The organism is Limnohabitans sp. INBF002 (assembly GCF_027924905.1).
Taxonomy (GTDB): Bacteria; Pseudomonadota; Gammaproteobacteria; order Burkholderiales; family Burkholderiaceae_C; genus Limnohabitans.
Genome location: NZ_AP027055.1, coordinates 1,545,392 through 1,600,283, shown reverse-complemented (window position 1 = coordinate 1,600,283; position 54,892 = coordinate 1,545,392). Strand labels below are relative to the sequence as shown.

Here is a 54,892-nt window from a genome sequence, read left to right as displayed (position 1 = left end):
AAGGAGAGGAATTGCTCATAGGGGTTCCGTGTCTGTGTGTCGGTCTATTTAGCGTTCTGTTTGCGGTGCTATTTGCGGCTTTGGTTGCCGCTTAATGCGCACCGGCCTTGGCGCGTGACGCTGAGGCGGGCTTGCCGCGCCAGAGCGCTTGCAAAGCTCCCGCGATGCCCGTGGGCGAGAACACGATGACGGCGATCAAGGCCACACCAAAAATAGACATCCAATGGGTGGCGTAGTCGCCCACCACGTCTTTGAAGATGAAATACACCACCGCGCCCAAGGCGGGGCCCCACAGGGCTTTGAAGCCGCCGACGACAACCATCATCAAGGCCATGCCCGACAAGCTCCAGTGCAAGCTCTCGGGAGAGACAAAGCCGGTGTTCAAGGTCGACAACAAGCCCGCCACGGCGGTGACCACCGCAGACAAGGCGTAGATGGCAGCGCGTGGAATGACGGTGGAGATGCCGATGAAGCGCGCACGTTCTTCGTTGTCGCGCACGGCTTCGGTGATGGCACCAAAACGTGTGTTGAGCAACAAGGTCAGCAGCAGCATGACGATGACCAAGGTCGTCCAGCAAATCAAAAACATCGCAGCGGGTTTGAGGATGGCCGATTGGCTGAAGCCGAAAATAGTGGCAGGCCAGTCGACTTGCATGCCGTCTGCGCCACCGGTGATGCCGCGGGCGCGAGAGACGGACAAGAAGAACATTTGGCCAATCGCCAGGGTCAACATGCCAAACGCAATGCCGGGCACACGCACGATGATCAGGCCCACCACAAAGGCGGCGATGCCTATGCCCACCAAGGTGGCCAAGATGGCCCATTCGACGGGCATGAGTTGTTGTTGCAAGGTGATGCCGATGGCGTAACCGGCCACACCAAAATACAAGGCGTGACCAAAACTCACCAAGCCGTTTTGCTTGAGCAGCACGCCAATGCCCAAGGCAAAGACGGCGTACACCACGGCTTGGGTCAGCAGTGACAGGACGGTGTTTGAACTGATCACCGCCACCAAGCCCACGCCTGCGAGCAGGGCGGCGACAGAATAAGCAATAGCGCGAAGGGGGCTCATATCCAAAGTCCTCGGGAATTAAGTGCGGCTGCCAGCAAAACCTGCGGGCTTCCAAATCAAGATGGCGACCATGAACACAAAGGGCAGCAGCACCGATGCGTCAGGCAAATACACCGCGCCAATGGCCTGCACCATGCCCAGCAACAAGGCGGCAATGAAAGCCCCTGCGAGTGAGCCCAAGCCGCCAATCACGACCACCACAAAAGAGTCAATCAACACGTCTGAACTCATGGAAGGCGACAACGACAAGAAGGGTGCAGCCACCACACCGGCCAAACCGGCCAACGCGGTGCCCAAGCCCACCACACCAGCGCTCAAGGCGTCGGTGTTGACGCCTTGCATGGCGGTGGTCACGGGGTCGGTGCTGGCGGCACGCACAAACAAACCCACTTTGGAGTAGCGCAGCCACAGGCTCAGGCCCAGAGCCACAGCCGCGCCCATCACGATCACGCCAATGCGGTAAGCGGGCACGGAGGTGCCAAACAAATCGACAGAGAAGTTCAAGGCCTCGGGTGCAGCGACAGAGAGGTTGCTCTTGCCCCAGACCGACTGCACCATGTCTTCGATGACGAGCAGCAAGCCGAAGGTGACCAGCACAACGGTAAGAGGTTCGCGGTCTTGGAGCAGGCGAAAACCATAGCGGTCCAGCAGCACCCCAAAGACGGCCATCAAGGCGGGGGCCACCACCAAAGCGACCCAGAAGTTGCTTTGCAGGGCGACGGTGTAGCCGAGGTAGGCGCCCAGCATGTAGAGCGAGCCGTGGGCAAAGTTGACCACGCGGCGCAGGCCGTAGATCAAGGCCAGGCCCGAGCACATCACGATGAGCAATGCGCCGTAGACGAGGCCGTTAAAAAGGTTGATGGTCAACATGGTGTGAAAGTCTCCTGTGTTTTTGTGTGATGCGTTGTTCAGGCGTGTTCGATGTCGCCCAGCGCCATGTCGGGCGCGCCCAACACGCTCCAGCCGCCGTCCACAGCCAAGGTGGCACCCGTGACGTAGCTGGCGGCGGGGGAGGCCAAAAAGAAAATGGTTTCGGCAATTTCGGCTGGCTCGGCCATGCGTCCCAGTGGTGTGCGCTGGACGATGGCCGCTGCATTGATGGCCCCTTTTTCGGCCAAGTCAGCCACCAAGGCGGTGGCGACATAGCCAGGTGCCACGGCATTCACGCGAATGCCCTTGCGCGCCCACTCGGTGGCGAGTGCGCGGGTCATGCCCAAAATGCCTGCTTTGGCGGCGCTGTAGGCGTTGCGTCCAGGAATGCCGCTGGTGCTGGCGATGGAGCCAATGTTGACGATGGCGCCACGGTTGCCTTTGGCATCGCGGCCTTGGGTTTGCATGTGTGCCAGCGCCGCTTGTGTCATCAAAAATGCACCGCGCAAATGCACTGACAACACGCGGTCAAACGCATCGGCTGTTTGCTGCAAGGTGGGCACGGCTTGGTCGCCGATGCCTGCGTTGTTGACCAATGCATCGAGGCAGCCCTGTTGTGCCACCACTTGCGCCATGGCGGCGGACGCCTGCGCTTCGTCGGTGACGTCGCACAAGACACCCATGTGGTGCGGCCCTAAGGCTTGGGCGCGTTCGCGCGCTTTGTCGCCATTCATGTCGAGTAACGCCACACGCCAGCCACGCGCCGCAAAGAGCTGGGCGGTGGCCCAGCCAATGCCGTCGGCAGCGCCAGTGATGGCGACAACCGGGTTGGACAATGAGGTGGCGTTGTGGTGCATGTGAGTTTGGTTTAAATACGTCAATGTATTTACGTTTATTATCTTGAAGCAGTTTCGAAATGGAAGGTGTTTTTTTTACTAAATCACTATCGTTTTCCCTGAATAATCAAGTCATTTCGTGTGATTTGAATTCCAATTCAATTTCTCTTATTTAGTCAATGTGTTGATTTAAATTTGAAGGTTTCTCACTCAGAGTGATGGCCAAGCGGGCATCCCGATGGCTTTGATCAGTCGTGTCTCTTGTGCGGTGATCAGATGTCCTGATGCCGCCAAGTACGCAGGGAAGTCGGGGTGGCTGTCGCGTGCTTTGCAGCGGCGTTCATAGTCCGCCAGATCGTCGTAGGCCCACAGGTGAATGAACTGGTTTTGTGGTCCCACCAAGCTGGTGTAGAACCCTACGGGGTGCCCCAATGTTTCCAGCAAAAGTGGCATGGCCAAGCGGTTGAACACTTCTACAAATTCAGGCATCTTGCGCAAGGCAATGGTGTAGATGCGGTGGTCGATGAGGGGTTTGTTCAAGTGGCTCATGCCTTCACTCCTGCTTTGTCTGCGATGTGGTTGCCGGTGACAAAACCAAAGGTCATGTTGGGGCCGTGTGTGATGCCTGCAGCGGGGTAGTTGCCACCCATGATGCTGGCTCGGTCGTTGCCCACGGCGTACAAGCCGCCAATGGCAGAGCCGTCGTCTTTGAGCACTTCGCCTACCACGCTGGTTTGAATGCCGTCAAAGGTGCCCAAGTCGCCCATGATGACTTTCACCGCGTAGAACGGGCCGGTTTGCACCGGTGCCACACAAGGGTTGGGTTTGTTCTCGGGGTCGGCCAAATAGCGGTTGAAGGTGGTGGTGCCACGGCCAAATGCGGGGTCTTGGCCGTTGACCGCGCCGACGTTGTAGTCGCGCACAGTTTGCGCCAAGCCTGCGGGGTCAATGCCTGCGTTGTGGGCCAGCTCGGCCAAGGTCTTGCCTTCAATGAGGTAGCCGTTGCGCAAGAAGCGGCCAATCGGCATGGGGGCAGGTTTGACAAAGCCGATGCCGTATTTGCCGAGCGTGGTCTTGTCACACACCAACCACATGGCGGTGTCTTTTTGGCCGTCGCAGGCGCGGATCAAATCAGCGCCTACGTCGTGGTACGAGTTGCTTTCGTTGGTGAAGCGTTGGCCGTTTTTCAGCACGCCGATGATGCCGGGCTTGTAGCGGTCCAGCAGGTGCGGGAACACGCCGAACTCGCCATTGGCATAAGGCACATACGACACGGGCATCCAGGCTGCGGCGTCTTTGAAGCGAATCTCCACTTTGCCGCCCACGGCTTCGGCCATGTTCAAGCCATCGCCGGTGTTGCTGATGGGGGTGGGGGACAAATGTTCGCCGCCACGTTGCAGGTGTGGGTAGGCTTTGGCGATGCGTTTGACATCGTGCGGAAAGCCGCCACACGCCAGCACCACGCCGTGACGTGCGGTGATGAGTCGCTCACCACCTTCACCGCCTGCACGCACGCCGGTGGCGTGGTCGTTCTTCATCAAGATTTCTTTGACGGGGCTGTTGGTCAAGATCGGAATGCCCAGGTCGAGTGCCGATTTGGCCAAGCGCGCTGCCAGCGCGTTGCCGCTGGTGACGTTGATGCCGCGTTGGTACAGCACCAATTCTTTGATGTGCGTGACCAAGCGCTTGGCCACGTAAATGAACGAGGTCAGTGACTTGGTGGCTTGAAAGAAATGTTTCAAATCGGCGTTCGATGAGTTGAACATCATGCCGATGAAGGTGATGGTTTTGAGCGGTGGCTTCAAGCGCGGCATGTCTTTGCCCAAGCCGCGAATGTCAAAGGGCGCTGCCAAGATGGAGCGGCCAATGTCCACACCGCCAGCGACGGTGGGGTGGTAATCGGGATACATGGTGGGCACGAATTTCATCTCGGTGTCGCGCTCGAAAAATTCCACCATCTTGGGGCCGTTGTCGATGAAGGCATCCACAGCTGCGGCATCAAAGTAGCTGCCGGTTTCTTGCATCATGTAAGTGCGCACGGCCTCGCGGGTGTCGGCAGGGTTTTGCTTGCGGCCGTGCTGATTCAGCGGTATCCACAACACGCCACCTGACAGTGCGGTGGTGCCGCCGAAGACGGGTTCTTTTTCAAGCACCACCACATCCAGGCCACGTTTCTTGGCGGTGATGGCGGCAGATAAACCGGCTGCGCCAGAGCCCACCACGATCACATCGCATTCAAAGTTTTGAGACATTGCGTTCTCCAAAGTAAATCAGTTTTGTACGGTTTTGTTGAAACCGGGGCGAGGCACCATGTCCATCAACATCGAGGACATGCCACCGTCCACCACCAACTCGGCGGCGTTCACATACGCGGCGCGTGGGCTGGCCAAGAAGGCGGCGACATCGGCAATGTCTTGTGGTTCGCCCACACGGCGGCTGGCAGTGACGGCGGCGCGTTTGGCTTCAAAGCCGGGCTCTTCGTAAAACTTGGCTGACAGCGGGGTGCGAATCATGCCGGGGCAAACAGCGTTGCTGCGCACGCCTTGAGGGCCCCATTCCACCGCCATTTGGCGGGACATCAACAGCACGCCGGCTTTGCTTGCGCTGTAGGCACCGCTGCTGGTTTGTGGAAACATGCTCGCGATGGATGCAATGTGTACCAAAGCGCCCACACCCGCTTGGCGCATGGGTTTGGCAAAAGTGCGTGCGCACAGCAAGTAGCCGGTGAGGTTGACATTGAGCACGTGGTTCCAGTCGTCCAGGCTCACCTCGTCCAAGCCGCCCGAGCGCAACAGCCCCGCGTTGTTGATGAAGGCGTAGCAAGTGCCCAGCTCGTTGGCCACGCGTTCGGCGGCTGCTTTAACTTGGGACTCTTGGGTGGTGTCGCACGCAATCGCGATGGCGGTGGCGCCTTGTGCGGTCAGCTGGGCGGCCACGGCTTGCGCGCCTTCGAGGTTGCGGTCCAGCAGTGCGACTTTTGCGCCTGCGTCGGCCAGTGCTTGTGCAATGCCTGCGCCAATGCCGCTTGCTGCGCCTGTGACGACGCACACATGTTCTTGCAATCCCAGCCAATGTTTTTGTTCGTTCATCGTCAGCACCTGTTGAAGTGCTTGTAGTTTGTGTGCGCGGCTTATTTTTAAATTTGACGAATCCTGCAGTCACCAGGACAATTCATGCATACCGACCTAGGAATAACCCTGATGAAAAGCGCAATCCCCAGCTACGACTTGTACGGCGACCGGCAACAAAGCGGCTGGACCAACTCGTTTCAGTTTGAATGGATTCCCGTCCGGTCATCCCCGTACAACTACGACATTCGCCCTCACAAGCATGATGCGTTCATTCAAATTTTGTACCTCACCCAAGGTGAGGGCGATGTGTTGATCAACGATGCACGCTACAAAGTCAGCAGCCCTGCTTTAATTCTTATACCGTCCCAAAACGTGCATGGTTTTCAGTTCAGTTCGAACATTGACGGCCCTGTGGTGACGGCGGCGCAAAAGTCACTCGAGTCGATGGCTGCCGTGGTGATGCCTGAATTGGTCTCGGTGTTGCGCAAGCCTGCCGTTTTGCATTTGGATGAATCCAGTCGCCATGCGGAAGCCTTGATGCCTTTGTTTTTAGGCATTGAGCGCGAATGGCGTGTGCATGCAGTGGGGCAGGTGGCGGCAGGCATGTCGCTGCTCATGGCCTTGTTGGTGCAGGTGGCGAGGTTGAGCAATCTGTTGGAGCCTGCGCCCATGGCGCACAACTCACGCAAGGCGCAGCAGATTGAAAAATTTCGGGCCTTGGTGGATGCGCATTTTCGCGAGCGTCGCCCGATTGAAGACTATGCGAACGAGATGGGGTTGACGGCGGGGCACCTGACGCGTTTGTGCCGTGAGGTGTTGAACGTGTCGAGCCAAGATGTGGTGAATGCGCGCATCTTGCATGAGGCGCAGCGTGAGCTGGTTTACTCAACCGATGGCATCAAGCAAATTGCCAATTTGGTGGGCTTTGTGGATGAGGCGTACTTCACGCGCTTTTTTAGAAAGCACATGGGGGTCACGCCTTCTGACTTTCGCGTGCGGGCGCTTCAGTCGATGAAGACCAAACTGGCGTGAGCCTCACTCATCTTCACTGCTAGGTTCGACCGATTGGTCGATTTTTTCCATGTTGTCCAGCAGCTTCAGCAGGTAGTGCAGGGTGTGGGTGAGGTCGCCAGTGGAGAAGTCGGTCAGCGCAGCTTCGTAGTACGCGCGAATTTTGGGTTGCGCATCTTGTTCCCAAATCTTGCGTCCGTGCTGGGTCATGGTCACGCGTTTGGCGCGGCGGTCGCGGGTGTCGGCCAGCAGTTCGATGTGGCCGTCGCGTTCCATGCGCCCAATTTGCCCGGACAGGTTTTGGCGGCTCACCTTCAAGTAACGCGCCAAGTCGCCCACGCTCAGGCCACCTTCTGCGTCTGAGCGCGAGAGCGCGCCCAAGACCGCCCACTGCTGGGTGGTGAGGCCTTCTTTCTCAACAGCGCGCGTGCCTGTTTTGTGCAACATGTTGGCGCATTGGTAAAGGCGGAAAAACAACCTATTGGCCAATTCCATCCGGGCGAGATCGCTGTTTTCTTTAGGGTAAACCATGGTGTTTTGCTCGAAAAAATGCTTGCGAGGACGTTTGTGTTTGGCGTAATATACGTAAACACATTGACATATATGCGGTATCTCAAACTGCATGATGTTGATGCAAAGCATAACAACCTTGCCAACCATGGAGAGCAGCATGCCCAAATTGAAAGACAAAACCGTCATCGTCACCGGAGGTGCCGGTGGCATCGGTGGCGCCACTTGCCGTCGATTCGCCGCTGAAGGCGCGAAGGTCGCGGTGTTCGACATGAACATCGAGGCGGCTCAAAAAGTGGCCGATGGCATCAAGGCTTCGGGCGGCACCGCTGCCGCTTTCAAGTGCGACATCACGGACCGCACCGCGGTCGATGCCGCCGTGGCTGCCACCATCGCGCAACTCGGCCCGATTGATGTGTTGGTCAACAACGCGGGCTGGGACGTGTTCAAGCCCTTCGTCAAAACCGTGCCCGATGAATGGAGCAAGTTGATTGCCATCAACTTGACCGGTGCCTTGCACATGTTGCACGCCGTGTTGCCAGGCATGGTCGAGCGCAATGCCGGTCGCATTGTGAACATCGCCTCCGATGCCGCACGCGGCGGCTCATCTGGCGAAGCGGTGTATTCCGCTTGCAAAGGTGGCTTGGTGGCTTTGTCTAAAACTTTGGCCCGCGAACACGCGCGCCACAACATCACGGTCAACGTGGTGTGCCCCGGCCCAACCGACACCGCTTTGCTGGCAGGCGTGGCCGAAGGCGCACGCGATCCCGCGAAGTTGATCGAAGCCTTCCGCAGCGCGATTCCGTTGGGTCGTTTGGGTCAGCCCGACGACTTGGCCAATGCCATTGCTTTCTTTGGTAGCGACGACGCTTCCTTCATCACCGGCCAAGTCATCAGCGTGTCTGGTGGTTTGACCATGCACGGTTAATTTCACGCATTCCCACTTATTTGGAGACACACATGCAATTCGAAGACATCCTTTACGAAAACCGCAACGGCGTGGCCTGGATCACGATCAACCGTGCCGACAAGATGAACGCATTTCGTGGCACCACCTGCGACGAAATCATCAAAGCCCTGAACAAAGCAGGCTACGACCGCAGCGTGGGCGCCATCGTGTTGGCGGGCGCTGGCGACCGTGCGTTTTGTACCGGTGGTGACCAATCGGCCCATGACGGCAACTACGACGGCCGCGGCACCATTGGTTTGCCCATGGAAGAGCTGCACACCGCCATTCGCGATGTGCCCAAGCCTGTGATTGCCCGTGTGCAAGGTTTTGCCATCGGTGGCGGCAACGTGTTGTGCACGATTTGTGACTTGACCATTTGCTCAGACAAAGCCGTGTTTGGCCAAGTCGGCCCCAAGATGGGTTCGGTCGACCCTGGCTACGGCACCGCCTTTTTGGCGCGTGTGGTGGGTGAGAAAAAAGCCCGCGAAATTTGGTACCTCAACCGCCGCTACACCGGTGCTGAAGCAGTGGCCATGGGCTTGGCCAACGTGTGCGTGCCACACGACCAGCTCGACGCCGAAGTGCAAAAGTGGGGCGAAGAAATTTGCGAACGCAGCCCCACGGCTTTGGCCATCGCCAAGCGCAGCTTCAATGCAGACACTGCACACCAGTCTGGCATTGCCGGCTTGGGCATGTATGCCCTCAAGTTGTATTACGACACCGAGGAGTCACGCGAAGGCGTGAATGCGCTCAAAGAAAAGCGCAAGCCCGAGTTCCGTAAATACGCCAAGTAATTCGCCCGACCAAGGAGCCCCGTGATGAATCCCAATCCCTACATTGACGAAGACCTGCAAGCCTTGGCCGAAACCGTGCGTCGCTTTGCCGACGAACGTGTGAAGCCTGGCTTTTTAGAGCGCGACAAAACCCGCGTGTTTGACCGTGCGCTGTTGCGTGAAATGGGCGGACTCGGATTCATTTGCCCTGAACTGCCAGAAGAGTTTGGCGGTTTGGGCATGGGTTGCTTGGCGGCTGGTGTGATTCACGAAGAAATTGCCCGCGCCGATTTGAGTTTTTCGTACCTGAACCTGTTGGCGTCGTTGAACGGCCAAATTTTGTCCAAGTACGGCAACCCTGAAGTGGTAGCCCCTTGGTTGAAAAAACTCACCCAAGGCGAAGCCATCTGCGCGATTGCGCTGACCGAACCACGCGGTGGTTCCGATGCAGCCAACTTGCGTTTGCGCATTGAGCGCGATGGCGACTTCTACGTCATCAACGGCGAAAAAACCTCGATCTCTGCCGCTGACCAAGCGGACATCACCGTGGTGTTCGGTCGCACCGGTGCGCCAGAAGACGGCGCGCATGGCGTGACTGCCTTGTTGGTGCCCATGGACACACCGGGCCTGACCACCAACCGTTTTGACTGCCATGGCCAACGCGCCATCGGTCGCGGTTCTATCTTTTTTGAAAACGTGCGCGTGCCGGTGAACCACCGTTTGGGTGATGAAAACAAAGGCTTTGTGCAAGTCATGCATGGTTTTGATTTCTCGCGCTCACTCATTGGCTTGCAGGTGTTGGCCGTGGCCCGTGTGGCATTGGATGAAACGTGGGAATACATCACCCAACGTCAGGCCTTTGGTCAGCCGCTGTCGGCCTTCCAAGGTGTGACCCACCCGCTCGCGCAATTCGACACCGAAGTCGAAGGCGCACGTCTGTTGTGTTTGCAAGGTTTGTGGTTGAAAGATAAGGGTTTACCCCATACCGCAGAGGCGGGCATGGCCAAGTGGTGGGGCCCCAAGCTGGCCTACGATGTGATTCACCAGTGCTTGCTGTGCTACGGCCACGGTGGTTACGACCGAGGCCTGATGGAGCAACGCTTGCGTGATGTGTTGGGCTTCCAGATTGGCGACGGAACTGCGCAAATCATGAAGACCATCATTGCGCGTACGCGTGCAGGACGCAAGTTCGTTCCCGCCTAAAAGCTTGGTATTCAAAAAATAAAAAACCCATATCCACTGAGGAGACAACTATGGAATTCGATGCTGTTTTGATCCCATCACGTCGTGCACACAGCATTGCCAAAGGCTTTTGGCATGACCGCACCATCAACGATGACTTGGACGCTTGCGTGGCCACTTGCCCTGACAAATTGGCGCTGACGGCAGTTCAGGCCGAGAGCGGCAAAGTCACACGTTTCACCTACCGTGAGTTATCCAACATGGCTGACCGCGTGGCGATGGGTTTGACCAAGCTCGGCGTGGTTAAAAACGACATCGTGGCCTGCCAGTTGCCCAACTGGTGGCAGTTCACCATCACCTATTTGGCGTGTTCGCGCATCGGTGCGGTGATGAACCCGCTCATGCACATCTTCCGCGAGCGCGAGTTGTCGTTCATGCTCAAGCATGGCGAAGCCAAGGTGCTCATCATTCCGCAAATTTTCCGCGGCTTTGATTACGAGAAGATGGTCAACGAGATCAAGCCCAGCTTGCCTGACTTGAAGCACGTGGTGGTGGTCAATGGCGCAGGTGCCAACAGTTTTGAAGCCTTGCTCAGCGGCCCCGCGTGGGAAAAAGAAAGCAACGCGACAGCCGTGTTGACGCAGCACCGCCCCAGCCCAGACGATGTGACCCAACTCATTTACACCTCGGGCACCACGGGTGAACCCAAGGGCGTGATGCACACCGCCAACACGGTGATGGCCAACATCATTCCTTATGCCGCACGTTTGCACCTCGATGCCAACGACGTGGTGTTGATGGCGTCGCCCATGGCCCACCAAACAGGTTTTATGTATGGCTTGATGATGCCCATCATGCTCAAGTCCAGCGCAGTGTTGCTGGACGTGTGGGAGCCTTTGCGCGCCATTGATTTGATTCGCCACGAAGGTGCCACCTTCACCATGGCCTCGACCCCGTTCTTGACGGACTTGGCCAAAAACGTGGAAGAATCTGGCAAGAAAGTGCCCACACTGCGCACCTTCTTGTGCGCCGGTGCCCCCATCCCTGGCCCCTTGGTGGAGCAAGCACGCAGCGCCTTGGGCGCGAAGATTGTGTCTGCTTGGGGCATGACCGAAAACGGCGCTGTGACGTTGATCGAACTCAACGATCCCGATGAACGCGCCTTCACCACCGACGGTTTGCCGTTGCCCGGTGTGGAGCTCAAAGTTGTGAATGACGACGGCGCGGTGTTGCCTGCAGGCGAAGCAGGTAAGTTGTATGTGCGCTCATGCTCCAACTTTGGTGGCTATTTGAAGCGCGCGCACCTCAATGGCACCGATGCCGAGGGCTGGTTTGACACGGGTGACCTGGCCCGCTTGGACGCGCAAGGTTATGTGCGCATCACGGGCCGCAGCAAAGACGTCATCATCCGTGGCGGCGAGAACATCCCTGTGGTGGAAATCGAATCCTTGTTGTATCGCCATCCAGCGATCGCCATGGCTGCAATCGTGGCCTACCCCGATGAGCGCTTGGGCGAACGTGCCTGTGCCGTGGTGGTCTTGAAGCCCGGCCAAAGCTTGGACTTGCCGGCCTTGGTGGATTACCTCAAGGCACAAAAAATTGCGTTGCAGTACATCCCCGAGAAACTGGAGATCCGTGACGCCATGCCTGCCACACCCTCCGGAAAAATTCAGAAATTCAAATTGCGCGAAATTTTGCGCGACGAGAAACGCTGAGCGAAAGAAGGATGCACATGTCTCAACCCACCGTTTTGTCAGAGCGCCAAGGTCGCGTCGGGGTACTCACCCTGAACCGACCCGAGCAACTCAATGCATTGAATGACACCTTGATGGACGCTTTGGGCGCAGCTTTGCTGGCGCTGGATGCGGACGACGGCATCGGTGCCATCGTCATCACCGGCAGCGACAAAGCGTTTGCCGCAGGTGCCGACATCGCGGCGATGGCGGATTGGGGCTACATGGATGTGTTCAGCTCCGCGTTCATCACGCGCAACTGGGAAACCATTCGCCAAGTCCGCAAGCCTGTGATTGCGGCGGTGGCTGGTTTTGCCATGGGCGGTGGCTGCGAGCTGGCGTTGGCCTGTGATCTGATCGTGGCGGCAGAGTCGGCCAAGTTCGCTTTGCCTGAAGTCAAGCTGGCCGTGTTGCCCGGTGCGGGCGGCACGCAGCGTTTGCCACGCGCCATTGGCAAAGCCAAGGCGATGGACATGTGTTTGTCCGCCCGCATGCTCAGTGCCGAAGAGGCTGACCGTTACGGCTTGGTGTCCCGTGTGGTGCCCAGCGACGCTTTGATGGCCGAGACCTTGAAGCTTGCCAACACCATTGCGGGCTTTTCTTTGCCTGCGCTCATCGCCATCAAAGAGTCGGTCAACCGCGCATGGGAAGGCTCGCTCACCGAAGGTGTCAAGTTTGAGCGCCACGCCTTGTACGCACGCTTTGCCAGCGCGGATGCACATGAAGGCATGCACGCCTTCTTAGAAAAACGCAAACCCACATTCCAGCACTGCTGACCCTTTTCACCCTTTTAGGAAACCCTTCATGGCTCTCGACCAAGAATCTTTTGACCTTTTGCTGCCCACGCTGCAACGCTTTATTCAAGAGCGTTTGGTGCCTGCAGAAAACCACCTCGAAGAGCATGACGAGGTGCCTGCCGACATCGTCGAAGACATGAAAGAAATGGGCTTGTTTGGCCTGTCGATTCCCGAAGAGTTTGGCGGCATCGGCTTGTCGATGAGCCAAGAAGTGCAGGTCGCTTACGAGATCGGTCGAACCTCATTGGCTTTCCGTTCGGTGTTTGGCACCAACGTGGGCATTGGTTCGCAGGGCATCTTGATGGATGGCACGCCTGAGCAAAAAGCCAACATCTTGCCCAAGGTAGCCAGTGGCGAACTCATCATGTCGTTCGCCTTGACCGAGCCCGATGCAGGCTCGGATGCTGCCTCACTGAAGACCCGCGCTGATTTGGATGGCGACCACTACGTGCTCAACGGCACCAAGCGTTACATCACCAACGCACCACGTGCAGGCGCATTCACCTTGATGGCGCGCACAGGGGGCCCGGGGGCCGGTGGCGTGTCGTCGTTCATCGTCCCCTCAGATTTGCCGGGCATCAAGCTGGGCAAGACGGACAAGAAAATGGGCCAACGCGGCACCAAAACCTGCGATGTGATTTTGGAAAACGTGCGTGTCCCTGCTGCCAACATCATTGGTGGTGTGCCTGGTCAAGGCTTTAAAACCGCGATGAAGGTGTTGGACCGTGGCCGTTTGCACATCTCTGCCGTGTCGTGCGGCATGGCACATCGCATCATCGAAGAGGCCACCGCGTATGCGCGTGACCGCAAACAGTTTGGCAAAGCGATTGGTGAGTTTCAATTGATCCAAGCCATGTTGGCTGACAGCCAAGCCGAGTTGTTGGCGGGTTGGTCCCTGGTGCAAGACGTGGCCCAACGCTTTGACGGCAAGCCTGCGCATGTGTCTGACCCCGACGTGTCCATGCGCGTGTCCTGCGCCAAGTTGTTTTGCACGGAAATGGTGGGTCGCGTAGCGGACCGCGGCGTGCAGGTTCACGGCGGTGCAGGCTACATCAACGAGTATCCTGTAGAGCGTTTCTACCGTGACGTGCGCTTGTTGCGTCTGTACGAAGGTACCACCCAAATTCAACAACTGATTATTGGCCGCGAACTCTTGCGCCAAGCCTCTTAAGTCATCCCATTTTTCAATTTCTAGGAGCCCTCATGTCCACTTCATCGACCAAATTCCACTGGGACGACCCCTTCATGCTCGACCTGCAATTGACCGACGACGAGCGTCAAGTCAAAGAGGCCGCAGCTGCTTATTGCCAAGAACGCTTGGCCCCGCGCGTGTTGGAAGCCTTCCGTCACGAAAAAACCGATGCTTCTATCTTTCGCGAAATGGGTGCGTTGGGCTTGTTGGGCCCCACCATTCCTGAAACCTATGGCGGCGCAGGTATGAACTATGTTTGCTACGGTTTGGTCGCGCGCGAAGTTGAGCGCGTGGACTCTGGCTACCGCTCCATGATGAGCGTGCAATCGTCTTTGGTAATGGTGCCCATCAACGAGTTTGGCTCTGAAGCCCAAAAACAAAAGTACTTGCCCAAACTCGCCACCGGCGAGTGGATTGGTTGCTTTGGCTTGACCGAACCCAACCATGGCTCTGACCCCGGCAGCATGATCACGCGTGCCAAAAAAGTGGCGGGTGGTTACTCGCTGTCTGGCTCAAAAATGTGGATCACCAACAGCCCGATTGCGGATGTGTTTGTGGTTTGGGCCAAAGACGATGCAGGCGCGATTCGCGGCTTCATTTTGGAAAAAGGCTGGAAGGGTTTGACCGCCCCTGCGGTACACGGCAAGGTGGGCTTGCGCGCGTCGATCACGGGCGAAATCGTGATGGACGAAGTGTTTGTGCCAGAAGAAAACGCGTTCCCTGATGTGCGCGGCCTCAAAGGTCCGTTCACGTGTTTGAACAGTGCACGTTACGGCATTGCTTGGGGTGCTTTGGGTGCGGCAGAAGACTGCTACCACCGTGCACGCCAATACGTGTTGGACCGTCAACAGTTTGGCCGCCCCTTGGCTGCCAACCAATTGGTGCAAAAGAAGTTGGCTGACATGCTGACCGAAATTTCTTTGGGTTTGCAGTCTTGCCTGCGCTTGGGTCGCATGAAAGACGAGGGCATTGCCGCAGTGGAAATTACCTCCATCCTCAAGCGCAACAGCTGTGGCAAGTCGCTCGACATCGCACGCGTGGCGCGCGACATGATGGGCGGCAACGGCATTTCTGACGAGTTCGGTGTGGCTCGCCATTTGGTGAACCTGGAAGTGGTCAACACCTACGAAGGCACGCACGATGTGCACGCTTTGATTTTGGGCCGCGCCATCACTGGCATCGCCGCCTTCAGTAACTAAGGAGTCGTCATGAAAGTTTTGGTCGCAGTCAAACGCGTGGTGGACTACAACGTCAAGGTCCGCGTGAAGTCGGACAACTCGGGCGTTGACATTGCAAACGTCAAGATGAGCATGAACCCGTTTGATGAGATTGCGGTGGAAGAAGCCGTGCGCCTCAAAGAAAAGGGTGTGGTCACTGAAGTGATCGCTGTCTCTTGCGGCGTCACCCAGTGCCAAGAAACCTTGCGCACCGCGATGGCCATTGGCGCAGACCGAGGCATCTTGGTCGAGACCGCTGAAGAGCTGCAACCCTTGGCCGTGGCCAAGCTCCTCAAAGCTTTGGTCGACAAAGAGCAGCCTGGCTTGGTGATTCTGGGCAAACAAGCGATTGACGACGACTGCAACCAAACCGGCCAAATGTTGGCGGCCTTGGCAGACATGCCTCAAGCCACCTTTGCTTCCAAAGTGGAAGTGGCGGGCGACAAAGCCAGCGTGACCCGTGAAGTGGACGGTGGCTTGGAAACCATTTCGATCAGCCTGCCCGCCGTCATCACGACTGACTTGCGTTTGAACGAGCCTCGCTACGTGACCTTGCCCAACATCATGAAGGCCAAGAAGAAGCAACTCGATGTGTTCAAGCCCGAAGACTTGGGCGTTGACGTGAGCCCCCGCATCAAGACCCTCAAAGTGGTGGAGCCTGCCAAGCGCAGCGCGGGCATCAAGGTGCCCGATGTGGCCACTTTGGTGGACAAGCTCAAAAACGTGGCAAAAGTTATTTAAGCCCGTCATTTAAAGAACACAAGCGCAGGAGAAACACACATGACATCCCTCGTGATTGCAGAACACGACAACGCCAGCATCAAAGGCGCAACCTTGAACACCGTCACAGCCGCAGCCGCCATGGGCGCTGACGTGCACGTGCTGGTCGCAGGCCACAACGCGGGTGCTGCCGCAGCCGCTGCAGCGCAAATTGCAGGCGTGAGCAAAGTCATCCACGCCGACGGCGCCACGCTGGAAGCTGGCTTGGCCGAGAACGTCGCAGCGCAAGTGCTGGCCATCGCTGGCAACTACACCCACATCTTGTTCCCCGCCACAGCGGCGGGTAAGAACGTGGCACCGAGAGTCGCCGCCAAGCTGGACGTGGGCCAAATCAGCGACATCACCAAGGTGGACAGCCCAGACACGTTTGAGCGCCCCATCTATGCGGGCAATGCGATTGCTACCGTGCAAAGTACAGATGCTGTCAAAGTCATCACCGTGCGCACCACAGGTTTTGATGCAGCCGCTTCTACAGGTGGCTCGGCCGCAGTGGAAACCACAGCAGCAGCCACAGACTCAGGCAAGAGCAGCTTCGTGGGCCGTGAAGTCACCAAGAGTGACCGCCCAGAGCTGACCGCAGCCAAGATCATCGTCTCCGGTGGCCGCGCCTTGGGCAGCTCAGAGAAGTTTGACGAAGTCATGGTTCCCTTGGCTGACAAGCTGGGTGCAGCCATTGGTGCCAGCCGTGCGGCGGTGGATGCAGGCTATGCCGCCAACGACTTGCAAGTGGGTCAAACTGGCAAGATCGTCGCACCTCAGTTGTACGTGGCCTGCGGCATCAGCGGCGCCATCCAACACTTGGCCGGTATGAAAGACAGCAAGGTGATCGTGGCCATCAACAAAGACCCAGAAGCACCCATCTTCAGCGTGGCCGACTTCGGCTTGGAGGCAGACCTCTTCACCGCGGTGCCAGAGTTGGTCGCTGCATTGTGAGCGTTGTGATGGATGTTGCTGCATGCGTGCATGTCGAGGCCAGGGGCGATGTGTGTGTCATCACCATCGACAACCCGCCCATCAACGCCACGTCCTTGGCCGTGCGTCAAGGTTTGATGGCGGCCATTTCTGATTTCAAAACCAATTCAGACTTTCAAGCTGCCGTCATCGTGGGGGCAGGCAGCACGTTTGTCGCAGGTGCTGACATCCGTGAGTTTGGCAAGCCCATGCAAGAGCCCATCTTGCCCGAGGTCATCCGTGCCATTGAGGACTGCGGCAAGCCCGTGGTGGCTGCGTTGCATGGTGCTGCCTTGGGTGGCGGTTTCGAGTTGGCGCTGGCTTGCGATGCCCGTGTGGCCGATGCCAAAACAGTGGTGGGTTTGCCCGAGGTGTCGCTGGGCATCATTCCTGGTGCAGGTGGCACACAAATGCTGCCGCGCCGCGTGGGTGTGTCGCGTGCCATTCGCATGATTTGCGGCGCACAACGCATTTCAGCCAAAGAGGCCAAATCCCTTAACTTGTTGGACGAGGTGGTGGCCAGTGATTTGCTGGATGCCGCCGTAGCATTGGCCCGCCGCATGCAAGGCAAAAAGTGCCGCATCCGCGATGAACTGGTGCCTGCCGAAGGGCCTGCACTGATTCAGCAAGCCGCAGAGGACGCGATGCGTGCAGGCAAACGCCGCCCAGCCGTCGAGGCCGCGATGGAGGCCATCAAATCGGCGGCGGTGCTGTCGATTGACGATGGCTTGGCCGATGAGCGTGCTGTGTTTTTGCAGCTGCGTTTGTCGCGTGAGGCCTACGCCTTGCGCCATGTGTTCTTTGCCGAACGTGACAGCGCCAAGCTGCCTGCTGAGTTGAGCGCCAAACCCATTCCTTTTGAAACCGTGTGCGTCATCGGTGCGGGCACCATGGGCACGGGCATTGCCATCAGCGTGTTGGATGCGGGCATGCAAGTCATCTTGCTTGAGCAAGATGCGGCTGCGCTTCAACGTGGACAAGACCGTGTGGTTGCGCATTACCGTGATCGCGTGGCGGCACAAAAAATGAAAGCCGACGTGGCCCAAGCACGCGAAGCGTGTTTGCACAGCACGCTCGATTGGACGGACATGGCCAAAGCCGATTTGGTGATTGAAGCCGTTTTTGAAGACTTGGCAGTCAAGCAAGACGTGTTCAGAAAAATTGACCAATTTGCACGTGCAGGTGCAGTGCTGGCCACCAACACCTCTTACTTGGATGTGGATGCGATCGCGCAAGCCACCTCACGCCCGCAAGACGTGTTGGGTCTGCACTTTTTCAGTCCTGCCAATGTGATGAAGCTGCTAGAGGTGGTGCGCGGCAAAGACTCGCGTCCCGACGTGTTGGCCACAGGCATGGCTTTGGGCAAGCGCCTGCGCAAGCTGCCGGTGCTGGCGGGCAACCACTTTGGGTTCATTGGCAACCGCATTTACAACGCGTACCGCAACCAATGTGAATTCATGTTGGAAGACGGTGCATGGCCCGAGGATGTGGATGCCTCGCTCAAACAGTTTGGCATGGCCATGGGGCCATTTGCGGTGGCTGATTTGTCGGGGCTGGACATTGCCTGGCGCATGCGTCAGGCGCAGGCTGCCAGCCGCGCGCCGGGGGTGCGCTACGTGGACATCTTGGATCGCTTGTGCGAAGCCGGTCGCCTCGGTCGTAAAACAGGTGCGGGCTACTACACCTATGTGGATGGCAAGCAACAAGCGACGACCGATGAGGCGGTGCGCCACATCATTGAAGATGCGTCGCAGCGTCGCGGCATCCAACGCCAGCCCTTGAGCAGTGCCACGATTCAACGCCGTGCGTTGCTGACCATCGTCAACGAGGCGGCTCGTTTGATGGGCGAGGGCGTGGCCAGCCGTGCCACAGACATTGACGTGGTGTTGGTGCATGGCTATGGTTTTCCGCGTTGGGAAGGCGGCCCCGTGTTTTGGGCCCGTCAGCAAAACCGAGAAGCCTTGACCCAAGAAATCAAAGACCTCGCCAGCCAATGCGGCGATGGTTTTGTGTTGGCAGATTTATCTGTCTTGTTTGAAGATCAATAACGTTTACATCCCATGACACACGCTTTCATTTGCGATGCCATTCGCACACCCATTGGCCGCTACGGCGGCGCTTTGTCTTCTGTTCGCACCGATGATTTGGGGGCCATCCCCATCAAAGCGTTGATGGCGCGCAACCCCAACGTGGATTGGGCGCAAATCACCGATGTGCTGTATGGCTGCGCCAACCAAGCGGGTGAAGACAACCGCAACGTGGCCCACATGGCCAGCTTGTTGGCGGGCTTGCCCGTCGACGTGCCAGGCGCAACGATCAACCGCCTGTGCGGTTCGGGCTTGGATGCGGTGGGTACAGCCGCGCGTGCCATCAAATCGGGCGAAGCGCAGTTGATGATTGCCGGTGGCGTGGAGAGCATGAGCCGTGCGCCCTTTGTCATGCCCAAAGCCGAGAGCGCCTTTAGCCGCAACAACGCGGTGTACGACACCACGATTGGCTGGCGTTTCATCAACAAGTTGATGAAAGAAAAGTATGGTGTGGATTCGATGCCAGAGACGGCGGAGAACGTGGCCGTGGAATTCAAGATCGAGCGTGAGGCCCAAGACCTGATGGCCATGAACAGCCAACTGCGCGCAGTCGCCGCGCAGCAAGCCGGCCATTTGGCACGCGAAATCACACCTGTGCTGATTCCGCAAAAGAAGGGCGAGCCCACGGTGGTGGACGCCGATGAGCACCCCCGCGCCACCAGCTTGGAAGCCTTGGCCAAGCTCAAACCCATCGTGCGTCCCGATGGTTCAGTGACCGCAGGCAATGCCAGCGGTGTGAACGACGGGGCGTGCGCGCTGCTCTTGGCGAATGAAGCCCATGCTGCCAAGAATGGTTTGACGCCTAAGGCGCGCGTGGTGGGCATGGCCACGGTGGGTGTGGCGCCGCGCATCATGGGCATTGGCCCTTTGCCAGCCACGCAAAAAGTGTTGGTGCAAACGGGTCTCACCATTGCCCAGATGGACGTGATTGAATTGAACGAGGCTTTTGCGGCACAAGGTTTGGCCGTCACGCGCGGTCTGGGTTTGCGTGACGACGACCCGCGCGTGAATGCTTGGGGTGGTGCGATTGCGTTGGGGCATCCATTGGGTGCATCAGGCGCACGCCTGGCCACCACCGCAGTGAACCGCTTGCACGCCACAGGCGGCCGTTACGCGCTGTGCACCATGTGCATTGGTGTGGGGCAGGGAATTGCACTGATTCTTGAGCGAGTTTGACGATCTAGGACAATCTGCGCATCAGTTCCCTTTTTTGGAGATGCGTTATGTCCCTTCGTCGTTTGGTGTCGTCCCGTTTCGTCGCTGTTGCTGCGACCGCGTTTTGCGCTTTGACTGCCGTGAGTGCGCATGGCCAGTCGTACCCCACAAAGCCTTTGCGCATCGTTGTGCCGTTTGGTGCAGGCGGTGTGGCTGACCTGACTGCACGCACGGTCGCACAAAAGATGTCGGAAGGTTTGGGTCAAGCGGTGGTGATTGACAACCGCCCCGGCGCCGGTGGCATTGTGGCGGCGGAGATCGTGGCCAAGTCCGAGCCTGACGGCTACACCATTTTGCTGATGTCCAACGCCAACGCGGTGAGTGCTGGTCTGTTCAAGGCTTTGCCATTTGACCCCGTGAAAGACTTCACACCCGTTTCGTTGATGGGGACGTTTGACTTAGCTGTTGTCACCAGCGCTGATTCGCGTTTTCAATCGTTGCCCGAGTTGTTGACATGGGCCAAAGCCAACCCAGGAAAGCTCAACATTGGCAGCATCAACATCGGCAGCACCCAACATTTGACGGCTGAGTTGTTCAAATCGGTGGCGGGCTTAGATGCCCAAGTGGTGCCTTTCAATGGCACCCCCGCTGTCATGAACGCGCTGCGTGGTGGACAAATTGATATTGCGGTGGAAGTGCTAAGCCCTGTGCTGCCGCAAATCAAGGGTGGGGCACTGCGTGCTTTGGCCGTGACAGGCCCAAAACGCAACACGGCTTTGCCACAAGTCCCGACAGCCAAAGAGGGCGGCGTACCTAATTTCGTATCGACCTCGTGGAATGGTTTGGGCGTGCCAGCCAAAACACCACAAGCGGTGGTGGACCGTTTGAACAAAGAAGTGAACGCCGCGCTGCAAAACCCAGCCGTGCGTCAGAAGTTGCTGGACTTGAATGTCGAGCCGCACCCCAGCACGGTGGGGCAAGCACACGATTGGTTGCAAACGGAAATCAAGCGTTGGAGCGATGTGATTCAACGCGCAGGCATTCAAAAACAATAAGCCATAGACTCAATGCTCAACATCCTCACCATCACTGGCCCTATTTATTTGGTCATCGCGCTGGGATTTTCCGCCACGCATCGCGGCTTGTTCAGCAAGCTTGATGGTCAAGTGTTGGGGCGTTTTGTGCTGCACTTTGCGCTGCCCGCCATGCTGTTTAACACGCTGACGCAACGCGACTTTGCCGAGGTGATGAACCCAAGGTATTTAATCGCCTATGGCGTGGGTTCGGTGTTTTCTTTTGCGGTGGGCTTTGGGGTGTGGCGTGTGTGGCGCAAAAAATCGCTCACGCAAAGCAGCCTGGTGGCGATGGGGGTGAGTTCGGCCAACAGTGGCTACGTGGGCTACCCCATCTTGTTGCAGCTCTTGGGGCCTGCTGCAGGTGTGGGTTTGGCCTTGACCGTGTTGGTTGAAAACTTGGTGACGATTCCGTTGGCGCTGGCCATGGCTGAAAGCGGTGAGACCGCCCATTTGTCCTGGCGACACACCGTGCTTCAAAGCTTGAAGCGCATGGCCAAGATTCCCATGATGCAAGCGATTGTGTTGGGCTTTGCGTTCTCCATCTTGGGTTGGCATTTGCCAGAGGTGTTGTCGAAGACCGTGAACTTATTTGCCGCCTCCACTGCCGCGATTGCGCTGTTTGTGAACGGCGGTTCTTTGGTGGGTATGCGTGTGCTGGGCCTGATTCAAGAGGTGCGCTGGATTGCCATCGGTAAATTGGTGGTGCACCCTTTGGCTGTTGGGCTGATGTTGATGGTGGTGGGCCCGATCGAGCCGAGCCTCAAAATTTCTGCGGTGTTGCTGGCGGGGATGCCCATGCTGGGCATCTACCCCTTGTTGGCGCAACGTCACGGGGAAGAGGGGTTTTGTGCTGCCGCGTTGTTGGTGACCACTGTCGCGTCCTTCTTCACTGTCAGTCTGATTGTTTGGGCCATGGGCGAGTTGCCCGGCTGGCACGTTTAAGCACACACCATGCACATCAACGAGTCTGAAGTTGAAGTCACCGCAGTTCGTGCCCAAGGCGCGGGTGGGCAAAACGTCAACAAAGTCTCGAGTGCCATTCATTTGCGGTTTGATGTGATGGCGTCGTCTTTGCCAGATGACGTGAAAGAGCGGCTGCTGTGTTTGCCAGACCATCGCATCACCAACGAAGGCGTGGTGGTGATCAAAGCGCAAGAACACCGCAGCCAAGACATGAACCGCATCGAGGCCTTTGCGCGTTTGCTGGACTTGGTGCAAAGCGTGGCCAAGCCGCCCAAAAAGCGCAAACCCACCAAGCCTACCTATGCCTCTAAGCTGCGCCGCTTGGACAGCAAAAAAAAGACCTCGGCGATCAAATCGAACCGAGGTCGGGTGCTTTAACAGCAGTGTGCTTTTAGGCTTTGCGCAAGAAGCAAGCCTTCAACATGTAGTTGCCCACATCCATCTTGCAGTCCACTTCGTGGTCGCCGCCAACCAAGCGAATGCTTTTGACCTTGGTGCCCATCTTGAGCGTGGTGGATGAGCCCTTGACCTTGAGGTCTTTGATGAGCACCACGGCATCGCCGTCTTTCAATACCGTTCCGTTGGCATCTTTCACCACCGCCTCGTCTTCGTCGTCTGCAGCAGCGGTAGCCACCATGGGCCATTCATGCGCGCAATCGGCGCACACATAGTTGTCGCCGTCTTGGTAGGTGTTTTCTTGGCCGCATTGGGGGCAGGCTGGAATGGTGGACATGTTGTTGTTTTCTTTCAAAGGAGAGCAGTATAAATTTGCGGGGTCAAGCGGCTGGTATTTAACGCACTTGCAGCTTGATGCCATTGGTTGAGGCTGCTGTGATTTCGCCCACTTCGCATGCGTTGGCAAAGCCGTGCTGGCGGAAGATGGCCAGCACGTCTGCGACGGATTCTGGTGCACAAGCCACCAACAAGCCGCCGCTGGTTTGGGGGTCGCTCAGCAGCGCTTGGTCGATCGCGTCACGTTCAGGTGCGAGTTCAATCTCTTTGCCGTAGGCCGACCAGTTGCGGCCTGATGCGCCGGTGAGCATGCCTTGCTCGGCCAGCGCGCGCACACCGTGCAGCAGAGGCACTTGGTTCATGTGGAGTTGCACCGTGGTTTGAGAACCTCGTGCCATCTCGAGCGCATGGCCCGCCAAACCAAAGCCTGTCACATCGGTCATGGCGTGCACGCCAGCCAAGGCTGACAGCGCCGCACCCGGTGTGTTGAGTTGGGTGGTGTTGGCAATCATCTGAGCATAGCCCTCTGGGCTGAGCGCGTTTTTCTTGAGGGCCGCGGACAACACGCCCACGCCCAAGGGCTTGCCCAGAACCAAGCGGTCACCCACGCGGGCATCGGCGTTGCGTTTGATGCGCTTGGGGTGAATCAAGCCCATCACGACCAAGCCGTAAATCGGCTCGACCGAGTCAATGGTGTGACCGCCCGCGATGGGGATGCCCGCCTCGCGACACACGCTTTGGCCGCCATCCAAAATTTTGCCAATCGTTTCGGGTGACAACACGTTGATGGGCATGCCCACCAAAGCCAAGGCCATGATGGGTGTGCCGCCCATGGCGTACACATCACTGATGGCGTTGGTGGCGGCGATGCGACCAAAGTCAAACGGGTCATCCACGATGGGCATGAAGAAGTCGGTGGTGGCAATCAGTGCTTGCTCGTCGTTGAGCTGGTACACCGCCGCATCGTCCGCGGTTTCAATGCCCACCAACAACTGTGGCGGGATGGGCATGGCGCTGGTGCTTTTGAGAATTTCGCTCAACACGCCCGGGGCAATTTTGCAGCCACAGCCACCGCCATGGGACAAACTGGTCAGGCGAGGCTGGGTAGGGAGGGGCGGTGTGCTTGAAGTGGTCATAAACATGCTTTTCGACGTAGACCTAGATTTTGCCAGTTACAAGGGGAAACCCACGGATCAACCCAGCGGGCCATCTTGTAGGCTGTACCGCAAACAGAAAGGGCGTGATGTATGGGGTGTTGGCGACAAACGTGGGCTGCATTGTGTGTGTTTGGTGCAGTTGTTCCGATGGCGGCACAGGCGGTGCCTTTGCTGAAATGCCACTTTGAGGTCAATGCGTCGCGATCGGAGCACACGTTTTCGCCAACCCATGACCCTTATGCGGTGCGCAGTGTGGATTTGGAAAACCGATTTCGTTTCAAGGCCGTGGTGCTGGGCAACGACACACAGGTTGAATCTATCAATCTTTATGTTTCTTACCAAACCGAACGTCAGCCCATGGTGTTGCAGCACGTCAAGTTTGCGGCGCCTGTGGCACTCAAACAGCCAACGCCAGATGCCTTGACGGGGCGCGTTGCCTTGTATTCCCCGTTCTTAGGTAAAGAGCTGTTGTATGGCTGTGCTTTGCATGAGGTAGCGCCATGAAATACCCACTTCAATTTCTTTCGGCATGGTGTTTGTCATGGTTTGTCGTGACGGTCTCTGCACAGACGCCCTCTGTGGAGCCGGTGGTGTCGGTGGTGTTTGCGGGCGACATCATGCTGGAAGGCGGTGCAGACCGCGCGATTCGGCGTGGACGCGATCCATTTGCAGGCGTGGCAAATTTGTTCAAAAACGCCGACCTTCGTTTGGGCAACTTAGAGTGCGTGGTTGCCACCGTGGGTTCTGTGGAACCAGAAAAGCCCAACACGTTTCGCGTGCATCCTAGAGGGTTGACGTACCTGCGCCGTCACTTTGATGCCGTGGGTTTGGCCAACAACCATTCGGGCGACTTTGGCCCTAAAGCATTGACCCAAATGCTGGGCCTGCTCAAGCAGTCGGGCTTGGGGTATTACGGTGGCGGGCACAACTTGCAAGAAGCACACACGCCGTTGGTACTGGAACGACACGGGATTCGCATTGCATTTTTAGGCTACAACGAGTTTCAGCCTCGTAATTTTGAGGCCGACCATGACCGCGCAGGCATTGCTTGGAGTGAAGACGAACAAGTGGTGCGCGATATTGCGCAAGCCCGCCATGTCTGGAAGGCGGATGTGGTGATTCCTGTCATGCATTGGGGCTGGGAGGAGTCGGTTGCCAATGCCCGACAACGCGAGTTGGCGCGCTTGATGATTGACGCAGGCGCTGACGCTGTCATTGGCGGGCATCCGCATCGCGTGCAAGACACAGAGCAGTACAAAGGCAAACCTATTTTTTACAGCTTAGGTAACTTTGTGTTTGACGGCTTTCCAGACAAGGTCAACAACATCGGTTGGGTGGTGCGCTTAGCGATAGATCGACGTGGTGTGCGAGATTGGAAAACGCATGAAGTACGCATTGATCGCCAAGGCTTGCCGCACGCACGCAAATAACGTTCTACCTGTTTGCGGGTAAAGATTTCATCAGATTCGGGTATTGGTCATCGAACGTTTGAAAGCTATGCTTTTCAAACGGAATCATGGCTACACCGAGGTAAAGATGAGATCAGAAAAAGCAAAGGCAATCGACGTATCTAGCGTTCATGACAAGGTCGATGTGCAAGCCTTCGACACGCTTTATTTCATGAACCTTGGGCTTCTGAAAAGAATCAACCTGATTTCAAATGGCCGTGAAAGCACCATTGACGTCATCTTCGATGGCGACTGGGTTGGGTTTGATGGCATCCCGATTGGCTGCTACAGCTGCACGGCGATTTCTTTGGGTTCAGGCAGGGCGTGGTCTATTCGTTATGACGATTTGTTGCGCGCAAGTGGTTACGAGCCTGCGTTGATTCAAGGTGCTTTGACTGATTTCAGTCAGCAATTGCTAAGGCGGCGTCATTCGCCGGTTTCTGTGAAAGCACTGTCCAACGATGGCCGTGTGGCTGATTTCTTACTCCAATGGGGGCAGTCTTTGGTGGCGCAGGGACGTGAGGCGGGGCCATTCACCATGCGTATGACGCGTGCGGACCTTGGGCTTTTGATGGGGCTGGACTTAGAAGCCATCAATCGTGCACTGTCGAACTTGGCATTCCATGGGGCGATTGAGTTTGAGGGGGAAGACCGAAGTGACATCTGTGTGCCAAGTCTCACAGGGCTTAAAGGGTTCATTCAAAGCGACATCACATTCTCACGCGTTGTATGGCAATGACGACGGTTGAGTCTCAAAGAACATGCCTCTATGACAGCCAGCAACTGAGTGTCATCATGGACCAGATGGCCTACCAAATGGCTGGATTTGTGAGAGAGAAAAACCACAAGATGCTCATTCTTGGCGTGCGCCGTCGAGGCGCGCCATTGGCCGATCTTTTGGCCCAGCGCATGACGGCATTGTGTGGCTTGCCTGCACCCGCACGGTTTGATTTGTTGGTCAAGCGGTATGCCGACGATTTGACCTTGCTTCATCCAAAAACCCTGCTTGCAGAGGATGCGTCAAACGTGAACTTGGATCTGTCTGATACATGCGTTTGGGTGGTTGATGATGTGTTGTACACCGGACATTCTTTGCTCAAGGTGCTTGAGTATTTGATGGCCAAGCAGCCGGCCTCGGTTCGGTTTGCTGCGCTGGTGGATCGCGGCGTTGCGCGATTTCCTGTGCATGGTGATGTTGTCGGGGTTCATTTGGATGTTGCCCCTACAGACATTGTGGCGTGTCATGTGCCGCCTTATGAGCCCGTGTTTCAAATCGATTTGGTTCAGCCTAGGCGCGCGACATGATGTTTAAAAATCGAACAGATGCGGCGCAACAGTTGGCCAAGTATTTGGCGACCTACAAAGACAAACATCCTTTGGTTTTGGCAATTCCGCGTGGTGCTGTGCCCATGGGAAAAATCATTGCCAACCACTTGCAAGGTGACTTGGATGTTGTGTTGGTGCGAAAGCTGCGCGCGCCTTATTCTGAAGAAGTGGCCGTGGGCGCTGTGGATGAAAGTGGCTGGACTTACGTGTCACCCTATGCGGCCAGTCAAGGTGCAGATCAAGATTACATCGCGTCTGAGAAACACATCCAAATGGCGGTCATTTCTGAGCGGCGTCACCGCTACACGCCCATTCGAAAACCGATTGATCCGATGGACCGTTGGGTGATTGTGGTGGACGATGGACTGGCGACAGGGGCCACCATGATTGCCGCGCTGCACAGCTTACGTCGAGCAGAGCCTCGCAAATTGATCTGCGCTGTGCCGGTTGCCTCACCTGACGCTTTGTCGCGTGTGCGGCCTTTGGCAGATGAGGTGGTTTGCTTGCATGCGCCTGCTGATTTTCATTTCATTGGCCAGTACTACCAAGAATTCAACGAGGTGTCAGATGCGGATGTGATGGCGCTGTTGTCGTGACGAAATCTGTCGAGGTATAAAAAAAGCGGCTGATGAGATCAGCCGCTTTGTATTTAGAACCGATATCCCAGTGAGATGCCGTAGCCTTGTGCTCGGATGCCATCCTTGTGGTAGTAGTTCATGTAGTCCACCTGTCCATAAATGGCGGGTGTGAACTTTGTTTGCAAACCCATGCCATAGCTGACATCTGCGCCTGTTCGTTCGCTGCCGGTGGTCGCGGTGATGTTGGCGTGCGTGAGCCCCACGCGTGCGAAAAGTTCAGTGCTTTCGGTCAATGCAACTTTGGGTTTGATGGCAATGCCGTAGTTGGTGATTTCTCCATCAAACAAAGTTTTGTTGTCTTTGGAAACCGTGGTTATGTACATGGCTTCCACAGCCCAATTTTTATGTATTTCCTTGCCAACGATCAATCGCATCGCTTGTGGGTTTGATGTTTCGCCACCATCTACTTTTAGTTCAATGGGGGTATAGGCAACTTCGCCGTAATAGCCAATATCTGAGGGGTAGATGCTGGTTTGCGCTTGGGCTGCGGTGATGCCAAGCGTTGTCAAGATGCATGCCGCAAGAAGACGGTGGGGGGTCATAAAGAGTCCTTTCAAAAATGAAAGTGAATGATCTTTTCTTTTCCTTTTATCTTCTGTTCTATTTCACACATTGAAAGACGTACGGTAGAGAACGTTAAAAATTTTTAAACCTTAATGCGCCTCTTAGCGTGTGTTTTGACACAAACGTACAAGCCGTTAACTTAGAAACTAGCGGATAGGCATCTTGCTTCAAGGTGCTATTTAGGTGGGGCATTAGGCGCCACGATTGATCAACATATGGAGGATTTCCCATGACTAACTTAGCCCGTTTCAACCCTTTTCGTGAATTGACGGAACCTTTTGGTGACGACTTTTTCAAAGGCTTTGCGCTTCGACCTATCTACCGTATGACGGATGACCATCCACAGATGAAGTTAGACCTGAATGAGGATGAAAAAACCTACTTCGTCAAAGCGGAAATGCCAGGTGTTCACAAAGATGAAATCAAAGTCATGATTGATGGCAATCAAGTGTCAGTGACCGCTGAGATAAAAAAACAAAAGGAAGAAAAAGAAGGTGCGAAGACGATTCGCAGTGAGCGCTATTACGGAAAGATTTTCCGCAGCTTCACTTTGGAACAAGCGATTGATCAGGCAACCGCTGTTGCCAAGTATGAAGACGGCGTGCTGGAACTCACCTTGCCAAAGAAGCCAGGCAACCATTCAAAGCTGTTGAAGATTTCATAAGTTTGATACATCCAACCTCGACAAACCCGGACCTGTCGAGGTCGGATGCCTTGTTCGATTGACATCAAAGGAGCTCCCTATGGGCGAACGTTTAACGGTTGGCGAGATCTGCACGCGTGAAGTGACTTTTGCCGACAAAGATACAAATTTGGTCACCGCTGCACAGTTGATGCGCCGCGATCATGTGGGAGCCTTGGTGGTTGTGGACCATCTCAATGGCGAGCGCAAGGTTTCGGGCCTTCTCACGGATCGAGACATCGTGACGTGTGTGATTGCACAAGGGATTGACCCTGGTCCGTTATTTGTAGAAGACATCATGAGCGCGCCAGTGATCACCGTGCAAGAGGATGATTCGCTGATCGATTTAATGCGGACCATGCGTACCAACGGCATCCGTCGTGTCCCTGTGGTGAATGAGAAACAAGATCTTGTCGGGCTTGTCACGCTCGACGATGTGTTGAGACTACTTGCGCAAGAGTTTGGTTTGTTGGTTGCGGCGATTGATAAAAGCACGCAGCGTGAAGTCAAACGTCGCCCCTGATGCTGGGGGAGGCTGGCTTCTCAACTGAGGCTTGCACGATCTAGGGTCATGGTCTTGCTGATTGGGGCTAATGTCTTCAGCCATTTTGTTGCAGGCAAAGGCCAACGTGTTTGAATCGTTTGCGCCTGGGCCTGCAATGTGTTTGTGTCAAACACGCGAGGTGTACGCAAAGCCAGAACAATCGCATTGCCTGCTGGGGTGGGTTTGAATGCCCACACGGCGTCTTTGCCAAAAGCTGTTGTGATTTTTTTCAAGCTTTCGTCATAGTTGGAGGCTTGGCCAAATAAGTTCACCGCCATACAACCTTCGTGGGTGAGCAAGCTGCGGCAATCACGGTAAAAATCTTCGCTGTCGATTACTGGGCGGGCAGCATCTTGGTCATACAAATCAACTTGCAAAGCATCGATCTTTCCGCGCCATTGGTCGTCGCCTGCAATTTCGGCGGCGTCGCCCAATACCACCTGCAATTTGTCGTTGTCCTTGGGTAAGTTGAACCACTGCCTGCATGTCGTTATCACCTGTGGGTTTAATTCGATGGCGATGGTCCGCATCTTTAAATGCTGATAACAAAACTTGGTCAGTGATGCAGCGCCCAATCCCAGCTGCATGGCGTGTTTATGACTGACTTGATCTAAATCTGTCAATAACAACCAGCCCATCATGCGTTGTTGATATTCGAGGTGGATTTCAAACGGCTTGCTCACCTTCATAGAGCCCTGCACTGCGGGGGTGCCCAAATGCAAAAAACGCATGTCACCGTAGTCTGCAAAAGTGACCACAGGCAAATCGCCGTTTTGCTGCACCGTTTGATCTGCGTTGGCATGACTTTGATGGCTAAACGCACGCGCTTGCTTTTTTGCCATCCAAGCGCCAATCAGCATCGCCAAAATACAGCCGACTAAACCAAAAATCAGCTCAATGGGGGTCAAAACCATGTCCAATAATTCCTTCTAAAGCAAAGAAAAAGGGCCTTGCATCACTGCAAGGCCCTTATTAATTGGCTCCTCGACCTGGGCTCGAACCAGGGACCTACGGATTAACAGTCCGGCGCTCTACCAACTGAGCTATCGAGGAATACAAAAATTATAGCGCATTTTTTTCGCGTTTTTCAGAGGTGAAACTGAATTGTTGCGCGAATTGTGCGAGGTGCTCCTGGATAGAGAAAGTACTGCCCATATTGTTTCGGGGATTCACGCCAATAGTGTTTGTTGGCCAGATTGTTGATAGCCAATGTCCAGGTGGATGCGACATGGTTGACTTTGGTGTCGTAGTGTGTGGTGGCGTCCACCGTGGTCCATGCTGACAGCATGATGTCACCGTATTCGGTGACATTGCGTTTGCCCTCGTGTGACAGGCGAAGGCCAGAGCGCAATCCCACCAGGCTGGCCGAGCGGTATTCGGCCATGCCACGCAAGATGTACTTGGGCACGTTGATCGGGCGTTGGCCGTTCAGATCTGTTTGGACGGTGGCATTTTCACGTTTGGCATCTAGCCATGCGGCGCTGCCTCCCATCGACCATCGGCCCAAATGACTTTGGGCATTGAGTTCGATGCCTTGGTGGTGGGCTTGGCCATCGATTTGTTGTGTGCAGCTGGCCGTGTTTGTGTTGCAAGCACCAGAGTCGGAAATGGCGGGGCGTGTGATGTCAAACCAAGTGATTTGCCAGTTCGCGTGCGTGCCTTGACTTTTGATACCAACTTCGCGTTGGGTGCTGCGTAGCGCTGGCAAGGGTTGACCTGCGTTGGTGTAATTGGGTGTGTTGGGCGTTGCACGTGCTTCTAGGCCCTGACCGTAGCTGGCATAGACCAAGTGATGCGGGGTCAGTTGATGGCTCAAAGCTAACCAAGGCGTGCTGACACCCCGTATGTCTTGCACCGCCGCACTGCCGTCGGTTTGCATGCTTTGGCGGCTCAGTTGGGTGTGACGCAGGCCAAACCAAGCTTGTGTGCGATCAGTTAATCGCACGCGGTCATTGACGGCCACTTCGGTGCTGTAGTCAGTGCTGCTGGTTTGTCGGTAAGTGTTGTAGTCGGGGGTTGGGGTTAAGCCCCCATTGATGTTGGTCATGCCCACCAGGTTGTCGCTGTACGAGTAGGGCATTTGGTTCATTTGGCGCTGTCGCATGAGGCTGAGCTGAACGCTGTGTTCCAGCCCCCCCAATTGAACTTGACCGCGGAGTTCCGTTTGAATCGCGTCGCTCATGCGTCGCTCGTTCTCGCTGGTGTAATCCCGAATTTGAAAATTACCCATCGGCGAAAGACAAAAGCTATCGCTGATGGCGCTGCTGCAACCGGATGCATAGGTCAATCGGTCATCGGCACGCAAACGTTGCGAACCATATTGCGTATTCCACATCCAGCCGTTGTTTAACTGATGTTTCAGACGCACCGTGCCTGTCAGACCATCGAACACGCCAGGTTGCGAGTTGGGCTGACGCGTGATGTTGCGTGTGCCATCCACGGTTGGCGGCAGTACCTTTTGAGTTGGTCCGGATGACAGCAAGCTGTAAAAGTTCACCCCAATTTGCGTGTGGTGGCTTTGCTCAAACTCCCACTCCAATCGGTTGTTTCTGTTGATGCGCCAGTCCATGGCCAAGGCCACCAAATTACGGTAACCCTTGGTGTCACGAATATAAGGATCAAGGTCTTCGTGAGCCACGTTGAACCTGTAGCCGAAATCAGCGTCTTGACCAAAGCGTCCGCCCAAATCTGTGGCTACCAAACGGTTGTTTCCAGGGCCGTAACTGAGCGTGACATCACGAATGTTTTTTTCTGCGCTGGTGGGTGCGCGTTTGACCAGGTAATTGACCAAACCGCCTGGCGAGCTGGTGCCAGACTGAATGCCGCTCGTGCCTTTGAGCAACTCAATGCGCTCTTTGTTGTCCATCGGAATGATGGTCTCGGCGGAGATGGGCAAACCTTCGCGGCGGTAGTTGTAGCGGTTGTCAAGCGCAAAGCCACGCACGCTCAGTTTGTCCCAATAGGCGGGGAGGTTGTAGCTGTCGCTCACCGATGCGTCTAAGCGCAAAGCGTCGGTGACGCGTTGTGCACCTATGTCGCGTAAGGTGGTTTGGTTGATGGTGCTGACACTGATGGGTAGCTCTTGCAAGGGCGCACCATCAAAGCCGGATACCCGAATGGGAGGCTCGGCAGTGATGGTGATTTCCGTCGGATTTTGTTGCGCCCAGACTGTGGAAGTCGCCGTAATACAAAGTGCAATCGCCCTTTTTGTGCGAGAAACTTCCAAAAATCTAGATTTCCGATTCATGCCCTTGACTTTACTTGATGTTTAAAGACGGAATTGAACGCTGGCCCTTAAAGTCCGCGGAGCGCCGGGGTAGAGGTAGAAGTGGCCATCTTGCATGGGGGATTCACGCCAATATTGTTTATTAGCCACGTTGTTGATACCCAACGTCCAAGTCGATGCGATGTCGTTTATTTTTGTGTCGTAATGTGCCGTGGCGTCTAGGGTAGTCCAAGCTGGGAGCTTGATGTCGCCTATGCCGGTTACGTTTCGCTCTCCCTCGTGAGAAAAGCGAACGCCTGCGCGCAACCCTGGGACCGAGGTATACCGATATTCAGCCATGCCGCGCAAGATGTATGAGGGTACGTTGACAGGGCGCTGACCATTCAGCTCTGGCGTAAGGTTGCTGTTTTCACGTTTTGCATCAATCCATGTCAAGCCGCCGCCCAAGTTCCAGTTCTTTACCGAAGTGTTGCCGCTAAGTTCTATGCCTTTGTGGTGTGCCTCGCCGTCAATTTGTTTTGTGCAGGGTGTTGCCATTGGATCGCATCCCGATACAGGGCGAGTGATATCAAACCAAGTGATTTGCCAGCTACTTGAAAGCGTCTGTTTTTTGATACCAATTTCTTGTTGATGGCTGCGCAGGACCGGTAGTGCTTGTCCTCGATTGGTGTAGCTTGATTTGTTGGGTGTGACCTCTGTCTCGATGCCTTCACCATAACTGGCATACACCGTCATGGATGCGTCTAATGAGTGACTGAAAGCAATCCATGGTGTTGTGACGTTACGTTGATCTTGAACGGGGACGCTTCCATCTGTTTTGGTGCTTTGGCGATTCATTTGAATATGACGCAAACCCAACCAAGCTGAGGTTTGCTTACTCAGATGTATCCGGTCCTTAACACCGAACTCATTCGTGTAGTCGCTTCGTTCCGTATTTAAGTCGTATGGGGTTGGGACTGCTGTGTTGGTACCCGTTCCGTCGATATTGCCTGTGCCTGCATAGTTATATGCTTGCATCGGAGGTAGACGATTGAGTTGACGGTATCGCATGACGCTGAAAGTCAAATCGTGTTGAAAGCCAGATAGCGATGATGTTCCAGTCAACTCAGTTTGAATAACTTCTGTCTTTCTACGTTCGTTTTCGCTTCGGTAATCCCATAGGTCAAAATTGCCTTGTGGGCTGAATCTGTCCCAGTTGACGCACGTAATACTGTGGCAGTCGTAACCCCATGCATATGACAGCCGATCATCCATCCGTAGATGTTGCGTTCCGACTTGTGTTGTCCAGAGCCATCCATTGTTCAAGTTTTGTTTGAATCTGATAGTGCTCGTGAACGCATCAAATACTTGGGGTTGTGTCCAAGGTTGATAGGTGAAATTTAAACGCGGATTGACAGAAGAAGGGAAAGCCGCAGTAGATGGGTCACTTGTCCCCAGTAAGCTGTATGCGTTCACACCAATTTGCTCTCGATGGCTTTGCTCAATTTCCCATTCCAATTTGCTGTCCGAATTAATTCGAAAGTCCATTGCTAACGCGACTAAATCGCGATGACCTGTCGCATTTTTGATATAAGGATTGAGGTCTTCATGGGCTATATTGAATCGGTAGCCAAACTCTGAGGTATTACCGAAGCGTCCACCCAAATCGGCCGCTACCAAACGGTTATTCCCGTCACCGTAGCTAATGGTGACGTTGCGAATTTTTTGCTCCACACCTGTGGGGGCACGTTTGACCACATAGTTCACCAGTCCTCCGGGTGCACTAGTGCCCGCTTGCATGCCACTTGTTCCTTTAAGTAGTTCAATGCGCTCTTTGTTATCCATCGGAATCATGGTTTCGGCACTGATGGGCAAGCCTTCGCGTTGATAGTTGTAGCGGTTGTTCAATGTGAAACCTCGCACGCTGAGCATGTCCCAGTATGCAGGTGCGTTATAGCTATCTGTGACAGAAGCATCCAAATGCAAAGCATCCGATAGGCGTTGTGCCCCGATGTCTTTCAGTGTGGCGCTGTCGATGGTGGTGGTGTTGAACGGCAACTCGTGCGCGGGCACATCACCAAAGCCAGACACGCGCGCAGGCAGTTTGTCGGTGATGGTGATTTCGGTGGGATTTTGTTGCGCCCAAGCGGACGCGCAAGATGCAATGCACAGTGCAACGGCCGCGTGAACGCGCGTTGCTTTCAAGAATGGCGAATGGTTTGCCATGACGTTTCCTTAAACGTATGACAGGTCGGCTGATTTCTAAACGAGTGAATGCTCTTGTGAGTGAAGAGCCTCGTTGTAAGACCAAGCTTCCCTGCGCGAGGATTACCTCAATCAGGTTCAAAGGGACTTTCTCAGTCGAAGTCGGTGACGGCTTCAACACCCCTAGCGGATGCGTTATTGCTAACGCGATGCAGATTTTAAGCGATGCCTAGAAGGCGATGCAATTCGGTCGACGTTGTCGTGTATTGCAGCAGGGTTTTTCGTGTGGGATGCACGATAGCCGCTGCGCCAAAAGCGGCGAGGGTGGCTTCGTGAAAGCCGCACAAGATGAGTTTTTTCTTGCCGAGGTAGGTGTTGATATCGCCCACGGCAAAGATGCCTGGTACATCGGTGGCAAAGGTTTCGGTGTTGACCACCAGTTGTTTGCGCTCCATGGCCAAGCCCCAGTTGGTGATGGGGCCAAGCTTGGGCGAGAGGCCCAAGAACGCCACCACATGTTGCGCTGGGCGCTCCATGGTTTGACCATCGGGCGTGGCCACTTGCACGGCGTGAAGCTGGTTCGATGTGCTTAACAAGGCAGTAGGCTGGCCAATTTGCAGTTGCAGCTTACCGCTGGCAACCGCATCGCGCATGGCTTGCAAGAGCACAGGTTCGGCGGTAAACACATCGCGGCGGTGCATCAGCGTCACGCTGCGTGCTGCTTTTGTTTCGAGCGTGAGTTTCAACGCCGCCGCAACGGCAGATTCTTCACCGCCCAACACCACCACGTCTTGGCCTGCAAAGCGCGAGGCTTCGCCCAAGCGGTAATGCACGTGCGTGCCTTCTAGCTCTGCTGCACCTTCTACGCTCAGCTTGCGCGCTTGGAAAGCACCCACGCCTGCGGCGATGACCAAGACCTTGCAAATGAAATGCTGTTGCGCAGACGTGCGCACCGAGATGAGGCCGTCGTCCAAGCGTTCGACCTCGGTCACTTCTTGATTGAGGTGAAAGGTAGGCTCAAACGGTTTGATTTGGGTTTGCAGCTGCGCCACCAACTCACGGCCCGTGCACACGGGGATGCCGGGAATGTCGTAAATCGGTTTATCGGCGTACAGCTCGACGCACTGGCCGCCCACATGGGGCAGTGCGTCAATGACGTGGCTGCGAATGTCTTGTAGCCCGAGCTGAAAAACCTGAAACAGGCCCACAGGGCCTGCGCCCACGATGACGGCATCGGTGTGAATCGCGGAGGCCGTCATAGGACGAGGTGCTTAGCGCTTGAGTTCGGCGAGCTTGCCGGTTTTGTCTTTCCATGCGTCAGCATCGGCCATAGGCGCTTTGCGCTTGGTGATGCTGGGCCACCCGATCAAGGACAACTCAGCGTTGAGCTTGGTCATGTGTTCTTGGCCTTCTGGCACATCTTCTTCGGCGTAGATGGCGTTCACAGGGCACTCGGGGATGCACACTGCGCAGTCGATGCACTCGTCTGGGTCGATGGTGAGGAAGTTGGGGCCTTCGCGGAAGCAGTCGACGGGACAAACGTCCACACAGTCGGTGTACTTACATTGGATACAGGCTTCGGTGACAACGTGCGTCATGACAATTCAATCGATGGGTAAAAAAGAGGGCGCAACAGCGGGAGCTGTGCGCCAAGCCTTTGATTTTAAACGGGATTCAATACGGGGCTAGAAGTTGGGTCAGTTCACCAACACAGCGCCCGAGGTTTTGTGGGTGGCCGTGTCGACCAACACCAAAGCACCCAAGATGCGCGACTGCTTGAAAGGCAGCGTCACCAAAGGCTCTTGCAAGGCCAAAGTGACGTGGCCAATGGCGTTGGGGGCCAGCTCGGTGGCTTCTTCTTCGGCCAAGGTGTTCACGTTCAGGCGGTGCACCACGCGTTGCACTTTGGCTTTGACCCAGCGGTGACCGTGCAAAGCCCAGTACACACGGCCAGCCACCAAGGGCTCGTCGTCCATCCAAGCGATGGTGGTGTTGAGTTGGCGTTGACCTTCGGTGCTGCCTTCGGCGGCCAGCAACCAGTCACCACGCGAGACATCCACTTCTCGGTCCAGCACGATGCCTGCGCTGTGGCCAGCAGCTTTGTTTTGTGGCTCGCGTGTGGCCGACAGCACTTGCGACACCACCGCAGTTTGGCCGCTTGGGAATACTTTGATGGTTTGACCTGGCTCGATGGTGCCCGTGGCCACACGGCCCCAGAACACGCGACGGCCTTGGGTGGTCACGCCGGAGTCGTGGAATTTTTCGACCCACTGCACGGGGAAGCTGAAGGCCACCTCGGTTTCAGCGGGCGTGTTGGGCAAGGCTTCCAAGATGCTCAACAGGCTTGGGCCGGTGTAGCCGCACCAAGCAGCTTGGTCGGCGTTGGTGGTGTCCACCACGTTCCAGCCTTTGAGGGCGGACACGGGCACCATGGCCGTGATGGTGATGCCTGCTTCAGTTGCGAACTTGCGCAATGCGGCTTCGATGTTTTGGTAAGCCAAAGCGGGGTCGTCCACCGCATCGAGTTTGTTGATGGCGAACACGATGGAGGGCACGCGCAGCAGGTTGACCAACAGCGAATGGCGACGGGTTTGGGGCAACAGTTCAAGCGCAGGGTTTTTCCAGTCCAGCTTGATGGCATCCACCAACACCACGGCAGCGTCAGCGCTAGAGGCAGCGGTCACCATGTTGCGTGTGTACTGCTCGTGGCCGGGGGCGTCGCCGATGATGAACTTGCGTGCTTCGGTATTGAAGTAGCGGTAGGCCACGTCAATCGTGATGCCTTGTTCGCGTTCGGCAGAGAGGCCGTCGGTGAGCAAAGCCAGGTCGGTTTCGCCTGAGCGTTGCACGCCTGCCAAGTGGTCTTGCAACACTGCTTTGGTGTCGACCAGCAAGCGGCCAATCAAGGTGCTTTTGCCGTCATCGACTGAACCACAGGTGATGAATTTCAGTGCGTTTTGTGTATCTGTATTTGTTGTAGTCATCAAATTCACCGTCTTAGAAGTAGCCGTCTTTTTTGCGCTTCTCCATCGAAGCCTCAGAGGTTTTGTCGTCCATGCGGGTCGCGCCGCGTTCACTCACATCGGCGGCCAAAGTTTCGATCACGATTTGTTCGGGCGTGGCCGCATCGCTCTCGACAGGGCAAGTGCAGGTGATGTCGCCCACGGTGCGGAAGCGCACGTCGCGAATCACCACTTCTTCGCCGTCCTTCGGTGGTGTGAGTTCGGTCACGGGCACCAGCAAGCCACGGCGGTCCACCACTTCGCGTTTGTGCGTGTAGTAAATCGAAGGCAGCGCGATTTTTTCGCGGGCGATGTATTGCCACACGTCCAGTTCGGTCCAGTTGGAGATGGGGAACACGCGGAAGTGTTCGCCGGGCTGCAACTTGTGGTTGAACAAGGTCCACAGTTCAGGACGTTGTGCCTTGGGTTGCCATTGGCCAAAGCTGTCGCGGTGGCTGAAGATGCGTTCTTTGGCACGGGCTTTTTCTTCGTCACGGCGTGCGCCGCCAATGAGGGCATCAAAGCGGAATTCTTCGATGGCTTCGAGCAAGGTGACCGATTGGTGCACGTTGCGGCTTTCACCAGGGTGAGCCAAACGCACCGTGCCGCGCTTCATCGAGTCTTCCACGCTGCGCACGATCAGCTCAGCACCGAGTTCTTTGGCGCGTGAGTCGCGGAAATCGGTCACTTCTTTGAAGTTGTGACCCGTGTCAATCATCAACAGAGGGTAGGGGATGCGGCCAGCGCCAAAAGCTTTTTCAGCGCACTTGAGCATGACGAGCGAATCTTTGCCGCCCGAGAACAAGAGGGTGGGACGCTCAAAGGCAGCGGCGACTTCGCGCAAGATGAAGATGGTTTCTTCTTCTAGCGCATCGAGGTGGGTGTTGCTTAAGTGGTGCAACTCGTTTTGGGTGGTAGCGTTCATGACGTTTCTCGGTATCTAATTTTTATTTCTTCACGTGCAAGCCGCACTCTTTGGCGGCTTCGTCTTCCCACCACCAGCGGCCAGCGCGAAACTCTTCGCCTAGGCTGATGGCGCGTGTGCAAGGTGCACAGCCCACGCTGGGGAAAAACTGGTCGTGCAGTGGGTTGTAGTCCACGTTGTTGGTGGCGATGTAGTGCCACACATCGCCCCATGTCCATTTGGCCAATGGGTTGAACTTGGTCAAATTTTTCGTGGCCACTTCGCTGTCGTCTTGCAAAGGCACATCGGCGCGGGCGCTCGATTGCTCTTGGCGCAAGCCAGTAATCCAAGCGCGTTGGCCTTTGAGGGCGCGAGCGAGAGGCTCCATCTTGCGAATGCCGCAGCACGCTTTGCGCAGCTCAATGCTTTTGTACATTGCGTCTTGGCCCTCAGCGCGCACAAATTGGATGACCGACTCATGCACAGGGCGATACACGTGGATGGGGGCGCGTGAGGTGGCCTCGGTGCGCTCCAGCAAAGCCAAAGTCTCGGTGTGCAGCGCGCCGGTTTCCAGCACGAACACGGGAATGTCGAGCTGCAAGCTGTTGATGAGGTGGGTGATGACCACATCTTCCGCACCCAAGCTGGATGCTTGTGTGACGGGCGAAAACTCAGCCGCTGCGCGTTGCAACAAGGCTTGGGTTTCGGCCAGCTTGGCCGTGAAGTCGTCGCTGGCGCGGGCGTTCAAGGTGGTGGCCTTGGACTGGCCGTTGGCCGACAGGAATGAACTGGTGCGCATATGGATGCCTGCTTAACCCACGCGGGCAAATTTGGGGTCAGCTGTGACGGCATCGCCTTGGTAGAAGGCTTTGTAGTGCGTCAACAGCTTTTCGCCGTGTGCCGCGTCTTGGTCGTCGCGCAGCACAGCACTGGAAAAACCGCTGCGTTGCATTTGCAGCAGCTGGTCAATCAACACGTCGCCATGGGCGCGGATGTCACCGCCAAAGCCGCGACGGCGCAGCACAAACGCTTGGCTGAAAGCGCGGCCATCGGTGAACTTGGGGAAGTTCAAATCGATGCGCTCCAAGCCTTCGAGGTCCAGGGTTTGCACGTCCACGTCGTTGGCCAACGCGCGTGCCGAAATTTCTTTATCAGCGCCGTCGGCGTTGTGTTGGGTAATGATTTGCAAGCTCATATTTATCTCGTATCTGTTTTAGGCTTAAGCAGCGCGTGCGGTGGTGTTGCGGGCCGAGTTGGCCGCCGCTTTGAACACATCAAAGCCCACGCGGTTCAGGGTGCGTGCAAAGGTTTCGTGGGTTTCGCGCTTGTCGCGGTACACGTCCAGCACGGCTTCCACCACGTCTACCACTTCGGCAGCGGCGAACGATGGGCCGACCACTTTGCCTGCTTTGGCAGGGCCGCTCAAGAACGAACCGTCTGAGCCGCCGAGGGTGACTTGGTACCACTCTTGGCCGTCTTTGTCCACGCCCAAGATGCCAATGTGACCGCTGTGGTGGTGGCCGCATGAGTTGATGCAACCGCTGATGTGCAAGTCAATCTCGCCCAAGTCAAACAACTCGTCGAGGTCTTGGTAACGCTCGGTGATGGCGGCTGCAATCGGCAATGAACGGGCGTTGGCCAAGGCGCAGTAGTCGCCGCCGGGGCAAGCAATCATGTCGGTCAGCAAGTGCACGTTGGCGCGGGCAAAGCCAGCGGCTCGTGCCGCTTGGTACAGATCGGCCAACTGATCAATGCGCACCCAAGGCAGCACCAAGTTTTGGTCGTGGTTCACGCGCACTTCGCCTGAGCTGAATTGGTCGGCCAAGTCAGCGGCAGTGGCCAGTTGGTCTGCGGTGGCATCGCCTGGGGCTTGGCCCAAACGTTTGAACGACAAGGTCACCACGCGCAGGCCAGGGTTCTGGTGGCTGGTCACGTTTTGTTGCAACCAGCGGGTGAATTCTTTGTCAGCCTTGGCTTGTGCCAGCAAGGCTTGTTCGGCTTTTTCTTGGGCGTCGTCAGGTACCACGTCCACAGGCGGAGACACAAAGCAGGCGCTCACGCGGTCGAGCTCGACTTGCGGGATGGTGTGGTGTGCACCGCTTTCCAAAATGCGCTCGTATTCGGCTTCGACTTCGTCAAAGTAGCGTTGGCCTTCGGCCTTCACCAAAATCTTGATACGCGCTTTGTAGATGTTGTCGCGGCGGCCCCAGCCGTTGTACACGCGCACCACGGCTTCGAGGTAGTTGATGATTTGGTTCCAAGGCAAGAACTCGCGAATCACGCTGCCCGTGATGGGGGTGCGGCCCATGCCGCCGCCGACCAACACTTGGAAGCCCACTTCGCCTTCGTCGTTGCGCAACACGCGCAAGCCCACGTCGTGCCATGCAATGGCTGCGCGGTCTTCGGTCGCGCCCGTGATGGCGATTTTGAATTTACGGGGCAGGTAAGCGAACTCGGGGTGCAAGGTGCTCCACTGGCGCAGCACTTCGGCGTAGGGGCGTGGGTCGACGTCTTCGTCCACCGCAATGCCAGCACGCTCGTCGCTGGTGATGTTGCGAATGCAGTTGCCGCTGGTTTGAATGCCGTGCAGGTTGACGCTGGCCAACAACTCCATCACATCGGCGCTTTTCTCCAACGGAATCCAGTTGAACTGCACGTTTTGGCGGGTGGTGAAGTGGCCGTAGTTGACCGTGAGCTTGGGGGCGTCAATGCCGCCAATTTTGTCCTGCGTGCTTTGCGCGCGGGCCAGCAGCTCAGTCGAAGGCGTGTCGTAGTCGCGAGCGATTTTGGACAACACGCGCAGTTGCGCACTGTTGAGTTCACCGTAAGGCACGGCCACGCGCAGCATGGGGGCGTAGCGTTGCACGTACCAGCCGTTTTGCAAACGCAAAGGGCGGAAGTCATCGTCGGCCAATTTGCCAGCCAAGTTGCGGGTGAGTTGGTCGCGGTACTGCGCAGCGCGTGCTTTGACAAACTCTGAATCGAAGGCGGTGTATTGATACATCTAAGAACTCAAACGAAAAAATTAAGCAAAAACCAACTTGCTGCCAGCCCAAGCCAGCAACACAGAAAGAATCGAACGAATCACGCGCTCTGGTGTTTTGTGCATCAGGCGAGTGCCTAACCAAATACCAGGCAAGGAGCCTGCGAGCAATAAGCTCAACAAAGACCAATCGACCGAGCCCAAGGAGGCATGACCCAAGCCAGCCACCATGGTCAGCGGCACGGCATAGGCAATGTCAGCCGCCACGATGCGTGACAGCGGCAACTGTGGGTACAGGATCATAAGCACCGTCACGCCAATGGCGCCTGCGCCCACCGAGGTGAGGGTCACCAAGGTACCAATGGCTGCACCAAATAACACGGGCAGGGCCCAATGGCCGGGCTGTGTGGCTTGGCGCAAGTTCTCTTCGGCCAACACCACTGGGACTTGTTTGCCGCGGATGACCTTGTACAGCATGGCGCTGGCTGTCAGCAGCAGAGCGAGGCCCAAAGTGAGCTTCATCACTTTTTCAACGGCGGGGTCGGAAGGGCCGATGTTGTGCAGCACCCAAAGCGTGGCGCCTGAGGCGGGAATGCTGCCAGCGCACAGGGCCATCACCACGCGCCAAGGCACGATGCGCTGACGCGCAAAGCTGAACGTGCCGCCCGCCTTGGTGAAGGCTGCAAACAGCAGGTCAGTGCCCACGGCCATGTAGGGCTTGACGCCGAAGAAGAAAATCAAAATGGGCGTCATCAGCGAGCCGCCGCCCACCCCGGTCAAACCCACGACCAAGCCCACAAAAAAGCCAGCGAATACGAAACCAAAATCTTGCATAGGCGTGGACTGTAGGCGGTCTTTATGCCAAAACAAACGATTTGTTTGTTCTACATATATGCCAAATCGGAATAAGGAATTGAGCGGGGTCTAAGCCGTAAGCAAAGCGCAGGGGCAGGTGGGCTAAAGTGCCGTGGATAATGCAGGGTTCAACCCGTATTTCTTTCACCCTATCCAAACAAAGAATGAGACCGAGCAATGGCTGCTGAAAAATCCAAAATTGTTTACACCCTGACTGACGAAGCGCCCTTGTTGGCAACGGCTTCGTTCTTGCCAATCATTCGTACCTTTGCTGCACCCGCAGGCATTGATGTGGTGTCGAGCGACATCTCTGTGGCAACCCGCATCTTGGGTGAGTTTTCAGACCTGTTGCCAGAAGCTCAGCGCGTGCCGCACAACTTGTCCGAACTTGGCAAACTGACTCTGAAGCCAGAAGCCAACATCATCAAGCTGCCCAACATCAGTGCCTCCGTGGGCCAGTTGACCGCCGCCATCAAAGAGTTGCAAGCCAAAGGCTACGCCTTGCCCGACTACCCAGATGCGCCCACCACCGACGAAGACAAAGCCATCAAAGCTCGCTATGCCAAGTGCATCGGTAGCTCGGTGAACCCTGTTTTGCGCGAAGGTAACTCTGACCGTCGCGCACCTCGCGCTGTGAAAGAGTTCGCACGCAAGAACCCACACAGCATGGCTGAGTGGAGCCAAGCCTCTCGCTCGCACGTGTCACACATGCACCACGGCGACTTCTACCACGGTGAAAAATCTTTGACCTTGGACAAAGCCCGTGACGTGAAGATGGAACTCATCACCAAGAGTGGCAAAACCATTCTGTTGAAGCCCAAAGTTTCTTTGCTTGACAAAGAAATCATCGACAGCATGTTCATGAGCAAGAAAGCGCTGGTCGAGTTCTATGAAAAAGAAATCGAAGACGCACACAAAACAGGCGTGATGTTCTCCTTGCACGTGAAAGCCACCATGATGAAGGTGTCTCACCCCATCGTGTTCGGCCACTGCGTGAAAATTTTCTACAAAGAAGCGTTCGCCAAGCACGGTGCTTTGTTTGAAGAGTTGGGCGTGAACGTGAACAACGGCATGGCCGACCTTTACAACAAGATCGCCGCCTTGCCTCAATCTAAGCAAGACGAAATCAAGCGCGACTTGCACGCTTGCCACGAGCACCGCCCAGAGTTGGCCATGGTCGACTCTGCCAAAGGCATCACCAACTTCCACTCACCCAACGACATCATCGTGGACGCTTCCATGCCCGCCATGATCCGCAACGGCGGCAAGATGTGGGGCGCCGATGGCCGCTTGAAGGACGCCAAGGCTGTGATGCCTGAGTCGACCTTTGCCCGTATCTACCAAGAGATGATCAACTTCTGCAAGTGGCACGGCAACTTCGACCCCAAGACCATGGGCACGGTGCCTAACGTGGGTTTGATGGCGCAACAAGCCGAAGAATACGGTTCACACGACAAGACCTTTGAAATTCAAGAAGACGGCGTGGCCAACATCACCGACTTGGCCACAGGCGAAGTTTTGTTGACACAAAACGTGGAAGAAGGCGACATCTGGCGCATGTGCCAAGTCAAAGATGCGGCCATCCGTGACTGGGTGAAGTTGGCTGTGACCCGCGCACGCAACTCTGGCATGCCTGCCATCTTCTGGTTGGACCCCTACCGTCCCCACGAGAACGAGTTGATCAAGAAGGTCGACCTGTACTTGAAAGACCACGACACCAAAGGCTTACACATTGAGCACATGTCTCAAGTGCGCGCCATGCGCTTCACTTTGGAGCGCGTGAGCCGTGGCTTGGACACCATCTCGGTGACCGGCAACATCTTGCGTGACTACTTGACCGACTTGTTCCCCATCATGGAACTCGGCACCTCGGCCAAGATGCTCTCCATCGTGCCTTTGATGGCGGGTGGCGGCATGTACGAAACAGGTGCGGGTGGTTCAGCACCTAAGCACGTGCAACAGTTGGTGGAAGAAAACCACTTGCGTTGGGATTCACTGGGTGAGTTCTTGGCCTTGGCTGTGTCTTTCGAAGACATGGGTCTGAAAAACGGCAACGCCAAAGCCAGCGTGTTGGCCAAGACCTTGGATGCCGCGACTGGCAAATTGTTGGACACCAACAAAAACCCATCGCCCAAAACAGGTCAGCTCGACAACCGTGGCAGCCAGTTCTACTTGGCCATGTACTGGGCCCAAGAATTGGCAGCGCAAACCGAAGACAAGGACTTGGCTGCCAAGTTCGCGCCTTTGGCCAAAACGCTGACCGAGAACGAAAAGAAGATCGTGGACGAACTCAACAGCGTTCAAGGCAAGCCTGTGGACATCGGCGGTTATTACCTGCCCGATGCCAAGAAGCTCGAAGCCATCATGCGCCCAAGCGCCACGTTCAACGCGGCTTTGGCTAGCGTCTAAGCCTCAGGTCGCTTAGCGATCAAAGCCCTCCAAGCCTTCAAGCTTGGGGGGCTTTTTGTTGGGCGCGATGTGTTTGTGCCTGAGTGGCAATCGCCTCGCGTTGCTCAGGCGTGAGGCGGTTGAGGTTTTTCAGCTGCATCAACATGCGCGGGTTTTTGGCCAGCATCTCGTTGTGACGGTTGAGGTAGTCCCAATACAAAGTGGTGAAGGGGCAGGCTGTGTCGCCCGTGGCTTCTGCGGGGTTGAAGCGGCAGCCTTTGCAATGGTTGCTCATGCGGGCTATGTATTTGCCACTGGCCACATAGGGCTTGCTGGCCATCAGGCCGCCATCGGCAAACTGGCTCATGCCCAGTGTGTTGGGCAGCTCCACCCATTCCACCGCATCCACATACACGCCGAGGTACCACTGGTGCACTTGCTTGGGTTCTACCCCCAGTAGCAGGGCGTAAAGGCCAGTGACCATCAAGCGTTGGATGTGATGCGCGTAGCCATGTTGCAAGGTTTGCGTGATGGCATCGCGCAAGCAGGCCATCTCGGTGTCACCCGTCCAGTAAAACTCGGGCAGCGCTTCGTGCGCTTGCTGGGCATTGCCCTCGGCGTAGTCGGGCATCTGGGTCCAGTAAATGCCGCGCACGTATTCACGCCAGCCCAAAATTTGCCGCACAAAACCTTCCACGGCTTCCAGCGGTGCGTGGCCTTTGTGAAAGGCAGCCTCTGCCGCAGCCAGCACCTCACGCGGGTTGAGCAGCTTCAGGTTCAACGCGCACGACAGATGCGAGTGGTACAGCCACACTTCGCCTTCCCACATGGCGTCTTGGTACAAACCAAAGCTGGGCAGTCGATGGGTGATGAATTCATCCAGCGCCACCAAGGCCTGTACGCGCGTGACAGGCCAACCAAACTGCGTGATGGCGCCGGGGTGGTGCGCCAGTTTGTCGTTGACCAAACGCATCACGTCTTGGGTGATGGTGTCGGGCGCTACACGCGTAGGGGCGGGCAGCAAGCCGGGGCCTTGTTTGCCAAAACTGCCTCGGTTGTCTGCATCAAAGTTCCATTGGCCGCCGATGGGCTTTTTGCCCTCCATCAAGATGCCATTTTTCTGGCGCAGCTCGCGGTAGAAATACTCAAGGCGCAACTGCTTGCGGTCTTTGGCATGCGCGGCAAAGTCGCGCACGGTGCTGAAGAAGTGCGTGTCGTCTTTGATCTCTAGCGGCAAGTCGTGTTGTTGCGCGACAGCGCGAAGGCTTTGCAACACACGCCAGTCGCCGGGGGCTGTCATCACCAAGAGTTGGGGCTTCACTTGGGCAATGGCCTTGCTCAGCTCACCGGCCAAGGTGCCTGTGTTGTTCGCGTCATCAAGCTGGCTGTACATCAGCGGCCAGCCCCGTGCTTGCAGGTGTTCGGCGAAGTGCCGCATGGCACTTAAGAAAACCGTGGTGCGTTGTTTGGACGACGGGATGTGCGTGGACTCTTCCAGCACCTCGGCCATCCACACGGTGTCGTGCGCTGGGTCGAAGTCGGTCAGGGCGGAGGCATCTTCATCCAGCTGGTCACCCAAGATGAGGATGAGGCGTTTGCGTGGGGGAGTCATGTGAGGCGCTTTTTAAAAATCAAAACCGAGCTGTTTTTTGTCGGTGGTGGGGGCAACTGATGTGCGGCGAGTGCGGGTTTGTTTTCCCCAGTTTTTACGAGAGGCATGTTTGTCGACCACGGCTTTTTTAGCTGCTTTGACTTCGTCGGTTTGGCGTCGGCTGTGCAGCCACTGTTTGGCCTCGCGCGTGGCTTGCGCCAAGTCGACCACGGGCTGTGACAACGCGCTGTCCATGTCGCCGCCCACAAACACGCCGAGGTGCGTTTGCATCGTGTGCGGCATGAGCCACGGCTCAAACAGCCAAGTGTCGGGCACTTGCCGTAGCGCTGGCAGCCATTGCCGCACAAAGCGACCATGTGGGTCGTGGTCTTGCGCTTGTTTGATGGGGTTGTACACGCGCGTGGTGTTGATGCCCGTGGTGCCTGATTGCATCTGCAGTTGGCTCCAGTGGATGCCTGGCTCATAGTCTAAAAACTGCGTGGCCAGCCACTCGCCCACGGGCCGCCAATGCAGCCACAGCGGATAGGCCGCCACCGACACCAGCATGGCGCGCATGCGAAAGTTCAGCCAGCCGGTTTCGCGCAACATCGTCACACACGCGTCCACCATGGGCCAGCCGGTACGCGCGGCTTTGAGGGCTTCAAAATGCGCTTCGTTGAAATCGTGTTCGCGCAAGCCGTCGTAACCGCGGTGCATGTTTTGCCATTCGATGGCGGGTTCGCTCTCGAGCTTTTGGATGAAGTGGCAGTGCCAGTACAAACGGCTGATGAAGGCGGTCAAGCCTGCGCGGTGGCGGCTTGCTTGTGGCGGCAGTCGGGCGATGTGTGCCCGCGTGTGTTGCACCACCTCGCGCATGCTGATGCAGCCCCACGCCAAGTAGGCCGACAAACGCGAGCATGCATCGGGTGCCGACAACGGCGACGAAATGCCGCCGCGATAGCCCAAGCTGCGTGCATGCAAAAAGCTGTGCAAGGTGTCTAAGGCCAAGTGGCGGCCACCGCGTTGGCGCAGGGGCGGGTTGTGTTGCAGGTGCTCAGGGGCTTGCATCTGCGAGGGTGTGCACCAAGCGCTGCGCACTTCAGTGGGTATCTCGCTGTGGGATGCGCGTTGCCGCCAAAACCGCAACTCGCCCACATCCTGCACAGGCTCCGACATGTGCCGCTCCCAAGCTGGTTGCCAGAGGTTGCGGTTCTTCAACACACGCACCACGCCAAACTGTGGGTACTCGTGCCAACCCACGTTGTGCGCTTGGCACCATGCGCCCACCCTCAGGTCGCGTGCGTAGGTAAAGCCGTTGCCCGTTTCTTGATGTGCATGCAGTTGCCGAAAAGGCGCTTCGCTCCAAATGCGGCTCAGCACATCGGGCAGCTCACCTATGTGGACTTCCACGCAGCCACCTTGCAAACGCAGCGCGTCATCGAGGGCCTGCAATGATTCACGTACAAATTCAAAGTGCTGCAAGGCGGCATCGGGTTGCAGCCACAGCTCGGGCTCCACCACGTAAATGCAGCGCACAGGCCCGCGCAGCGCTGCTTGCGCCAAGGCCGCGTGGTCTTGCCAGCGCAGGTCTCGTTTGAACCAAACCAGGTCGTAACTCATGGGGGTGTGGGCGATTTGTTTTTGCGGCAAGCGTCCGAGCAGTACAACACCTGCTCCCAGTTTTTAGCCCAAGCCTTGCGCCACGTCATGTCACGCCCGCAGGTTTTGCAGGGCTTGCTGGGCAGGCTTTGCTTGTTACCTTTGAATGTGTTTGTCTGAGCCAAGGGGCAGCTCCTCCATCTCGTAGGCGTCGGCCACGTAGGCTGGGCCTTTCATCAACATCACGATCAAGCAACCAATCGCCAGTGTCAGCACCAGTGTCCAGTGCAGCATGACGACGCCAAGCATCACATAAAAAAACTGTTCCACCGCGCGTGCGTTTTGTGTGGCGGAATCCAGCCCATCCAACACATACGCGCCAGCACTGGCCAGCAAAGGCAGCGCTGTACCTGCGGCCAAAATGACATGCAGCCTTTTCCAAATTTGCCACTCCAGGCCTGCGGGTGAGCGTTGAAAGCCATCGAGTTTTTTGAGGTACTTCATGAGGTGGTGCTCAGTTGGTCGATGGCTTGGGCAAGGGTGAAATCTTTGTGCGTCAGGCCTGCCGCATCATGGGTCCAAATGCGCACCTGCAGCTGCGTGTAGCTCGACAGCACCTCGGGGTGGTGGTCTTGGGTTTGGGCGAGTTGGGCGATTTGGTTGAACCGTGCCACCGCCGCCTCGAAGCTGGGCAGTGTCCAGCTTTTGAAGAGGCACAACGTGTGGTGCTGTGGGTGGATCTCTAGCGTCCACTGCGAGAGGGCCGTCATCGCCTGTTGCACGTCTGTGGACTCAATGTGGCGCAGGGCGTTGAGGGTGTGGGCATCCACCGACACGCGCACGCCCAGCGCGCCCGAGCCTTGGCGCACGGGTGACTTGCGCAAGCCGATGTCCAAGGCCTCTATTTCGCGGTAGGCCGCACACGCATGGACGATGCGCGTGATGAGGCGCTCTTGCGTTTCGTAGTGGCCATCGTCGGCGAGGCGGTCGATTTCGGCCACCAAGGGGTCATAGTCAAACACATGGGACATGCCGTCTTGCGCGATCAACACCAGCACAGGCGACAGCCACAGCGTGAGGTCAAGCACGTGGGCATCGGGCACCACATCGTGCGGGCCGTAGGTGCCAATGTGGGTGTTCAGGCGCAGATCGCGTAGTTCGACGCAAGCTTGGCGTGAGGTGGGATGTTGCGTGGTCATGGTGCAGCCACCTCCACCATGATTTCGTTGCGCCTGAACATGGGCAGCGTCCAGGGCGGGTCATAGCGCGACAGCTGGGGCGTGCGTGTGTTCAAGCGCATGACTGCAATTGCTCCAGCGTGACGAACTCAAGAGCTTTGGCGTGTGTGCATTCCAGCACCACAGGCGGAGCCATGCCAGCCTCAAAGGCTTCTTGCCAGCGGCGGGCACACAAGCACCAGCGGTCGCCGGCTTTGAGACCCGCAAAGCGGTATTCGGGACGCGGGGTGATCAGGTCGTTGCCCCTTTGCAGCGAGAAATCTAAAAATGCTTGCGTGACTTTGGCACACACCACGTGGCTGCCTTGGTCGTGCGCGTCAGTGTGGCAACAACCATCACGGTAGTAGCCCGTGAGCGGGTCGTAGGAGCAGGGCACCAGGGCAGTGCCCAAAACGTTGCGTGCTTCGGTGGTCATGGTCGGTCTTTCGTTGAGCTTATTGCCAAAGTTCGCGCTAAGCGCTGTCTGCAGCGTAGTCGTGCGCTTGCTTGTCTGGGTCGAAGCACCTTGCCCCTCGGGGAGCAGTGCCGCAACCGCTCAGGTACAGCGAATAGCCTTGGTTGTCGTCGACCTGTGTGTTGTGTCATCTTTTGATTTTAGAAATGCATTCCAACCTTTGGTTGGCAATGGCTATCGCAAGGCTCTAGGATCGCGGCTGTTTTAAAAGCGCTCAAGAAACGGACACCGCATGGCAGAGGATTTGAAAATGGTGCTGCTCATTGGCAGTGCACCCGACGCCGTGCAGGCCAAAGACTGGGACTTGTCGATCTTTACCCAGCGCGTGGCCATCAACAACGCATGGCAAATCACGCCTGACTGGGACTACTTGGTGTACCCCGAGGACTTTGCGCCCGAGCGCTTGCCGCCCACACCGTTGAAGCCCTCGCAGCAACTGATTGCCGCACCCGAATTTGTGCCGCAGCAAAACAACTTTGGTGGTTTTGTGTATGCGGGCGGCACCATGGCGTTCACGGCAGGGTATTGGGCCTTGGGCGCTTTGAAGCCTGACCTGATCGCTTTCCTAGGATGCGACATGGTGTACGGCACAGCCACGGGCGAGAGCAGCCACTTTTATGGCCAAGGCACACCAGACCCTTTGCGGGTGGATGTGACCCTGCAGTCGCTTGAAGCCAAGTCGGTGCGCTTCATGGCGTTGGCGCAGGCGCACCGATGCGCGGTGGTGAATTTGTCAGAGCTGTCCGAGTCGCGTTTGTTGTTTCCGCGTGTGTCTGGGGTTGCGTTGGGCTCGCCTTGTGTGCGTCAGAACCGCTTGCAACAACAGGGTGAACTGCTGAATGCCGCAGGCGTAGCACGCGCGTTGCAGGCTGAAAAAGACTTGGGCTACATGGTCGCATCGGGGCGCTATTGGGAGCACGCGGCTGAGTTTGATAAAACTAAACTCAGTGACATCGACAGCTTGTGGTTGCAGGCGATGCGGGCGGCTTAGACGGCCCCTTGGCGTTGATTGGTGGCTGCGCCTTCGCGCAGATCAATCCCCTCATGGGCCGCAATTTTTTCTAAAGCGTTTTCAAACAACGAGCGTGCTGATCCCGAGATGGAGCGAAGGTAAGCGTGCAAATGCGCGTCTTCTGCATTGCGGTTGAGGCATTCTTGGCTGTATTCCTCAAAGCTGGCCAGCTGGGCAATTAATTCGGCCACATGGCGCGGGCACTCGCACAGCACGTTGGTTGAAATGCCTGCTACCCGGCTGAGAGTGGCGTCTGAATATTTACGGGCGGCAATCACGGCACCCGTGGTGCCAAACTCTTGCGCACGTGCAGGGTCTACAAACAACACCGACTGCAGCAATTCGGCCAGCTCGATGTCCGAGATGGGCTCGCGCCGCACGATGAGGCCCGAGAATTTCATGGCTTGCACCACGCTCTCGGGCGCAAAGTTGTACACCACGATGGTTTGTGCAAATTGATGCGTGTTGATCAGCGCCTGAATGTCGGTGTGCACTGCAGTTTGCAAGGTGTTCACCTTGACCAACAAGACCTGCGGTTGCTGTGCCAATTCAGCGTTGGCCGCGGTGGCCAAATCAGCCAACACATCGGTCACTTTGATTTGGTTTTGCTTCAACCCTGCTGCAAATTTTTTGGACTCAATGCGATTGGCCATGCTCAGCCCCACCACCGCCAGCGACACGGGCTGGCCTGGTACGGCCAAGCTTTGGGGCGTGGGGTGCGGCGGGTTGTTCATGCGGCGCAGTTGCGCAAGGTCGAGGTTGGCAATGGTGCTGATGGCGTGCCCGTTTTGCGAAAGCTGTTTGAGCAACAAGGCTTTTGACACATCGTGCTCGGCAAACAGCCGCTGCTTGCCCTCGGTCTTGACGGGGGTGAATGCGCCGTAGCGGGTTTCCCAAACGCGCAAGGTGGACACAGGGATACCCGTGGTTTTAGACACTGCACCAATGCGGTACAGGGCAGTCGAAGTGAGGGCGCTGGTGTTCAAAAGTGGCTTTTTGAGTAGGAGTTGCGTAGATTATGTGTCGAAAAATAGAAATTATCAAATTAAATCAACTGTTGAGTAGATTGCTGCGTCAAAATCCTATGCAACAGGAGTTTGAACCATGATCTCAAAGAAAACCATCAACGCGATCGAGGTCTGTGTGTATTTGGCAGGTCAACGCCACGCAGGCTACGTCACCACCACCGAAATGTCGCCCAGACTCGATTTGTCGATCTCCTACCTTGAAAACATTCTCAAGCCGCTGAAAGCCCACCACATCGTGAGCGCCATGAAAGGTCCAGGCGGTGGCTACATGATTCAGGGTGACATGTCACTGATTTCCATCTGGGACATCACCTCGGTGTTGGAGTGCACGCTTAACGCTTCGCCCTCTGAAGATGCGGACATGTGTGATGACACATCAACGCCCGCCAGCTACGAACTGGGCCTTGAGCAAATCGTCAAGGCAACGCTCAGCAACTTCACGCTGGCTGATTTTGTGGACGAATCGCGCGACGAAGAAGCCCGCTCGTTTGTGCAAACCATGGGCCGTTTCAAGTTCAAACCCATGGTGGCGCCGCTGATGCCCAAGGCCCCTAACTCGGTGTTTCAGTTGTCCATGATGATGGCCTGAAGCGCTTCACGCACGACCTATCCCATGCAACTCAGTTCTAGCCAACGTCTTGCCAGCTTGAGTCCAGGCGATGTGTCTGCGGTGATTCAAATGGCGTGGGAAGACCGCACCTCGTTTGAAACCATCTTCGAGCGCATGGGCCTGACCGAACCGGAGGTGATCCGTCTCATGCGTGCCGAACTCAACCCTAGCTCGTTTCGCTTGTGGCGCATGCGCGTGCGGGGTCGCACCACCAAACACCGTGCGCTGCGCAGCCCCGAGATGAAGTTTGATGACCACGCCATTGCCGACAACCGCCGCGCCAACTGCTAAACCCTGAAGGATTTGTATGAGTGAAGACCCAAGGTGCTGCGGCACCGGAACCTGCATCATCAATGCCGATGGCATGTGCTGGTGCGGCCAACGCTGGGATGGTGAAAAGATGTGTTTTCCAAAGTTAGATGCACCGTCTGTTGAAAAAGCCAATGCGTCACAAGCGCCAGACGTTTCATCTGACCACAGTCCATGATTCGGTCACTTTAAAAACCATGTCTTTCGCCCAAGCACTCAAAGCCTTGGCGCTCAACGCCATCGGTGAACGTGTGCGTGCCATCACTGGCTCGACCGCATCCCTCGACGATTTCACCAAGCCCAAGGGGGATGCTGGCTTGTTTGGGCCCGATTCTGTGGCGTGGCAGGTGCATGCCAATTTCACCGCCATGATGGTGGGTGGTTTGTCTTCACTCATCGTGCAGTCCTTGCACCCGCGTGCCTTGGCCGCAGTGTGGGATCACTCGGACTTTCGTCACAAACTCAAGGAGCGTTTGGGACGAACAGCTTACTTTGTGGCAGCCACCACCTACGGCAGCGAAGCCCTGGCGCTCAGTGCCATTGGCCGCGTGAACACCATTCACGCCAACATCCGAGGCACAGATCTGCAAGGTCGGCCCTATGTGGCCAATGAGCCCGAGCTGATTCGGTGGGTGCACTTGGTGGAGGTCACCTCGTTTTTAGCCGCCTATCAACACTTGGCCAAACAGCCGTTGTCACCCCAGGCCTGTGACCAATACATTGCAGAAATGTCCCAAGTGGGGCACTTGTTGGGTGCGGTCAACTTGCCCTTGACCTACGCCGCCACGCAGGCCGAGTTGCTGGGGTTTGCCGATGCGCTCAGCTTTGATGCGCGTGCCGAAGAAATTTTGCAACTCATTCAGGCTTACCCCGTGGATGTGTTGGATAAGCCGTGGATGGCGCTGATTTTGAAATGCGCCTTTGATGTCATGCCGCTGTGGGTGCTGGCGCTGATGGGCCAAGCGCCTGCGTGTGCAGTACAGAAACAAGCCACGCGTTTGGCGGTGCAGTTGTCGGCTGAACCGGTGCAATGGATGCTCAACCAACAAGGCGTGTCAGCCATTGCACGCCAGCGTGTGCAGGGAGGCGGCCAGCATGCTTGATGCGGCCCTCTTTGTGCAAGACGACTTGCTGGCGCACAAGCTGCGTCATACCCTCGAAGGGATGGGTGCGAGGGTGGCGCGCTACGCAACCTTGTCGGATGACGCGAGGTCATGGCAATCGCGAAAATTTGATTTGATGGTCGTTCATCAATCGACGTCTGTGATGGACTTAGGCCACACCCTGATGAACGTTAAATGCGAGCCATTGTTCAGGGCAACCTTGGTGCTTGTGCCTGACAACCACATGGCCTTTGCGCCCGCCTTGCTAGACGCAGGGTTTGATCGGTGCTTGCCTATGTCCTTGGATGAGGCGAGTCTTTGTGCCGTGCTACGTGCTTTGACACGACGCTGGCAAGGCATGACAGCTTCGGTGTCTCACTACGGTGCGTTGAGCTTTAACCACGTCACTCAGCAAGCGTGGATCTCGGGTGTTGTCTTAGATCTGACACTTCGTGAGGCGCAGGTCTTAGAGATGCTGCTTAAGCGCGCGGGGCAAATCATTTCCAAAGAACGCATCATTCAAGACATCGCGCCAGACAACATGGCCTTGAACACCACGGCTGCCGAGGTCTACATTCACCGGCTGCGCAAAAAGATCAGCCACGACTTGCTCCCCGTTAGGAACATCAAGCGCTGTGGGTATTTATTGCCGCGTTATGTTCACACTCATCAAGTCCGTTCGGATGGTGTGCGCTCGTACCAACCTTTGCTGCGGTTGACCACATGCACCACCAGCAACATCACCGGCACTTCAATCAGCACGCCCACCACTGTGGCCAGTGCAGCGCCGGATTCAAAGCCAAACAGGCTGATGGCCGCAGCCACGGCCAGCTCGAAAAAGTTAGACGCGCCAATCAGCGCCGAAGGGCAGGCCACGTTGTGGGCTTCGCCCACAGCGCGGTTCAGGAAGTAAGCCAGAGCGGAGTTGAACAGCACTTGGATGAGGATGGGTACTGCCAACAAAGCAATGACCAGAGGCTGCTTCAAAATCGCTTCGCCTTGAAACGCAAACAACAGCACCAGCGTGGCGAGCAGTGCCGCGATGGACCAAGGGCCGATGTGCGCCATGACGGCTTCAAATTTGTCTGTG

Annotated in this window: 60 protein-coding genes, 1 tRNA gene and 1 riboswitch (2 of these 62 cut by a window edge); of the genes, 28 read left to right on the top strand and 33 right to left on the bottom strand. The window is 56.5% G+C overall.

Annotated features, from left to right (window positions below):
- From QMG15_RS07865 to QMG15_RS07835, 7 genes are all read right to left on the bottom strand, one after another.
- Positions 1 to 19, bottom strand: the 5' end (the start) of a protein-coding gene (locus QMG15_RS07865; protein ID WP_108401504.1) for an ABC transporter ATP-binding protein. It extends 710 nt beyond the left edge of the window; 19 of the gene's 729 nt are visible here — the first part of the coding sequence; the start codon lies at positions 17 to 19; its stop codon lies off the left edge, out of view.
- Between the two features lie 72 nt (positions 20 to 91).
- Entirely contained in the window at positions 92 to 1,072 is a 981-nt protein-coding gene (locus QMG15_RS07860; protein WP_281788136.1) for a branched-chain amino acid ABC transporter permease, read from the bottom strand.
- Between the two features lie 18 nt (positions 1,073 to 1,090).
- Positions 1,091 to 1,942, bottom strand: coding sequence for a branched-chain amino acid ABC transporter permease (locus QMG15_RS07855; RefSeq protein WP_108358871.1), 852 nt, complete (start codon positions 1,940 to 1,942; stop codon positions 1,091 to 1,093).
- 38 nt (positions 1,943 to 1,980) lie between these two features.
- Positions 1,981 to 2,799, bottom strand: coding sequence for an SDR family oxidoreductase (locus QMG15_RS07850; RefSeq protein ID WP_281788135.1), 819 nt, complete (start codon positions 2,797 to 2,799; stop codon positions 1,981 to 1,983).
- A gap of 189 nt (positions 2,800 to 2,988) precedes the next feature.
- Positions 2,989 to 3,327 (bottom strand): NIPSNAP family protein, encoded by a 339-nt coding sequence (locus tag QMG15_RS07845; RefSeq protein ID WP_108358870.1) that lies wholly within the window; start codon positions 3,325 to 3,327, stop codon positions 2,989 to 2,991.
- Positions 3,324 to 5,030, bottom strand: coding sequence for an FAD-dependent oxidoreductase (locus tag QMG15_RS07840; protein ID WP_281788134.1), 1,707 nt, complete (start codon positions 5,028 to 5,030; stop codon positions 3,324 to 3,326). Before QMG15_RS07840 ends, QMG15_RS07845 begins: the two co-directional genes overlap by 4 nt.
- 18 nt (positions 5,031 to 5,048) lie before the next feature.
- A complete protein-coding gene (locus tag QMG15_RS07835; protein ID WP_281788133.1) occupies positions 5,049 to 5,867 on the bottom strand; it encodes an SDR family oxidoreductase in 819 nt (272 codons plus the stop codon).
- Between the two features lie 111 nt (positions 5,868 to 5,978).
- Here QMG15_RS07835 and QMG15_RS07830 point away from each other — a divergent pair, with 111 nt between their 5' ends.
- Positions 5,979 to 6,881, top strand: coding sequence for a helix-turn-helix domain-containing protein (locus QMG15_RS07830; protein WP_281788132.1), 903 nt, complete (start codon positions 5,979 to 5,981; stop codon positions 6,879 to 6,881).
- Positions 6,882 to 6,884: 3 nt separating this feature from the next.
- Here QMG15_RS07830 and QMG15_RS07825 read toward each other — a convergent pair whose 3' ends face one another.
- Positions 6,885 to 7,391, bottom strand: a complete 507-nt coding sequence (locus tag QMG15_RS07825) for a MarR family transcriptional regulator (RefSeq protein WP_281788131.1) — start codon at positions 7,389 to 7,391, stop codon at positions 6,885 to 6,887.
- Between the two features lie 139 nt (positions 7,392 to 7,530).
- Between QMG15_RS07825 and badH the strand changes: the two genes are divergently transcribed.
- Genes badH through arfB form a run of 14 tightly spaced genes read left to right on the top strand, consistent with a single transcriptional unit; the run spans position 7,531 to position 22,603 of the window.
- Positions 7,531 to 8,298, top strand: a complete 768-nt coding sequence (gene badH / locus QMG15_RS07820) for a 2-hydroxycyclohexanecarboxyl-CoA dehydrogenase (RefSeq protein ID WP_281788130.1) — start codon at positions 7,531 to 7,533, stop codon at positions 8,296 to 8,298.
- A 32-nt stretch (positions 8,299 to 8,330) separates the two neighbouring features.
- Positions 8,331 to 9,113, top strand: a complete 783-nt coding sequence (gene badI / locus QMG15_RS07815) for a 2-ketocyclohexanecarboxyl-CoA hydrolase (protein ID WP_108358865.1) — start codon at positions 8,331 to 8,333, stop codon at positions 9,111 to 9,113.
- A 24-nt stretch (positions 9,114 to 9,137) separates the two neighbouring features.
- Complete coding sequence (gene aliB / locus QMG15_RS07810) at positions 9,138 to 10,295, top strand: cyclohexanecarboxyl-CoA dehydrogenase (protein WP_108358864.1); 1,158 nt, start codon at positions 9,138 to 9,140, stop codon at positions 10,293 to 10,295.
- Between the two features lie 50 nt (positions 10,296 to 10,345).
- Positions 10,346 to 11,989 carry a cyclohexanecarboxylate-CoA ligase gene (gene aliA / locus QMG15_RS07805; RefSeq protein WP_281788129.1) on the top strand — a complete coding sequence of 548 codons (1,644 nt, stop codon included), beginning with the start codon at positions 10,346 to 10,348 and terminating at the stop codon, positions 11,987 to 11,989.
- Positions 11,990 to 12,006: 17 nt separating this feature from the next.
- On the top strand, positions 12,007 to 12,783 hold the full coding sequence (locus QMG15_RS07800) for an enoyl-CoA hydratase (protein WP_281788128.1): 777 nt from the start codon (positions 12,007 to 12,009) through the stop codon (positions 12,781 to 12,783).
- Positions 12,784 to 12,811: 28 nt separating this feature from the next.
- Positions 12,812 to 13,975, top strand: a complete 1,164-nt coding sequence (locus QMG15_RS07795) for an acyl-CoA dehydrogenase family protein (RefSeq protein WP_281788127.1) — start codon at positions 12,812 to 12,814, stop codon at positions 13,973 to 13,975.
- Positions 13,976 to 14,007: 32 nt separating this feature from the next.
- Positions 14,008 to 15,195: an acyl-CoA dehydrogenase gene (locus tag QMG15_RS07790; protein WP_281788126.1), complete on the top strand. Its 1,188-nt coding sequence runs from the start codon at positions 14,008 to 14,010 to the stop codon at positions 15,193 to 15,195.
- Between the two features lie 9 nt (positions 15,196 to 15,204).
- The gene (locus tag QMG15_RS07785; protein ID WP_281788125.1) at positions 15,205 to 15,954 is read left to right on the top strand and encodes an electron transfer flavoprotein subunit beta/FixA family protein; all 750 of its coding nucleotides are present in this window, start codon (positions 15,205 to 15,207) and stop codon (positions 15,952 to 15,954) included.
- A gap of 39 nt (positions 15,955 to 15,993) precedes the next feature.
- Complete coding sequence (locus tag QMG15_RS07780) at positions 15,994 to 16,926, top strand: FAD-binding protein (protein ID WP_281788124.1); 933 nt, start codon at positions 15,994 to 15,996, stop codon at positions 16,924 to 16,926.
- An 8-nt stretch (positions 16,927 to 16,934) separates the two neighbouring features.
- Complete coding sequence (locus QMG15_RS07775; protein ID WP_281788123.1) at positions 16,935 to 18,992, top strand: 3-hydroxyacyl-CoA dehydrogenase NAD-binding domain-containing protein; 2,058 nt, start codon at positions 16,935 to 16,937, stop codon at positions 18,990 to 18,992.
- 12 nt (positions 18,993 to 19,004) lie between these two features.
- Entirely contained in the window at positions 19,005 to 20,207 is a 1,203-nt protein-coding gene (gene pcaF / locus QMG15_RS07770) for a 3-oxoadipyl-CoA thiolase (RefSeq protein ID WP_281788122.1), read from the top strand.
- Between the two features lie 47 nt (positions 20,208 to 20,254).
- Complete coding sequence (locus tag QMG15_RS07765) at positions 20,255 to 21,241, top strand: tripartite tricarboxylate transporter substrate binding protein (protein WP_281788121.1); 987 nt, start codon at positions 20,255 to 20,257, stop codon at positions 21,239 to 21,241.
- 12 nt (positions 21,242 to 21,253) lie between these two features.
- A complete protein-coding gene (locus QMG15_RS07760) occupies positions 21,254 to 22,204 on the top strand; it encodes an AEC family transporter (RefSeq protein WP_281788120.1) in 951 nt (316 codons plus the stop codon).
- Between the two features lie 9 nt (positions 22,205 to 22,213).
- The gene (arfB, locus tag QMG15_RS07755; RefSeq protein ID WP_108358855.1) at positions 22,214 to 22,603 is read left to right on the top strand and encodes an alternative ribosome rescue aminoacyl-tRNA hydrolase ArfB; all 390 of its coding nucleotides are present in this window, start codon (positions 22,214 to 22,216) and stop codon (positions 22,601 to 22,603) included.
- Between the two features lie 13 nt (positions 22,604 to 22,616).
- Here the strand turns inward: arfB and QMG15_RS07750 are convergent, their stop codons facing one another.
- Both QMG15_RS07750 and selD read right to left on the bottom strand, forming a co-directional pair.
- On the bottom strand, positions 22,617 to 22,958 hold the full coding sequence (locus QMG15_RS07750) for a zinc ribbon domain-containing protein YjdM (protein WP_281788119.1): 342 nt from the start codon (positions 22,956 to 22,958) through the stop codon (positions 22,617 to 22,619).
- A 58-nt stretch (positions 22,959 to 23,016) separates the two neighbouring features.
- The gene (gene selD / locus QMG15_RS07745; RefSeq protein ID WP_281788118.1) at positions 23,017 to 24,093 is read right to left on the bottom strand and encodes a selenide, water dikinase SelD; all 1,077 of its coding nucleotides are present in this window, start codon (positions 24,091 to 24,093) and stop codon (positions 23,017 to 23,019) included.
- Positions 24,094 to 24,204: 111 nt separating this feature from the next.
- Here selD and QMG15_RS07740 point away from each other — a divergent pair, with 111 nt between their 5' ends.
- Genes QMG15_RS07740 through QMG15_RS07720 form a run of 5 tightly spaced genes read left to right on the top strand, consistent with a single transcriptional unit; the run spans position 24,205 to position 27,484 of the window.
- Positions 24,205 to 24,618, top strand: a complete 414-nt coding sequence (locus tag QMG15_RS07740) for a hypothetical protein (RefSeq protein ID WP_281788117.1) — start codon at positions 24,205 to 24,207, stop codon at positions 24,616 to 24,618.
- Positions 24,615 to 25,544 (top strand): CapA family protein, encoded by a 930-nt coding sequence (locus QMG15_RS07735; RefSeq protein WP_281788116.1) that lies wholly within the window; start codon positions 24,615 to 24,617, stop codon positions 25,542 to 25,544. Before QMG15_RS07740 ends, QMG15_RS07735 begins: the two co-directional genes overlap by 4 nt.
- Before the next feature lie 43 nt (positions 25,545 to 25,587).
- Positions 25,588 to 26,301, top strand: a complete 714-nt coding sequence (locus tag QMG15_RS07730; RefSeq protein WP_281788115.1) for a Crp/Fnr family transcriptional regulator — start codon at positions 25,588 to 25,590, stop codon at positions 26,299 to 26,301.
- Between the two features lie 56 nt (positions 26,302 to 26,357).
- On the top strand, positions 26,358 to 26,867 hold the full coding sequence (locus QMG15_RS07725; protein ID WP_281788114.1) for a phosphoribosyltransferase family protein: 510 nt from the start codon (positions 26,358 to 26,360) through the stop codon (positions 26,865 to 26,867).
- Positions 26,864 to 27,484 carry a phosphoribosyltransferase family protein gene (locus tag QMG15_RS07720; RefSeq protein ID WP_281788113.1) on the top strand — a complete coding sequence of 207 codons (621 nt, stop codon included), beginning with the start codon at positions 26,864 to 26,866 and terminating at the stop codon, positions 27,482 to 27,484. The genes QMG15_RS07725 and QMG15_RS07720 overlap by 4 nt, the downstream gene beginning before the upstream one ends.
- Positions 27,485 to 27,537: 53 nt before the next feature.
- Here the strand turns inward: QMG15_RS07720 and QMG15_RS07715 are convergent, their stop codons facing one another.
- Complete coding sequence (locus QMG15_RS07715) at positions 27,538 to 28,068, bottom strand: porin family protein (protein WP_281788112.1); 531 nt, start codon at positions 28,066 to 28,068, stop codon at positions 27,538 to 27,540.
- A 251-nt stretch (positions 28,069 to 28,319) separates the two neighbouring features.
- Here QMG15_RS07715 and QMG15_RS07710 point away from each other — a divergent pair, with 251 nt between their 5' ends.
- Positions 28,320 to 28,754, top strand: a complete 435-nt coding sequence (locus QMG15_RS07710) for an Hsp20/alpha crystallin family protein (RefSeq protein WP_281788111.1) — start codon at positions 28,320 to 28,322, stop codon at positions 28,752 to 28,754.
- A gap of 79 nt (positions 28,755 to 28,833) precedes the next feature.
- Complete coding sequence (locus QMG15_RS07705) at positions 28,834 to 29,295, top strand: CBS domain-containing protein (RefSeq protein ID WP_108401493.1); 462 nt, start codon at positions 28,834 to 28,836, stop codon at positions 29,293 to 29,295.
- 20 nt (positions 29,296 to 29,315) lie between these two features.
- On the opposite strand, the gene QMG15_RS07700 is transcribed toward QMG15_RS07705, so the two are convergent.
- From QMG15_RS07700 to QMG15_RS07645, 12 genes are all read right to left on the bottom strand, one after another.
- Entirely contained in the window at positions 29,316 to 30,230 is a 915-nt protein-coding gene (locus tag QMG15_RS07700; protein WP_348773316.1) for a spermidine synthase, read from the bottom strand.
- Between the two features lie 63 nt (positions 30,231 to 30,293).
- Positions 30,294 to 30,369 (bottom strand) — tRNA-Asn (locus QMG15_RS07695).
- Between the two features lie 34 nt (positions 30,370 to 30,403).
- Positions 30,404 to 32,404, bottom strand: a complete 2,001-nt coding sequence (locus QMG15_RS07690; RefSeq protein ID WP_281788110.1) for a TonB-dependent siderophore receptor — start codon at positions 32,402 to 32,404, stop codon at positions 30,404 to 30,406.
- A 180-nt stretch (positions 32,405 to 32,584) separates the two neighbouring features.
- On the bottom strand, positions 32,585 to 34,747 hold the full coding sequence (locus QMG15_RS07685) for a TonB-dependent siderophore receptor (RefSeq protein WP_281788109.1): 2,163 nt from the start codon (positions 34,745 to 34,747) through the stop codon (positions 32,585 to 32,587).
- A 71-nt stretch (positions 34,748 to 34,818) separates the two neighbouring features.
- A riboswitch (TPP riboswitch) is annotated at positions 34,819 to 34,921 on the bottom strand.
- Positions 34,922 to 34,944: 23 nt separating this feature from the next.
- Positions 34,945 to 35,985 carry an NAD(P)/FAD-dependent oxidoreductase gene (locus QMG15_RS07680; protein WP_281788108.1) on the bottom strand — a complete coding sequence of 347 codons (1,041 nt, stop codon included), beginning with the start codon at positions 35,983 to 35,985 and terminating at the stop codon, positions 34,945 to 34,947.
- A gap of 12 nt (positions 35,986 to 35,997) precedes the next feature.
- Entirely contained in the window at positions 35,998 to 36,324 is a 327-nt protein-coding gene (gene fdxA, locus QMG15_RS07675; RefSeq protein ID WP_108283995.1) for a ferredoxin FdxA, read from the bottom strand.
- Between the two features lie 99 nt (positions 36,325 to 36,423).
- On the bottom strand, positions 36,424 to 37,710 hold the full coding sequence (locus QMG15_RS07670) for a GTP-binding protein (protein WP_281788107.1): 1,287 nt from the start codon (positions 37,708 to 37,710) through the stop codon (positions 36,424 to 36,426).
- A 13-nt stretch (positions 37,711 to 37,723) separates the two neighbouring features.
- Positions 37,724 to 38,653: a sulfate adenylyltransferase subunit CysD gene (gene cysD, locus QMG15_RS07665; RefSeq protein ID WP_281788106.1), complete on the bottom strand. Its 930-nt coding sequence runs from the start codon at positions 38,651 to 38,653 to the stop codon at positions 37,724 to 37,726.
- A 22-nt stretch (positions 38,654 to 38,675) separates the two neighbouring features.
- A complete protein-coding gene (locus QMG15_RS07660; RefSeq protein WP_281788105.1) occupies positions 38,676 to 39,431 on the bottom strand; it encodes a phosphoadenylyl-sulfate reductase in 756 nt (251 codons plus the stop codon).
- Positions 39,432 to 39,443: 12 nt separating this feature from the next.
- The gene (locus tag QMG15_RS07655) at positions 39,444 to 39,827 is read right to left on the bottom strand and encodes a DUF934 domain-containing protein (RefSeq protein ID WP_281788104.1); all 384 of its coding nucleotides are present in this window, start codon (positions 39,825 to 39,827) and stop codon (positions 39,444 to 39,446) included.
- Positions 39,828 to 39,851: 24 nt separating this feature from the next.
- Complete coding sequence (locus QMG15_RS07650) at positions 39,852 to 41,636, bottom strand: nitrite/sulfite reductase (protein WP_281788103.1); 1,785 nt, start codon at positions 41,634 to 41,636, stop codon at positions 39,852 to 39,854.
- 21 nt (positions 41,637 to 41,657) lie between these two features.
- Positions 41,658 to 42,449, bottom strand: coding sequence for a sulfite exporter TauE/SafE family protein (locus QMG15_RS07645; protein WP_281788102.1), 792 nt, complete (start codon positions 42,447 to 42,449; stop codon positions 41,658 to 41,660).
- Positions 42,450 to 42,647: 198 nt separating this feature from the next.
- Between QMG15_RS07645 and QMG15_RS07640 the strand changes: the two genes are divergently transcribed.
- The gene (locus QMG15_RS07640) at positions 42,648 to 44,879 is read left to right on the top strand and encodes an NADP-dependent isocitrate dehydrogenase (RefSeq protein WP_281788100.1); all 2,232 of its coding nucleotides are present in this window, start codon (positions 42,648 to 42,650) and stop codon (positions 44,877 to 44,879) included.
- Positions 44,880 to 44,916: 37 nt separating this feature from the next.
- On the opposite strand, the gene QMG15_RS07635 is transcribed toward QMG15_RS07640, so the two are convergent.
- From QMG15_RS07635 to QMG15_RS07605, 7 genes are read right to left on the bottom strand one after another with little or no spacing between them, the layout of a single operon-like run.
- On the bottom strand, positions 44,917 to 46,470 hold the full coding sequence (locus tag QMG15_RS07635) for a cryptochrome/photolyase family protein (protein ID WP_281788098.1): 1,554 nt from the start codon (positions 46,468 to 46,470) through the stop codon (positions 44,917 to 44,919).
- 12 nt (positions 46,471 to 46,482) lie between these two features.
- Positions 46,483 to 48,069, bottom strand: a complete 1,587-nt coding sequence (locus QMG15_RS07630; protein WP_281788096.1) for an FAD-binding domain-containing protein — start codon at positions 48,067 to 48,069, stop codon at positions 46,483 to 46,485.
- The gene (locus QMG15_RS07625; protein ID WP_281788095.1) at positions 48,066 to 48,233 is read right to left on the bottom strand and encodes a DUF2256 domain-containing protein; all 168 of its coding nucleotides are present in this window, start codon (positions 48,231 to 48,233) and stop codon (positions 48,066 to 48,068) included. Before QMG15_RS07625 ends, QMG15_RS07630 begins: the two co-directional genes overlap by 4 nt.
- Positions 48,205 to 48,552 carry a hypothetical protein gene (locus QMG15_RS07620; RefSeq protein WP_281788094.1) on the bottom strand — a complete coding sequence of 116 codons (348 nt, stop codon included), beginning with the start codon at positions 48,550 to 48,552 and terminating at the stop codon, positions 48,205 to 48,207. Before QMG15_RS07620 ends, QMG15_RS07625 begins: the two co-directional genes overlap by 29 nt.
- Positions 48,549 to 49,247, bottom strand: coding sequence for a 4a-hydroxytetrahydrobiopterin dehydratase (locus QMG15_RS07615; protein WP_281788093.1), 699 nt, complete (start codon positions 49,245 to 49,247; stop codon positions 48,549 to 48,551). The genes QMG15_RS07620 and QMG15_RS07615 overlap by 4 nt, the downstream gene beginning before the upstream one ends.
- Entirely contained in the window at positions 49,244 to 49,348 is a 105-nt protein-coding gene (locus QMG15_RS07610) for a heme-binding protein (protein WP_281788092.1), read from the bottom strand. The genes QMG15_RS07615 and QMG15_RS07610 overlap by 4 nt, the downstream gene beginning before the upstream one ends.
- Positions 49,339 to 49,701: a DUF2237 domain-containing protein gene (locus QMG15_RS07605; protein ID WP_281788091.1), complete on the bottom strand. Its 363-nt coding sequence runs from the start codon at positions 49,699 to 49,701 to the stop codon at positions 49,339 to 49,341. The genes QMG15_RS07610 and QMG15_RS07605 overlap by 10 nt, the downstream gene beginning before the upstream one ends.
- A 271-nt stretch (positions 49,702 to 49,972) precedes the next feature.
- Between QMG15_RS07605 and QMG15_RS07600 the strand changes: the two genes are divergently transcribed.
- The gene (locus QMG15_RS07600; protein ID WP_281788090.1) at positions 49,973 to 50,731 is read left to right on the top strand and encodes a hypothetical protein; all 759 of its coding nucleotides are present in this window, start codon (positions 49,973 to 49,975) and stop codon (positions 50,729 to 50,731) included.
- Here QMG15_RS07600 and QMG15_RS07595 read toward each other — a convergent pair.
- Complete coding sequence (locus QMG15_RS07595; protein WP_281788089.1) at positions 50,728 to 51,738, bottom strand: MerR family transcriptional regulator; 1,011 nt, start codon at positions 51,736 to 51,738, stop codon at positions 50,728 to 50,730. The genes QMG15_RS07600 and QMG15_RS07595 overlap by 4 nt on opposite strands.
- A gap of 118 nt (positions 51,739 to 51,856) precedes the next feature.
- Between QMG15_RS07595 and QMG15_RS07590 the strand changes: the two genes are divergently transcribed.
- The 4 genes from QMG15_RS07590 to QMG15_RS07575 are packed head-to-tail and all read left to right on the top strand — an operon-like array spanning position 51,857 to position 53,802.
- Positions 51,857 to 52,369 (top strand): Rrf2 family transcriptional regulator, encoded by a 513-nt coding sequence (locus QMG15_RS07590; RefSeq protein WP_281788088.1) that lies wholly within the window; start codon positions 51,857 to 51,859, stop codon positions 52,367 to 52,369.
- 24 nt (positions 52,370 to 52,393) lie between these two features.
- Entirely contained in the window at positions 52,394 to 52,681 is a 288-nt protein-coding gene (locus tag QMG15_RS07585; protein WP_281788087.1) for a TIGR03643 family protein, read from the top strand.
- 16 nt (positions 52,682 to 52,697) lie between these two features.
- On the top strand, positions 52,698 to 52,877 hold the full coding sequence (locus QMG15_RS07580) for a hypothetical protein (RefSeq protein ID WP_281788086.1): 180 nt from the start codon (positions 52,698 to 52,700) through the stop codon (positions 52,875 to 52,877).
- 19 nt (positions 52,878 to 52,896) lie between these two features.
- Entirely contained in the window at positions 52,897 to 53,802 is a 906-nt protein-coding gene (locus QMG15_RS07575; RefSeq protein WP_281788085.1) for an oxygenase MpaB family protein, read from the top strand.
- Between the two features lie 466 nt (positions 53,803 to 54,268).
- Here QMG15_RS07575 and QMG15_RS07570 read toward each other — a convergent pair whose 3' ends face one another.
- Both QMG15_RS07570 and arsB read right to left on the bottom strand, forming a co-directional pair.
- Complete coding sequence (locus tag QMG15_RS07570) at positions 54,269 to 54,406, bottom strand: hypothetical protein (RefSeq protein WP_281788084.1); 138 nt, start codon at positions 54,404 to 54,406, stop codon at positions 54,269 to 54,271.
- A gap of 65 nt (positions 54,407 to 54,471) precedes the next feature.
- Positions 54,472 to 54,892 carry the final stretch of an ACR3 family arsenite efflux transporter gene (gene arsB, locus QMG15_RS07565; protein ID WP_281788083.1) on the bottom strand. Its footprint extends 614 nt past the window's final position, so 421 of the gene's 1,035 nt are visible here — the last part of the coding sequence; the start codon falls outside the window, past its right edge — the gene reads right to left on this strand; its stop codon occupies positions 54,472 to 54,474.

Excerpts from the sequence above, each read along its gene's own strand:
- QMG15_RS07790 (WP_281788126.1), top strand. The coding sequence starts at position 14,008 with ATGTCCACTTCATCGACCAAATTCCACTGGGACGACCCCTTCATGCTC.
- QMG15_RS07655 (WP_281788104.1), bottom strand. The coding sequence starts at position 39,827 with ATGAGCTTGCAAATCATTACCCAACACAACGCCGACGGCGCTGATAAA.
- fdxA (WP_108283995.1), bottom strand. The coding sequence starts at position 36,324 with ATGACGCACGTTGTCACCGAAGCCTGTATCCAATGTAAGTACACCGAC.
- QMG15_RS07645 (WP_281788102.1), bottom strand. The coding sequence starts at position 42,449 with ATGCAAGATTTTGGTTTCGTATTCGCTGGCTTTTTTGTGGGCTTGGTC.
- QMG15_RS07660 (WP_281788105.1), bottom strand. The coding sequence starts at position 39,431 with ATGCGCACCAGTTCATTCCTGTCGGCCAACGGCCAGTCCAAGGCCACC.
- QMG15_RS07590 (WP_281788088.1), top strand. The coding sequence starts at position 51,857 with ATGATCTCAAAGAAAACCATCAACGCGATCGAGGTCTGTGTGTATTTG.
- aliA (WP_281788129.1), top strand. The coding sequence starts at position 10,346 with ATGGAATTCGATGCTGTTTTGATCCCATCACGTCGTGCACACAGCATT.
- QMG15_RS07860 (WP_281788136.1), bottom strand. The coding sequence starts at position 1,072 with ATGAGCCCCCTTCGCGCTATTGCTTATTCTGTCGCCGCCCTGCTCGCA.
- QMG15_RS07600 (WP_281788090.1), top strand. The coding sequence starts at position 49,973 with ATGGCAGAGGATTTGAAAATGGTGCTGCTCATTGGCAGTGCACCCGAC.
- QMG15_RS07780 (WP_281788124.1), top strand. The coding sequence starts at position 15,994 with ATGACATCCCTCGTGATTGCAGAACACGACAACGCCAGCATCAAAGGC.
- QMG15_RS07760 (WP_281788120.1), top strand. The coding sequence starts at position 21,254 with ATGCTCAACATCCTCACCATCACTGGCCCTATTTATTTGGTCATCGCG.
- QMG15_RS07830 (WP_281788132.1), top strand. The coding sequence starts at position 5,979 with ATGAAAAGCGCAATCCCCAGCTACGACTTGTACGGCGACCGGCAACAA.
- QMG15_RS07740 (WP_281788117.1), top strand. The coding sequence starts at position 24,205 with ATGGGGTGTTGGCGACAAACGTGGGCTGCATTGTGTGTGTTTGGTGCA.
- arfB (WP_108358855.1), top strand. The coding sequence starts at position 22,214 with ATGCACATCAACGAGTCTGAAGTTGAAGTCACCGCAGTTCGTGCCCAA.
- QMG15_RS07575 (WP_281788085.1), top strand. The coding sequence starts at position 52,897 with ATGTCTTTCGCCCAAGCACTCAAAGCCTTGGCGCTCAACGCCATCGGT.
- QMG15_RS07585 (WP_281788087.1), top strand. The coding sequence starts at position 52,394 with ATGCAACTCAGTTCTAGCCAACGTCTTGCCAGCTTGAGTCCAGGCGAT.
- QMG15_RS07640 (WP_281788100.1), top strand. The coding sequence starts at position 42,648 with ATGGCTGCTGAAAAATCCAAAATTGTTTACACCCTGACTGACGAAGCG.
- QMG15_RS07650 (WP_281788103.1), bottom strand. The coding sequence starts at position 41,636 with ATGTATCAATACACCGCCTTCGATTCAGAGTTTGTCAAAGCACGCGCT.
- QMG15_RS07855 (WP_108358871.1), bottom strand. The coding sequence starts at position 1,942 with ATGTTGACCATCAACCTTTTTAACGGCCTCGTCTACGGCGCATTGCTC.
- cysD (WP_281788106.1), bottom strand. The coding sequence starts at position 38,653 with ATGAACGCTACCACCCAAAACGAGTTGCACCACTTAAGCAACACCCAC.
- QMG15_RS07825 (WP_281788131.1), bottom strand. The coding sequence starts at position 7,391 with ATGGTTTACCCTAAAGAAAACAGCGATCTCGCCCGGATGGAATTGGCC.
- QMG15_RS07580 (WP_281788086.1), top strand. The coding sequence starts at position 52,698 with ATGAGTGAAGACCCAAGGTGCTGCGGCACCGGAACCTGCATCATCAAT.
- QMG15_RS07750 (WP_281788119.1), bottom strand. The coding sequence starts at position 22,958 with ATGTCCACCATTCCAGCCTGCCCCCAATGCGGCCAAGAAAACACCTAC.
- pcaF (WP_281788122.1), top strand. The coding sequence starts at position 19,005 with ATGACACACGCTTTCATTTGCGATGCCATTCGCACACCCATTGGCCGC.
- QMG15_RS07765 (WP_281788121.1), top strand. The coding sequence starts at position 20,255 with ATGTCCCTTCGTCGTTTGGTGTCGTCCCGTTTCGTCGCTGTTGCTGCG.
- QMG15_RS07700 (WP_348773316.1), bottom strand. The coding sequence starts at position 30,230 with ATGGTTTTGACCCCCATTGAGCTGATTTTTGGTTTAGTCGGCTGTATT.
- QMG15_RS07710 (WP_281788111.1), top strand. The coding sequence starts at position 28,320 with ATGACTAACTTAGCCCGTTTCAACCCTTTTCGTGAATTGACGGAACCT.
- QMG15_RS07775 (WP_281788123.1), top strand. The coding sequence starts at position 16,935 with ATGGATGTTGCTGCATGCGTGCATGTCGAGGCCAGGGGCGATGTGTGT.
- QMG15_RS07785 (WP_281788125.1), top strand. The coding sequence starts at position 15,205 with ATGAAAGTTTTGGTCGCAGTCAAACGCGTGGTGGACTACAACGTCAAG.
- QMG15_RS07620 (WP_281788094.1), bottom strand. The coding sequence starts at position 48,552 with ATGAAGTACCTCAAAAAACTCGATGGCTTTCAACGCTCACCCGCAGGC.
- QMG15_RS07635 (WP_281788098.1), bottom strand. The coding sequence starts at position 46,470 with ATGACTCCCCCACGCAAACGCCTCATCCTCATCTTGGGTGACCAGCTG.
- QMG15_RS07850 (WP_281788135.1), bottom strand. The coding sequence starts at position 2,799 with ATGCACCACAACGCCACCTCATTGTCCAACCCGGTTGTCGCCATCACT.
- aliB (WP_108358864.1), top strand. The coding sequence starts at position 9,138 with ATGAATCCCAATCCCTACATTGACGAAGACCTGCAAGCCTTGGCCGAA.
- QMG15_RS07685 (WP_281788109.1), bottom strand. The coding sequence starts at position 34,747 with ATGGCAAACCATTCGCCATTCTTGAAAGCAACGCGCGTTCACGCGGCC.
- QMG15_RS07835 (WP_281788133.1), bottom strand. The coding sequence starts at position 5,867 with ATGAACGAACAAAAACATTGGCTGGGATTGCAAGAACATGTGTGCGTC.
- badH (WP_281788130.1), top strand. The coding sequence starts at position 7,531 with ATGCCCAAATTGAAAGACAAAACCGTCATCGTCACCGGAGGTGCCGGT.
- selD (WP_281788118.1), bottom strand. The coding sequence starts at position 24,093 with ATGACCACTTCAAGCACACCGCCCCTCCCTACCCAGCCTCGCCTGACC.
- QMG15_RS07605 (WP_281788091.1), bottom strand. The coding sequence starts at position 49,701 with ATGACCACCGAAGCACGCAACGTTTTGGGCACTGCCCTGGTGCCCTGC.
- QMG15_RS07800 (WP_281788128.1), top strand. The coding sequence starts at position 12,007 with ATGTCTCAACCCACCGTTTTGTCAGAGCGCCAAGGTCGCGTCGGGGTA.
- QMG15_RS07630 (WP_281788096.1), bottom strand. The coding sequence starts at position 48,069 with ATGAGTTACGACCTGGTTTGGTTCAAACGAGACCTGCGCTGGCAAGAC.
- badI (WP_108358865.1), top strand. The coding sequence starts at position 8,331 with ATGCAATTCGAAGACATCCTTTACGAAAACCGCAACGGCGTGGCCTGG.
- QMG15_RS07735 (WP_281788116.1), top strand. The coding sequence starts at position 24,615 with ATGAAATACCCACTTCAATTTCTTTCGGCATGGTGTTTGTCATGGTTT.
- QMG15_RS07795 (WP_281788127.1), top strand. The coding sequence starts at position 12,812 with ATGGCTCTCGACCAAGAATCTTTTGACCTTTTGCTGCCCACGCTGCAA.
- QMG15_RS07840 (WP_281788134.1), bottom strand. The coding sequence starts at position 5,030 with ATGTCTCAAAACTTTGAATGCGATGTGATCGTGGTGGGCTCTGGCGCA.
- QMG15_RS07610 (WP_281788092.1), bottom strand. The coding sequence starts at position 49,348 with ATGCGCTTGAACACACGCACGCCCCAGCTGTCGCGCTATGACCCGCCC.
- QMG15_RS07670 (WP_281788107.1), bottom strand. The coding sequence starts at position 37,710 with ATGACTACAACAAATACAGATACACAAAACGCACTGAAATTCATCACC.
- QMG15_RS07845 (WP_108358870.1), bottom strand. The coding sequence starts at position 3,327 with ATGAGCCACTTGAACAAACCCCTCATCGACCACCGCATCTACACCATT.
- QMG15_RS07715 (WP_281788112.1), bottom strand. The coding sequence starts at position 28,068 with ATGACCCCCCACCGTCTTCTTGCGGCATGCATCTTGACAACGCTTGGC.
- QMG15_RS07705 (WP_108401493.1), top strand. The coding sequence starts at position 28,834 with ATGGGCGAACGTTTAACGGTTGGCGAGATCTGCACGCGTGAAGTGACT.
- QMG15_RS07725 (WP_281788114.1), top strand. The coding sequence starts at position 26,358 with ATGGACCAGATGGCCTACCAAATGGCTGGATTTGTGAGAGAGAAAAAC.
- QMG15_RS07720 (WP_281788113.1), top strand. The coding sequence starts at position 26,864 with ATGATGTTTAAAAATCGAACAGATGCGGCGCAACAGTTGGCCAAGTAT.
- QMG15_RS07615 (WP_281788093.1), bottom strand. The coding sequence starts at position 49,247 with ATGACCACGCAACATCCCACCTCACGCCAAGCTTGCGTCGAACTACGC.
- QMG15_RS07680 (WP_281788108.1), bottom strand. The coding sequence starts at position 35,985 with ATGACGGCCTCCGCGATTCACACCGATGCCGTCATCGTGGGCGCAGGC.